Source organism: Nocardia sp. NPDC049707, assembly GCF_040674855.1.
Lineage (GTDB): Bacteria > Actinomycetota > Actinomycetes > Mycobacteriales > Mycobacteriaceae > Nocardia.
Genome location: NZ_JBFANN010000054.1, coordinates 1 through 44,995, shown reverse-complemented (window position 1 = coordinate 44,995; position 44,995 = coordinate 1). Strand labels below are relative to the sequence as shown.

43 protein-coding genes, 1 tRNA gene and 5 pseudogenes are annotated in these 44,995 nt (G+C 65.0%); 35 read left to right on the top strand and 14 right to left on the bottom strand.

Annotated features, from left to right (window positions below):
• Positions 1-328 precede the first annotated feature (328 nt).
• Positions 329-1,504, top strand: coding sequence for a helix-turn-helix transcriptional regulator (locus AB0J29_RS32470; protein ID WP_364794359.1), 1,176 nt, complete (start codon positions 329-331; stop codon positions 1,502-1,504).
• A gap of 91 nt (positions 1,505-1,595) precedes the next feature.
• Here the strand turns inward: AB0J29_RS32470 and AB0J29_RS32465 are convergent.
• Positions 1,596-1,673: pseudogene (locus AB0J29_RS32465) on the bottom strand (DUF6879 family protein); the annotation flags it as partial.
• A 289-nt stretch (positions 1,674-1,962) separates the two neighbouring features.
• Between AB0J29_RS32465 and AB0J29_RS32460 the strand changes: the two are divergent.
• Positions 1,963-2,826 carry an MBL fold metallo-hydrolase gene (locus tag AB0J29_RS32460; protein WP_364794357.1) on the top strand — a complete coding sequence of 288 codons (864 nt, stop codon included), beginning with the start codon at positions 1,963-1,965 and terminating at the stop codon, positions 2,824-2,826.
• Here AB0J29_RS32460 and AB0J29_RS32455 read toward each other — a convergent pair whose 3' ends face one another.
• Positions 2,827-3,483 carry a TetR family transcriptional regulator gene (locus AB0J29_RS32455; RefSeq protein WP_364794355.1) on the bottom strand — a complete coding sequence of 219 codons (657 nt, stop codon included), beginning with the start codon at positions 3,481-3,483 and terminating at the stop codon, positions 2,827-2,829.
• Positions 3,484-3,620: 137 nt separating this feature from the next.
• Between AB0J29_RS32455 and AB0J29_RS32450 the strand changes: the two genes are divergently transcribed.
• Positions 3,621-4,550, top strand: a complete 930-nt coding sequence (locus tag AB0J29_RS32450) for a zinc-binding dehydrogenase (RefSeq protein ID WP_364794353.1) — start codon at positions 3,621-3,623, stop codon at positions 4,548-4,550.
• Positions 4,551-4,572: 22 nt separating this feature from the next.
• The gene (locus AB0J29_RS32445) at positions 4,573-4,761 is read left to right on the top strand and encodes a hypothetical protein (protein ID WP_364794362.1); all 189 of its coding nucleotides are present in this window, start codon (positions 4,573-4,575) and stop codon (positions 4,759-4,761) included.
• A gap of 240 nt (positions 4,762-5,001) precedes the next feature.
• On the opposite strand, the gene AB0J29_RS32440 is transcribed toward AB0J29_RS32445, so the two are convergent.
• Both AB0J29_RS32440 and AB0J29_RS32435 read right to left on the bottom strand, forming a co-directional pair.
• Positions 5,002-6,609 carry an alpha/beta hydrolase gene (locus tag AB0J29_RS32440; RefSeq protein WP_364794351.1) on the bottom strand — a complete coding sequence of 536 codons (1,608 nt, stop codon included), beginning with the start codon at positions 6,607-6,609 and terminating at the stop codon, positions 5,002-5,004.
• A gap of 144 nt (positions 6,610-6,753) precedes the next feature.
• A pseudogene (locus AB0J29_RS32435) lies at positions 6,754-6,888 on the bottom strand (carbohydrate ABC transporter permease); the annotation flags it as partial.
• A gap of 204 nt (positions 6,889-7,092) precedes the next feature.
• Between AB0J29_RS32435 and AB0J29_RS32430 the strand changes: the two are divergent.
• Positions 7,093-7,809 carry a DUF4913 domain-containing protein gene (locus tag AB0J29_RS32430; RefSeq protein ID WP_364794350.1) on the top strand — a complete coding sequence of 239 codons (717 nt, stop codon included), beginning with the start codon at positions 7,093-7,095 and terminating at the stop codon, positions 7,807-7,809.
• A gap of 86 nt (positions 7,810-7,895) precedes the next feature.
• Here the strand turns inward: AB0J29_RS32430 and AB0J29_RS32425 are convergent, their stop codons facing one another.
• Positions 7,896-9,116: an ROK family protein gene (locus AB0J29_RS32425; RefSeq protein WP_364794348.1), complete on the bottom strand. Its 1,221-nt coding sequence runs from the start codon at positions 9,114-9,116 to the stop codon at positions 7,896-7,898.
• A gap of 146 nt (positions 9,117-9,262) precedes the next feature.
• Here AB0J29_RS32425 and AB0J29_RS32420 point away from each other — a divergent pair, with 146 nt between their 5' ends.
• From AB0J29_RS32420 to dgoD, 8 genes are all read left to right on the top strand, one after another.
• The gene (locus AB0J29_RS32420) at positions 9,263-10,309 is read left to right on the top strand and encodes a substrate-binding domain-containing protein (RefSeq protein ID WP_364794346.1); all 1,047 of its coding nucleotides are present in this window, start codon (positions 9,263-9,265) and stop codon (positions 10,307-10,309) included.
• A complete protein-coding gene (locus AB0J29_RS32415; RefSeq protein ID WP_364794344.1) occupies positions 10,300-11,820 on the top strand; it encodes a sugar ABC transporter ATP-binding protein in 1,521 nt (506 codons plus the stop codon). The genes AB0J29_RS32420 and AB0J29_RS32415 overlap by 10 nt, the downstream gene beginning before the upstream one ends.
• Entirely contained in the window at positions 11,817-12,875 is a 1,059-nt protein-coding gene (locus tag AB0J29_RS32410; protein ID WP_364794342.1) for an ABC transporter permease, read from the top strand. The genes AB0J29_RS32415 and AB0J29_RS32410 overlap by 4 nt, the downstream gene beginning before the upstream one ends.
• 15 nt (positions 12,876-12,890) lie before the next feature.
• Entirely contained in the window at positions 12,891-13,781 is an 891-nt protein-coding gene (locus AB0J29_RS32405) for an SMP-30/gluconolactonase/LRE family protein (protein ID WP_364794340.1), read from the top strand.
• A complete protein-coding gene (locus AB0J29_RS32400; protein ID WP_364794338.1) occupies positions 13,771-14,385 on the top strand; it encodes a bifunctional 4-hydroxy-2-oxoglutarate aldolase/2-dehydro-3-deoxy-phosphogluconate aldolase in 615 nt (204 codons plus the stop codon). The genes AB0J29_RS32405 and AB0J29_RS32400 overlap by 11 nt, the downstream gene beginning before the upstream one ends.
• 166 nt (positions 14,386-14,551) lie before the next feature.
• On the top strand, positions 14,552-15,496 hold the full coding sequence (locus AB0J29_RS32395; RefSeq protein WP_364794336.1) for a sugar kinase: 945 nt from the start codon (positions 14,552-14,554) through the stop codon (positions 15,494-15,496).
• Positions 15,497-15,506: 10 nt separating this feature from the next.
• The gene (locus AB0J29_RS32390; protein ID WP_364794334.1) at positions 15,507-16,262 is read left to right on the top strand and encodes an SDR family oxidoreductase; all 756 of its coding nucleotides are present in this window, start codon (positions 15,507-15,509) and stop codon (positions 16,260-16,262) included.
• On the top strand, positions 16,259-17,404 hold the full coding sequence (dgoD, locus tag AB0J29_RS32385; protein WP_364794332.1) for a galactonate dehydratase: 1,146 nt from the start codon (positions 16,259-16,261) through the stop codon (positions 17,402-17,404). Before AB0J29_RS32390 ends, dgoD begins: the two co-directional genes overlap by 4 nt.
• A 32-nt stretch (positions 17,405-17,436) precedes the next feature.
• On the opposite strand, the gene AB0J29_RS32380 is transcribed toward dgoD, so the two are convergent.
• Complete coding sequence (locus AB0J29_RS32380) at positions 17,437-17,967, bottom strand: CGNR zinc finger domain-containing protein (protein ID WP_364794330.1); 531 nt, start codon at positions 17,965-17,967, stop codon at positions 17,437-17,439.
• 39 nt (positions 17,968-18,006) lie between these two features.
• On the opposite strand from AB0J29_RS32380, the gene AB0J29_RS32375 reads away from it, so the two are divergent.
• The 4 genes from AB0J29_RS32375 to AB0J29_RS32360 all read left to right on the top strand — a co-directional run bounded on the left by AB0J29_RS32375 (position 18,007) and on the right by AB0J29_RS32360 (position 22,304).
• Complete coding sequence (locus AB0J29_RS32375) at positions 18,007-18,975, top strand: DMT family transporter (protein WP_364794328.1); 969 nt, start codon at positions 18,007-18,009, stop codon at positions 18,973-18,975.
• Between the two features lie 343 nt (positions 18,976-19,318).
• Entirely contained in the window at positions 19,319-20,755 is a 1,437-nt protein-coding gene (locus tag AB0J29_RS32370; RefSeq protein ID WP_364794327.1) for an amidase, read from the top strand.
• Entirely contained in the window at positions 20,752-20,919 is a 168-nt protein-coding gene (locus AB0J29_RS32365; protein ID WP_364794326.1) for a hypothetical protein, read from the top strand. Before AB0J29_RS32370 ends, AB0J29_RS32365 begins: the two co-directional genes overlap by 4 nt.
• A 107-nt stretch (positions 20,920-21,026) precedes the next feature.
• Positions 21,027-22,304, top strand: coding sequence for a cytochrome P450 (locus AB0J29_RS32360; protein WP_364794325.1), 1,278 nt, complete (start codon positions 21,027-21,029; stop codon positions 22,302-22,304).
• On the opposite strand, the gene AB0J29_RS32355 is transcribed toward AB0J29_RS32360, so the two are convergent.
• The gene (locus tag AB0J29_RS32355) at positions 22,252-23,139 is read right to left on the bottom strand and encodes a LysR family transcriptional regulator ArgP (RefSeq protein ID WP_364794361.1); all 888 of its coding nucleotides are present in this window, start codon (positions 23,137-23,139) and stop codon (positions 22,252-22,254) included. The two genes, AB0J29_RS32360 and AB0J29_RS32355, sit on opposite strands and share 53 nt — an antisense overlap.
• 71 nt (positions 23,140-23,210) lie before the next feature.
• Between AB0J29_RS32355 and AB0J29_RS32350 the strand changes: the two genes are divergently transcribed.
• The 3 genes from AB0J29_RS32350 to AB0J29_RS32340 all read left to right on the top strand — a co-directional run bounded on the left by AB0J29_RS32350 (position 23,211) and on the right by AB0J29_RS32340 (position 25,161).
• Positions 23,211-23,834, top strand: a complete 624-nt coding sequence (locus AB0J29_RS32350; RefSeq protein ID WP_364794324.1) for a LysE/ArgO family amino acid transporter — start codon at positions 23,211-23,213, stop codon at positions 23,832-23,834.
• A 146-nt stretch (positions 23,835-23,980) separates the two neighbouring features.
• Positions 23,981-24,778 (top strand): N-acetylmuramoyl-L-alanine amidase, encoded by a 798-nt coding sequence (locus tag AB0J29_RS32345; RefSeq protein WP_364794323.1) that lies wholly within the window; start codon positions 23,981-23,983, stop codon positions 24,776-24,778.
• 155 nt (positions 24,779-24,933) lie between these two features.
• A complete protein-coding gene (locus AB0J29_RS32340) occupies positions 24,934-25,161 on the top strand; it encodes a hypothetical protein (RefSeq protein ID WP_364794322.1) in 228 nt (75 codons plus the stop codon).
• A 295-nt stretch (positions 25,162-25,456) separates the two neighbouring features.
• Here the strand turns inward: AB0J29_RS32340 and AB0J29_RS32335 are convergent, their stop codons facing one another.
• Entirely contained in the window at positions 25,457-25,867 is a 411-nt protein-coding gene (locus AB0J29_RS32335; protein WP_364501793.1) for a RidA family protein, read from the bottom strand.
• A 78-nt stretch (positions 25,868-25,945) separates the two neighbouring features.
• Here AB0J29_RS32335 and AB0J29_RS32330 point away from each other — a divergent pair, with 78 nt between their 5' ends.
• The 3 genes from AB0J29_RS32330 to AB0J29_RS32320 all read left to right on the top strand — a co-directional run bounded on the left by AB0J29_RS32330 (position 25,946) and on the right by AB0J29_RS32320 (position 27,514).
• Positions 25,946-26,335 (top strand): helix-turn-helix domain-containing protein, encoded by a 390-nt coding sequence (locus tag AB0J29_RS32330; protein WP_364794321.1) that lies wholly within the window; start codon positions 25,946-25,948, stop codon positions 26,333-26,335.
• A 240-nt stretch (positions 26,336-26,575) separates the two neighbouring features.
• Positions 26,576-27,331, top strand: coding sequence for a class I SAM-dependent methyltransferase (locus AB0J29_RS32325; RefSeq protein WP_364794320.1), 756 nt, complete (start codon positions 26,576-26,578; stop codon positions 27,329-27,331).
• A gap of 45 nt (positions 27,332-27,376) precedes the next feature.
• A complete protein-coding gene (locus AB0J29_RS32320) occupies positions 27,377-27,514 on the top strand; it encodes a hypothetical protein (RefSeq protein WP_364794319.1) in 138 nt (45 codons plus the stop codon).
• A gap of 40 nt (positions 27,515-27,554) precedes the next feature.
• On the opposite strand, the gene AB0J29_RS32315 is transcribed toward AB0J29_RS32320, so the two are convergent.
• Positions 27,555-28,298, bottom strand: a complete 744-nt coding sequence (locus AB0J29_RS32315; protein WP_364794318.1) for a glucose 1-dehydrogenase — start codon at positions 28,296-28,298, stop codon at positions 27,555-27,557.
• A 636-nt stretch (positions 28,299-28,934) separates the two neighbouring features.
• On the opposite strand from AB0J29_RS32315, the gene AB0J29_RS32310 reads away from it, so the two are divergent.
• Complete coding sequence (locus AB0J29_RS32310; RefSeq protein WP_364794317.1) at positions 28,935-29,834, top strand: alpha/beta hydrolase; 900 nt, start codon at positions 28,935-28,937, stop codon at positions 29,832-29,834.
• A 57-nt stretch (positions 29,835-29,891) separates the two neighbouring features.
• Here the strand turns inward: AB0J29_RS32310 and AB0J29_RS32305 are convergent, their stop codons facing one another.
• The gene (locus tag AB0J29_RS32305; protein WP_364794316.1) at positions 29,892-31,289 is read right to left on the bottom strand and encodes a wax ester/triacylglycerol synthase family O-acyltransferase; all 1,398 of its coding nucleotides are present in this window, start codon (positions 31,287-31,289) and stop codon (positions 29,892-29,894) included.
• Positions 31,290-31,433: 144 nt separating this feature from the next.
• Here AB0J29_RS32305 and AB0J29_RS32300 point away from each other — a divergent pair.
• The 3 genes and pseudogenes from AB0J29_RS32300 to AB0J29_RS32290 form a co-directional block, all read left to right on the top strand.
• A pseudogene (locus tag AB0J29_RS32300) lies at positions 31,434-31,793 on the top strand (metal-dependent hydrolase); the annotation flags it as partial.
• 333 nt (positions 31,794-32,126) lie between these two features.
• Positions 32,127-33,548 (top strand): hypothetical protein, encoded by a 1,422-nt coding sequence (locus AB0J29_RS32295; RefSeq protein WP_364794315.1) that lies wholly within the window; start codon positions 32,127-32,129, stop codon positions 33,546-33,548.
• Positions 33,549-33,986: 438 nt separating this feature from the next.
• Positions 33,987-34,261: pseudogene (locus AB0J29_RS32290) on the top strand (short chain dehydrogenase); the annotation flags it as partial.
• 6 nt (positions 34,262-34,267) lie between these two features.
• Here AB0J29_RS32290 and AB0J29_RS32285 read toward each other — a convergent pair.
• Complete coding sequence (locus AB0J29_RS32285) at positions 34,268-34,822, bottom strand: hypothetical protein (protein ID WP_364794314.1); 555 nt, start codon at positions 34,820-34,822, stop codon at positions 34,268-34,270.
• 207 nt (positions 34,823-35,029) lie between these two features.
• Here AB0J29_RS32285 and AB0J29_RS32280 point away from each other — a divergent pair, with 207 nt between their 5' ends.
• From AB0J29_RS32280 to AB0J29_RS32270, 3 genes are all read left to right on the top strand, one after another.
• Positions 35,030-35,461 (top strand): hypothetical protein, encoded by a 432-nt coding sequence (locus AB0J29_RS32280; RefSeq protein ID WP_364794313.1) that lies wholly within the window; start codon positions 35,030-35,032, stop codon positions 35,459-35,461.
• Between the two features lie 67 nt (positions 35,462-35,528).
• Positions 35,529-36,527 carry a zinc-binding dehydrogenase gene (locus tag AB0J29_RS32275; protein WP_364794312.1) on the top strand — a complete coding sequence of 333 codons (999 nt, stop codon included), beginning with the start codon at positions 35,529-35,531 and terminating at the stop codon, positions 36,525-36,527.
• 67 nt (positions 36,528-36,594) lie between these two features.
• Entirely contained in the window at positions 36,595-36,744 is a 150-nt protein-coding gene (locus tag AB0J29_RS32270; protein WP_364794311.1) for a hypothetical protein, read from the top strand.
• Positions 36,745-36,746: 2 nt separating this feature from the next.
• Here AB0J29_RS32270 and AB0J29_RS32265 read toward each other — a convergent pair whose 3' ends face one another.
• The gene (locus AB0J29_RS32265) at positions 36,747-37,178 is read right to left on the bottom strand and encodes a nitroreductase family deazaflavin-dependent oxidoreductase (RefSeq protein ID WP_364794310.1); all 432 of its coding nucleotides are present in this window, start codon (positions 37,176-37,178) and stop codon (positions 36,747-36,749) included.
• Between the two features lie 145 nt (positions 37,179-37,323).
• Here AB0J29_RS32265 and AB0J29_RS32260 point away from each other — a divergent pair.
• A tRNA-Ile gene (locus AB0J29_RS32260) sits at positions 37,324-37,397 on the top strand.
• 285 nt (positions 37,398-37,682) lie between these two features.
• On the top strand, positions 37,683-37,805 hold the full coding sequence (locus AB0J29_RS32255) for a hypothetical protein (RefSeq protein WP_364794309.1): 123 nt from the start codon (positions 37,683-37,685) through the stop codon (positions 37,803-37,805).
• 673 nt (positions 37,806-38,478) lie between these two features.
• Here the strand turns inward: AB0J29_RS32255 and AB0J29_RS32250 are convergent.
• Positions 38,479-39,588: pseudogene (locus tag AB0J29_RS32250) on the bottom strand (IS110 family transposase); the annotation flags it as partial.
• 442 nt (positions 39,589-40,030) lie between these two features.
• Positions 40,031-40,972 carry an alpha/beta hydrolase gene (locus tag AB0J29_RS32245; RefSeq protein ID WP_364794308.1) on the bottom strand — a complete coding sequence of 314 codons (942 nt, stop codon included), beginning with the start codon at positions 40,970-40,972 and terminating at the stop codon, positions 40,031-40,033.
• Positions 40,973-41,348: 376 nt separating this feature from the next.
• On the opposite strand from AB0J29_RS32245, the gene AB0J29_RS32240 reads away from it, so the two are divergent.
• The 3 genes from AB0J29_RS32240 to AB0J29_RS32230 all read left to right on the top strand — a co-directional run bounded on the left by AB0J29_RS32240 (position 41,349) and on the right by AB0J29_RS32230 (position 44,688).
• A complete protein-coding gene (locus AB0J29_RS32240) occupies positions 41,349-42,539 on the top strand; it encodes an FAD-dependent oxidoreductase (protein ID WP_364794307.1) in 1,191 nt (396 codons plus the stop codon).
• Between the two features lie 107 nt (positions 42,540-42,646).
• Positions 42,647-43,600 (top strand): RNA polymerase sigma-70 factor, encoded by a 954-nt coding sequence (locus tag AB0J29_RS32235; RefSeq protein ID WP_364794306.1) that lies wholly within the window; start codon positions 42,647-42,649, stop codon positions 43,598-43,600.
• 35 nt (positions 43,601-43,635) lie between these two features.
• Positions 43,636-44,688 (top strand): hypothetical protein, encoded by a 1,053-nt coding sequence (locus AB0J29_RS32230; RefSeq protein WP_364794305.1) that lies wholly within the window; start codon positions 43,636-43,638, stop codon positions 44,686-44,688.
• The last annotated feature ends 307 nt before the right edge of the window (positions 44,689-44,995 follow it).

Sequence of the window (44,995 nt, the reverse complement as noted above, 5' to 3'; positions counted from 1 at the left end):
GACCCGACCACCACGAAGCCATCGTCTATATCGCCATGATCGCCGTCATGTCACGCCGCCTCGCCCGCACCTGACCCAGTTCTCAGACGCTCACTGATCCCCTTGTCGTTGGCTGCACACCCCCCAGCGAGGTACCAACCGCACCGCTGGCGGCGCGTAGCTTGCGGTGCGCTGTAGGGCGCATCCCGCTGGGGAGGTGCTCAATACGACGTTATGGGCATACAAGAGCCGCGAGTGACAACCTGGTGACAACTCGTAACGCCCTGGTCGCGGGCGGTAGTCTCGGCTGTGGATGCCAAAGTCCTGCCCAAATGCTAGGGAGTCCGCCGTGACCCACGTAGGCCACCGCATCGCGGTTGAACGCAAGCTCGCCGGACTGAAACAAATTCAGTTGGCGCAGAAAGCGAATTACAGTCTTTCACTGCTGCGGGCCGTCGAGCAGGGCCGTGAACCAGCGTCGCCCGCGTTCACGGCTGCTGTGGCGCGAGCGTTGCAGGTAGAGCCTGAACAGCTCACTGGCGCACCTTATTACGACACAATCGAAGAAGACGGCCCGCTCGAAGGTCTGACCGATCTGCGGGCGCTGCTGGCCGAAGGGCCATACGCCCAAGGCGTCGAACCGCCGACTTTTGCGGAATTGTCCGCAGAGATGTCCGCCATTGATCGGGACTGCCGCAACGACAAGAGCCGGGCGGCGCTGGCACGCCTGCCGATTCTGATGCGGCAGATATACGGCGCACTTCACGCCGCGAGCGCCGACGCCGAAGGTGGGGCTACGTACGACTTGTTGTGTGCGGCGCACGCGGCCGCCGAACGGCTGTGCCGCCGGTTCGGTTACATGGGCCTGGCCGTTTCTGCGCTGGATCGCCTCGAATGGTTCGCCACACAAGCAGATGACCCGCTGTATGCTGCGCTCGGAAAGGTCAAGCGTGGCCGAATCCTGATGTACCACAACGCAAATGATGCCGCGCTGACGTTAATCGGCCAAGCGCTGGACACGATCAGTGGTGATGATACGGCTACTACTGAGATACGGGGGTTCGGGCACCTGTGCGGCTCGATCATTGCCGCTCGGGGATTCCGCGCCGACATTGCTCGAGACCACATCACGGAGGCTCGAAATTTGGCGCGGCGTATCAACGGAGAATCCGACCTGTACGGCACTATGTTCGGTTCTGCAAATGTTGAAATCCATTCGTGTGCTGTGGAACTCGAGGCAGGAGACCCTGGCAGAGCGGCTCACGAAGGCATGGCGCTGGTGCTTCCGGCAGATATCGCGCTACCGCGTGCAGGACACCACTGGCAGGACGTAGCGCGAGCATGGCTACTGATCGGACAGCCGGACAAAGCGCTGAAATCGTTGAACTTCGCACGACGGGCTGCACCACAGCAGACCCGCTTGCATCCATCGGTGCGTGAGACGTTGCACGGGATCGCGGCGGCTGAACGACGACGCACCGATAGCCTGTCCAGTTTCGCTGGTTGGGTCGGTGTCGCACTCTGACTTTCGTGTCGGTGCCCGCTTGTAGCTTGCTCGGTGATCGAGGTGCCAACAGGAAAGGAAACGCGGCGATCATCGGCGCCATTGTGTTGGTGTCGGTCACCGAGAGCAGCCAACGGTGATAGTCGGTGTGCGGGACCGTGACCACACGTACCCGGCGGTTTTGGTGCCCTTCTTCAAGAAGCCGGTCTCGTCACTGGCCACGCGGCCCCGAACGCGTGAACCGGCTCCCGATCCTCGACATCAACGAATCCAACTCGGCCACAACATGATCCAACACCACAGATCACATCTACCACCAGCTCGCCCCGGTGCCGTTGCAACATTAATAACAAATTGTCGATGAAATCCGCAGAGAGGCTTTTGTAAATAAGTCAAGGCTTGAAAATTCCGTGCCATGGTTGGTACTCCTGAAAAGGCGCGGCCATTGCTGCGTCATACTGAGTAGAGAGTTCTGCAAAATGTCATGGTTCGTAGACGATCGCTGCGTGAACTGCGATGTGGCCCGGCAATTGGCGCCCGGCTTGATCGGCGAGGTCGATGGTCGCTCCGAAATATTGCGTCAACCACGCGACGAAGCCGACGAGCAGGCGCTCGCCGCAGCTGCATTCGCTTGTCAAACCCGGTCGGTTCGGCGCAGGAACGTGCCACTCAACGCGGCGTTCGACCCGTTCCCGATGCGACTGGAAGAGGGAGTTTACCTGTGTGGACACAATTCGTCGCACACTGCGGGGGCCAATTCCTATCTGCTGCGACGCCGCGGCGGCAACCTCATGGTCGATACGCCGCGTTGGAGCGAGTCGCTGGCAACGCGATACGAGTCGCTCGGCGTGGTGACTGACGTTCTGCTGACTCACCGTGATCACGCCGCGCACGGCCGGCGCTACGCAGACCGATTCGGGGCTCGACTGTGGATTCACGAGGGTGATCTCGATTCAGCCCCGGATGCCGATCAGATAATACGCGGAGCCGATCCCGTCGAGATCGTCGACGGCGTAATGGCGCATCCATTTCCGGGCCATACCGAGGGGAGCGTGCTTTACATAGTCGACGACCGTTACTGTTTCAGCGGGGACAGCATGTATTGGTCTCGCACCACCGGAGATATCGAAATTGCCGCGAGCGTTACCTGGTATTCGGTTGAAGTACTGGCCGAGTCGCTAGCACAGTCGGTCGATCGCCTTCGTTTCGAGTGGCTGTTGCCCGGTCATGGGGATCGCCGACAGCTTCCGGCACGCGAGATGGCGCTCCGGATGCGAGGGTTGGCAGAACGTGTCAAAGCCCTTCGTCCTCAACCGATCGACTTCAGCGCTATGCGGTGGTGATCACGGCTCGTCGGTCAAGCGGGGCCTGAGGGGCATGGCGAGTGCGCCGGGGACAGCGGTGAATGCATTGCGCAGATCGGCTGCGAGGGTGGTGGTGTCGATCGGATTGTTGCGAGCGGTCCAGGTGTCGAGGGCGCAGTGGAAGGCGGCGATGAGGATGTCCAGTGCCAGCCGGGGCTGTGGGTCGGTAGCTGGGTCGAGGTCGTAGCGCTCGCGCAGCAGCGCGAGTGCGTCGCGGACGATCCGGTCGCAGAACTGCAGGTTGTGCGCGGCCGTCGAGGGGGTGGACTGCGCGAGGCGGTGGCTGCGCGAGGCGCGTTCGGCCCAGCCGTCGGCCGGCAGTCGGCCCACGACAAGAAGCACCGTGTCTTGCAGCATTTCCAGCAGGGTGTCGCTGCCGGGTTCGGCGGCCGACAGTTCGGTGAGGAATCCGGTCCACAGGTCCTGCAACGGGGCCATGGCGACGTCTTCCTTGCTGGTGAAGGTGCGGAAGAACGTGCGTTTGGAGACCTCGACGGCATCGCAGAGTTCGTCGAGGGTGGTCTGGTCGAATCCGCGGTCGGTGAACAGTTCCAGCGCGGTGTCGATGAGCGCTTGCCGAGTCCGTAGTTTCTTGCGTTCTCGCAGCGGCAGCCGGTCGGTCGCAGCATCAGCCATGGTCACCAGCCTAACCAGCCTTCGCTAGTTAGCGGCTTTCGCCATTTGACAGCGTTTGCCACTCAGTGGCAGATTATGGATCGCTTGTTTGGGTGAACGGGCCCTGATCACAGTTTTCGGCGCGAAAGGCGTTATTCATGCGTGCACTGGTTGTCGACCGCTCCACTCCGTCCGGGCTGCGGCTGGGCGAGGTTCCCGACCCGATTCCGGCTCCGAATCAGGCCGTCATCCGGGTCACGGCGACCTCGCTCAACAGCGGCGAGGTCCGTTTCGGGCTCACCGTCGCGCCCGAAGGCACGGTGCTGGGCTGGGACGCGGCCGGGATCGTGGAGCAAGCCGCCGCCGACGGGTCCGGTCCCCCGGTCGGCGCCGAGGTGGTCACCCTCGGCCTGACCGGGGCATGGGCGCAGTTGCGGGCAGCGGATACCGACCTGATCGGCACTGTCCCCGCGGGCACGGATCCGGGAGCGATCAGCACGATCCCGGTCGCCGGGGCGACCGCGCTGCGGTCGCTGCACCGGCTGGGCCCGATCCTCGGCCGCCGCGTGCTGGTCCTCGGCGCGGGTGGCGGCGTCGGCCGGTACACCGTGCAGCTGGCCGCACGCGGCGGCGCGCACGTCATCGCCGCCACCGGCGACCCGGCCGGCCATGCCGAGGGCCTGCGCAAGCTGGGGGCCGCGGAGATCATCGCCGACCCGGCGGAGCTATCGACCCGCGTCGACGGGGTGGTGGACCTGGTGGGTGGGACCCCGCTGGTCGATGCCTATCGGCAGTTGTCGCAGGGCGGCACGCTGGTCGCGGTCGGCCACGCCGCTGGGGAAGGCGAGACGTTCCCATTCGGGACGCTGTTCGGCGACCAGGGTCGCCACGACCGCACCCTGACCACGTTCTTCCTGTTCTCCTGCCCGAACTTGGGCCCGGATCTCAGCTGGCTGGCTGCCCAGGTCGCGGGCGGGAATCTGGATCCGAACATCGCCTGGCGCGGTGACTGGTCCCGCGCCGATGATGCGATCGAGGCGCTGTTGTCGGGCCGGTTGAACGGCAAAGCGGTGCTGGATCTGCGGTAAGAGCTGCAGCGGTCAACGGCGCGTGAAATCGAACGAGGAGATCATGGAGATCCTGGCCGCCTACGACCTGACCGGCAGCTACGGCAAGGCCGCCGAGCTGGTGGGGTGTGACCTCCATACGGTGCGCCGCTACGTCGAATTGCGGCGGGCCGGAACCGATCCGGCGGCGGTGGGACGCCGCTTTCGTCTCATACGGATCGGATGTGGTTGAGCGGGTGGGGAATTCAGGGCCGCGGCACCCAGATCGTGTTGCCGTCGCGGTCGCGTTCGACCGTGCCGAAGACGACGTCGGCGAAGTGGGTGCCGAGGCCAGGTCCCCGGATTCCGCGAGGTCGTCGACCAGTCGGCGCCGTGATCGCGCCGACTGGGTGCCGTCATGATCGACGCCGGCCGACCAGCGCGTCGAGTTCGACCTTGTGAGCTGTGCGGTATGGGCACGCAGTGTGGCGCTTCAGCTCGGCGGCGCGGACGTGTCGGAAACGGGCTGGGTGAACGGTGGGGTGTCCTGCAGACAGACGGTGCCGCGTGGGGGCAGCACGCCTCGCACGACGTAGTTGCTTTCATGGGCATTCGCGCAACTGCTCGGGTTGTTCAGGGTGGTGTGCCCGTATCCGGCGACGGTGAGCAGTCGAGCGTTGCCGAGCTGGGCGGTCGTGGCCAGGGCGGATCGATACGGAGTGGCGGGGTCGAAGATGGTGTTGACCGTCAGGATCGGTGTCTTGGACCGGTTCCACGGTCCGGTGTAGCGGTGGGCCGCCTCTCCGGGCCAGGTGGAGCACGCCTCCGTCACCCATGACCAGAATGGCCCGACTGTCCCGGCTCGCAGGGTGGCGAATTTGGCCAGGGGGCCGTAGAGCTGTGGATCGCGTGGGTTGGGACTCTCGCTGCACACCAGCGCATAGACCTGTTCGATGCCCGAGTAGCTCTGCTGCTGCGCGGGGGCAGTTGGCCATGCGTCGCCCGCTGCGGATGGGAGGATCTCGGTCGGCGTCGTCGGAACCGAGGCCATCGATGCGGTGCTCTGCGGCGTCTGGCCCAGCCAGAGGTCCTGCAGCAGTTCGGCCAGCGACGACCAGTTCAGGGCAGCGTCCACGGGATGGACCAGTTGCAGGGCTGTGCGCACGGTGGAGGCGGTGAGGGCATAGGTGAATATGCCCTGCGGGTGGATGAGCAGGCGGTGCAGCAGCAGCTCGTACTTGACTCGGGTCGCCCAGGGATTATCGGCCGCGAAAGGGCAGGCGCTGCGGCCGGCTCGGCTGCACAGAGCGAGGAACTGCTCGAGCGTCTCGGCCGTCCCCAGGTCGGAGCGTTCGCGCAAGAAGGTCGGCAGCGGTGACTTGTGGTCGTACCAGGCGGTGGGATCGACATTGCCGTCGAGCACCATCGCCCGCACTCGGTCGGGGAAGAGGTTGGCGTAAGTCGCGCCGAGCAGCGTCCCGTAGGAGGCCCCCATATAGGTCAACCGCTGGTCGCCCACGACCGCGCGCAGCAGATCCAAGTCGTGTGCCGAGTCTGTGGTCGAGACGAACCGCAGCAAGACCGGGTCACGCTGTTCGCAACCCCGACCCAGTTCGGCGTTGAGGTCGATCCACCGCCGCTCTTCCTCATGGCCGACGGGAAACCCTGCGGGCAACTGCGCGGACCAGGCCGCGTATTCCGCGGCAGTGGCGAAACATTGGACGGCGGTCGAGCGACCGAACCCGCGCGGGTCCCAGCTGACGATGTCGAACCGTTCCCGTATCTCTTGGGGAAAGAACGGATACTCCCTGATGAACAGGTCGATAGCTGGTGCAGGCCCACCAGGGTTGAACAGCATGCTGCTGATCCGATGCGCCGGATCGGTTGCTGGATGCCGGATGACCGCCAGCTCGATCGTGCGCGCTTGCGGATGCTGATAGTCCAATGGTGCGGGCACGGTGGCGCATTCGAAACCGGGGGCGTTGGGGCACGGGGTCCAGACCGGGGTAGGCGTCACCACGGGTGTCGAGTCCGGCGGCTCGGCCGCCGTGGGCGCGGCGCCGCAGGCCACGACCGCGGCCATCATAATGGATGTCACCACGCGTCGCGGGAAATTCGGGCGGTTCGACACGGATCCTCGCTATCGTCACGGGGGAAGTGCGTGGCTGTGCTGCAAGGAAATTTGGCCCACGGTAGCCGACCACCGAGCAAATGCCGGGTTATGCCGACCGATCGGCGTGGTGGCCTACTTCAACCCGGACCGCACGAACGCGTTGACAATGTGGCGCTGCAGGAGCAGGTACATCAGCAACACCGGCAGGCAGGCGAGGCTGGCCAGGGCCATCATCGGTCCCCACTGATCACCTTCGGTGCCCATGTAGATAGCGAAGAAGAACCCAACGGCGTTCGTTGGGGGACACCCGACCTCGCCCGATTCCGCACCCGAGGCGGGGTCTTCGCTCTGTGGTAGTGGCACCAATCGGCGAAAGATGTCGGTGGCCACGAGTACTCTCGGATTTCAAATGTCGGTGGGGGCTGGACGTTTCGCGGCGGCGACATCGAGAATTCGGGAGGTGCGTCCGCGGTGAGCGAAGCGCAGCAGTCGTCGACGATTTACGAGAATGTTGTCGAGTTTGTCGAGAACTACCTGAGCCTGGTCTATCGGCGGCGTGTGAGCGATGTCAGCGACATGGTGTGGTGTCCGGAATGGTGGCAGCACGCCGAAGCCGTCGCCCGCCTGGACGCGCTCTGGCGGGCTTGGGAGTACTTCCGACTCGATGGCGCAGCGGGCATCAGCGTGTGGTTTCTCGACCACGCCGATCCGCACATGTTCGAACTGCTCGACCGACACGGCCCCTTTACGTACTGCAGCGTGCACGGCGGTCACCAAGACATGCTCGCTCCGTTGCCATTGAAGTCTCCACCACCGTATTTGTTTGGTGATCCGGCGGTGGCGGATCACGAAACCGGTTCGGACAGTGCACGAGTCACCATCTACCGTGATGTGGTCGAGTTCGTCGAGGACTATCTGAGTCTGGTCTATCGGCGGCGTGTGAGCGATGTCAGCGACTTGGTGTGGTGTCCGCAGTGGTGGATGCATGCCGAGGCAGTGGTGCGACTGAATGCCCTGTGGCGGGCGTGGGAACTTTACCGACTCCATCCCGCAACGGGTTTGAGTATTTGGTTTCTCGACCACGCCGACACCCACATGACCAGGCTGATCGATCAGCGGGGTCCCTTCGAATACTGCGGTACCGAGAAGGGACATCAGGGAGCGCTGCCAGTAGATGACGGCGCGTAGGCGTATTCGCCGAGCTTGCCGTTTCCGTGAAACACCTACGAGTACTTGATCAGGGCGCTGAGACGTTGTCGCACTGGTGAATTGAGCTAGGTGGCCGAGCGGATGGCACGGCGGGCGGCTATGGAGCCGAAGGTTTCGCGGTCGGCGAGGAATCCTTCGAGGGCGAAGGTGGCGGCGCCGAGACTGGCTGGGTTGTGGGGGAGGGTGCAGAGTTGCAGGGTGACGGCGGCGTAGGGGGCGAACATGGCATGGTGCGCCGCCACTCGGCGGGTCACTTCCAATAGCCGTTCGCCGAGGACATTGGCGACCAGGTCGCCGAAAACCATGGTGCGTGGGTTGAAGAGGTTCACCAGGTTCGCTACAGCGACCCCCAGGTAGGTGCCGGTCTTTTCGATGACCTCGCCAGCGAGGGGATCGTCGCTGGCGGCTATGGCCGCGATGGTGGCGGCATCGTCGGCCGCGAGTAGTGGGCTGGCTGGCGCGATTTCGCGCAGGGTTTGCACGATGCCCCGCGTGCTCACATAGGCCTCGACGCAGCCGCGGCGTCCGCATCGGCATTCGCGGCCGTCGATCACGAGGTTGGTATGTCCCCATTCGCCCGCGCTGTTGGTCACACCGCGATACAGCGCGCCGTCGATGACGACCCCGATGCCGACACCGGCGCGCAGTGTGACGACGATCAGATCGTCCACATCGCGTCCGGCGCCGAACCAAAGATGCGCTGCCGTACTGGCTTTCAGCGGATTGTCGAGGTACAGCGGATGCGGTACGCGCGGTTGCAGCAGTGACTTCAACGAAACGTCGTGCCAATGCCAGTACGGCGAGAACACCGAGACGCCGCCCTCGGGTTCGACCAAACCCGGCACGCTCAGCCCGACACCGAGCACTCGCTCAGCATCGTCGGCGGTCAATTCGCTGATACCGCGAATAATCAGTTCGGTCACGTCATCGGGCTGGGTGGCTGCGGGGTCGACCGGGATCTCGACCGACCGCAGCACCGACATGGCCAGGTCGAAAAGGTCGAAATGGATACTGGTTTCGGCGATATCGACGCCGACCAGCATCCCGCGCTCCGGATTGATCGCGAGCTGAGCGCGTGGCCTGCCGATGCCGGGAGTGTCGTAGCCGAGTTCGGCGAGCACGCCGACGTCCAACAACTCAGCGATCATATTCCCCACCGTCGCGAACGAGAGCCCGGTGGCGCGGGCGATCGCCTGCCGGCTGGTGTGGCCCTCGGCGGCATAGACCGCCTGCAGTACATAGAACCGATTCCGCCGTCGGATATCGCGCGCGGTCAGCTGGTACACGGTCGGGCCATCTCCTTCCGATTGATATTCGCAGACGCTACCCGAGCAGTTATGACAACACTATTTACAACGGTTATCCGAAGTCCTACTGTAACCCAGGTCACTACGAGACGCCGAGTGCCCGGCGCAGCATCAGAGGAGCACCCATGTCCTGGACCCACCGAAGCCGTTGGACCAGAGCCGTTTTCTGCGGGGTATCGCTCGCGCTAGCCGCGTCGGCCTGCTCCTCGGGCAAGGACGATTCGCAGGCCACCGGTCCGCAGCACCACACCGGCGCGATCAGCCTGGTTTACGCACAGAAGCAGGGCGATCAGGAGTACTTCATCGGCGAGGCCGAGGGCGCGAAGGCCAAGGCCAACGAGTTGGGCATCGATCTGAAAGTGGTGAATCTCGGCAATGACGCGAACAAGGCGGTCACCGAGGTGCAGAACGCGGTGAATCAGAAGGCCAGCGGTGTGATCGTGGTGGTGCCCGATCCGTCGGTCGGTCCGCAGGTCGCCCAGCTCGCGAAGGCCGGTGGTGTCGCACTGCTGACATCCGATGATCAGGTCTGTACGAACGGGCCGGATCCGACGTCCTGTGCGAAGGACAATCTCGTGCCACGGGTCGGCTTCAGCGGCACCCAGATGGGTACCGAGGTCGGCCTCCGCGCCGGTCAGGACTTCAAGAAGGCTGGGTGGAAGCCGGAGGAGACCGCGATCATCGACGCCTGGAAACAGGATGTGACCGTCTGCACCGACCGGGTCAAGGCCAACCAGAAGGCCTTCAAGGAGGCCGCGGGTGTGGACGTCAGGGTGATCGAGGTCGGCACCGACAACACCCCGTCGGATGCGCAGAACAGGATCTCGGCGACGGTGTCGGGCAATCGGTCGGTGAAGAACTGGATTGTCATGGGCTGCAACGACGAGAACGTCAGCGGGGGCGTCGCGGCGATCCAGAATGCCGGATACTCCGCCGATAATGTGCTCGGCGTCGGCCTCGGCGCCTATCTGGCCTGTAAGGAATGGCGCGGCGGCAAGCCGACCGGTTTCAAGGCCGCGCTGTTCATCAATGGCAAAGACGTTGGCGCACTGTCGGTTCAGACGATCTACGACTACTTGAAGAACGGCAAGCAGATGCCGCCCGAAGCCTACGCGCCGACCAAGATGGTCGACTCGACCAACTGGCAGCAGGCGGGCGTCACATGCAGCTGACCGGACTGCGGGTATCCGGGCTGAGCAAGAATTTCGCCGGGGTGCCGGCCCTGCGCGAAGTGAGCCTGGATTTTCCCGCTGGTGCGGTGACCGCCCTGATGGGTGAGAACGGGGCGGGTAAATCCACCCTGATCCGCATCCTCGGTGGCGATCACCGCCCGGACGGTGGCCGGCTCGAGTTGGACGGTGTGCCGCTCGAGCTGGCCACCCCTGCCGACGCGCGGTCGGCGGGGATCCGGGTGATCGCCCAGGAGCCGGAGATCGTGCCGCATGTTTCAGTTGCCGAGAACGTCTATCTCGGATCGCTGCCGCGTCGCTCGGGCCGCCTGCTCGACCGGGCCGCCCTGCGCGAACGGATGCGCGCCGACCTGGTCCGGCTCGGCTTCGACAGTGATCTCGATCCGGACATCATCGGATCGAAACTCACTGCGGCACAAAGGCAGTTGGTGGAGATCATGCGAGCGTTGACCACCGACGCCAAGGTGATCGCCTTCGACGAGCCGACCTCGTCGCTGTCGGACCATGAGACCGAATCGCTGTTCGCGCTGATCGGTCGACTGCGCGAGCAGGGCCTTGCGGTGATCTATGTGTCGCATCGGATGCGGGAGATCTTCCGGCTGGCCGATCGGGTCGCGGTGCTGCGCGATGGCGCGCTCGTCGGTGAACGAGCCACCGCGGACACCACCGATCGTGAGATCGTGCGGATGATGGTCGGCCGGGACATGTCGACGTTGTTCGCGCGCAAGCACAGTACGCCGGGGCGGGTGGTGCTCGAGGCGGATGCGGTGACCACCGACGACGTCGAGGACGTGAGTCTGCGGGTGCACGCCGGTGAGGTGGTCGCGCTGGCCGGGCTGGTCGGCGCGGGTCGCTCGGAACTTGCCGGGGCGCTGGCTGGTGATCTGCCGATCCGCTCCGGCGAGGTGCGGGTGGACGGGACGAAACTGCGTCTGCGTCAACCACGAGACGCGGTGCGGGCGGGGATGGGCTACGCGCCCGAGGAGCGCAAGGCGCAAGCCCTGCTGCTGCATCGCGGTGTGCGCGACAATATTTCGCTCGCGATGCTCGACCGCTTACGGCGGCTGCGGTTCGTCCGGGGCGGCGAGGAGCGGCGGCTTGCGCGCCGATACGTCGAATCGCTCAGGGTGCGAACACCTTCCATCGAGCAGGAGGTGCGCAAGCTCTCCGGAGGCAATCAACAGAAGGTGGTGCTGGCTCGTTGGCTGGCTCGAAAACCCAAGGTGCTCATCCTTGATGAGCCCACCCGTGGCGTCGATGTCGGCGCCAAAATCGAGATCTACCACATCATCGAGGAACTGGCCGAATCCGGTGTCGCGGTGCTGGTGATCTCCTCGGAGCTACCTGAAGTGCTCGGCCTGGCCGACCGGATCGTGGTGATGCAGCACGGCCGGGTCACCGGCGAACTGGACCGCGAAGCCGCCAGCGAGGAGGCGATTCTCGCACTGGCCATGGCCGCCGATCTGTCGCATACATCGCGAGGAAACCCATGACAGACCAACAACTTTCGATACCCGTGGACAGCGCCACGGCCGCATCGCCCTCGGTGCTCGCTCGTGGTGCCGCCATACTCACCCCGCGCCGGCTGGTGCAGGCGATCGGCACCGGAAACCTCAGCCTCATCGGTGCGCTGGTCGTGGTCGTCGCGATCTTCGCCTGGCTCAACGACGGATATCTGGATCCGGCGAATCTGGCCGGAATCGGCGAGGCGGTAACGGTTTTCGGTCTGCTCGCCGTGGTCCAGACGGTCGTGATCATCTGTGGTGCGCTCGATATTTCGGTCGGCTCGCAGGCCGGGGTCGCATCGGTGATCAGCGCGATGGCCTTCACCGCGACCGCCTCCAATGCCTGGTTGGGCATTGTGGCCGCGATCGGTGTCGGGCTGGTGCTGGGGGCGATCAACGGGGTGATCATCGTCTACGGTCGGGTCAATCCGGTGATCGCGACACTGGCCACCCTGGCCGCGTTCAAGGGCGTCGCGCAGTTGATATCCGGTGGTAAGGCACAGGGTTTCGTGCTCGGAAACGATGTATTCATTTTCATCGCTCGCGGCAAGATGCTGGGTCTGCCGGTGCCGGTGGTGATTCTCGCGGTGGTCGCGATCGGTATGCATGTGCTGCTGAAATACACCGATATCGGCCGCAATATCTATGCCATCGGCGGAAATGACACGGCCGCACGGCTTTCCGGCATCAATATCAACAAGTATCTGATCGCGGTATTCGTGCTCGCGGGCGCGGTGGCGGCAATCGCCGGGATCATCCTGACCGCGCGGACCGGCTCCGGACAGCCGGTCTCGGGTAGTGAAGGGCTCGAGCTGAAGGCGATTACCGCGGCGGCGCTGGGAGGGTGTGCGCTGAAAGGTGGCAAGGGCACGATCGGCGGCACGCTGTTGGCTGTTGTGCTGCTCGGTGCGCTGGACAACGGGCTGAACGTGGTCGGTGTGAATACTTTCTGGCAGAACGTCGCTCAGGGTTCGTTGCTGGTGGCGGCGGTTGTCATCCAGCAGCGGCGCAGTGGGGAACGTGCCGTCGGATTGCCGACCTAGAACCCGTCAGGAGCGATGATGATCGAACTGAAAGCCCACCGATGCTCGCCGAGGCCGGGCAGGCTGAGTGAGGGACCGGTCTGGGATGCCCGCACCGATGAGGTGCTGTGGGTGGACATTCCGGCCGGACGCATCCATCGCGCGGCACTGCGCGACGGTGACCTCATAGGGCGGTCCACCGTGTCGGTGGGGAAGCGGGTCAGCGCGGTGGTGCCGTGCGCATCGGGCGCGCTGATCGCAACCGCCGTCGATACCTTCCTACATATCGATGACGGCACAATGACCGAGGTCGCGGCGCTATCGCTGCCCGATGACGGGATTCGGCGGCGCATGAACGATGCCAAGGCCGACCCGTGGGGGCGACTGTTCGCCGGGACCATGTCCGAGGACGAGATCCCGGGCACCGCAGCGCTGTACAGACTCGATCCCGATGGGGAGCTGAGCACCGTGCGGCAACAGGTGACGATCTCCAATGGTCTCGGCTGGAGCCCGGACGGCGCCACCGTGTACTACGCGGACAGCCCGACCCATCGCGTCGACGCCTTCGACTACGACTCGGCAACCGGCACTTTCAGCGGTGGACGCCCCTTCGCTGAATTCTCGGACGGTCTGCCCGATGGATTGACCGTGGACGCCAGGGGGTACGTCTGGGTCGCGGTGTGGGGTGCGGGGCAGGTTCGGGCATTCGATCCTTCGGGTCGGCCGTATGCGGTGATCGATGTCGGCCCCGCGCAGGTCTCCAGTTGCGCCTTTGCCGGACCGGATCTGGATGTTCTGGTAATCACCACGGCCGCAGAAGGTTCCGCGGCTCCCGATGCCGGGCGGCTGTTCACCTGTAGGCCGGGTGTGAGTGGTCTGCCGACGAATACTTACGACGATGCGAGGTTGGTGAGCAATGACCGCTGATCACGGACTGACCCTGGATCCACCGGTAATCGCGATCCTGCGTGCCCCGACGGCCGCTCGATTCGCCGAGGTCACTGCCGTACTGCACGAATCGGGCATCACCGCGGTGGAGTTCACCCTCAACTCCCCTGGGGCACTGGACGCCTTGCGGGACTGCGCCGGATCGGCCCATCCGGTCGGTGCGGGCACGGTGCGCACCGCCATCGATGCCGCACGAGCCGTGGACGCGGGTGCGGCATATCTGATCACCCCGACGGTATGTCCGGAGGTGATCGCGGAGGGTCGCCGCATGGGTGTTCCGGTGATCTGCGGTGCGTTCACGCCCACCGAGATCCAGGGTGCATGGCAGGCGGGCGCGACCATGGTCAAGGTCTTTCCGGCCTCGGTCGGTGGTCCCGGCTATCTCGAGGCGGTCCGGGGGCCGCTGAAGGACATCCCGCTCGTGCCGACGGGCGGTGTCGGGCTCGCCGATGCCCGAGCGTATTTGGATGCGGGTGCGAACGCGCTCGGCATGGGCGCACCGCTCGTCGGTGATGCGTGCACCGGCGGTGATTTGGATGCGTTGCGGGAGCGTGCGTATGCGGTGCGAAAGGTATTGCTGTGAGGGCTGTTTCGCAGGTTGCGGTCGAGGCTCTGTGCGTGGAAGACGATGCTGTGCGCGATCGGATGTGCTGTCTCGAGATCCTGTGCGCGAATAATGTTGCTGGTAGCCCTTACTCAGGGATTTCGATGGCAATCATCGCGACTCTCGACGCGCGAAAGCTGCTGCGATGACGAGGGGATTGGTAACACTGGGCGAAGCGCTCGGTGTCGTAGCCGCCACCGAGCCCGGTCCGTTTGCTCCTGGTGCGGCCATGCGGATGGATTTCGCGGGCGCGGAAGCGACCGTCGCCATCGGTGTACGTCGGTTGGGTCACGAGAGTGCATGGGTGGGCAGCGTCGGTGCCGACGCCGTCGGCACTATGGTGCTCGATCGACTCCGCGCCGAACAGGTCGATGTCTCGCGGTCCCGGATCGATCCGGAGCTGCCGAGCGGGCTGATGCTGCGCGAGCGGCGAACGGCCGACCATATGCGAGTCACCTACTACCGCAGGGGTCTTGCGGGCTCTCGATTGTCGGCCGCCGATATCGATACCGCTCAGATCGCCGCCGCGCGAGTGCTGCATCTCACCGGCATTACTCCGGCGCTGAGCACATCCGCCCGAGACGCCGTCCACACCGCACTCGACGCCGCGGTCGATGCCGGGGCGCTCGTCTCGCTCGATATCAACTACCGCCGCGCATTGTGGTCGGAATCGGACGCGGCCGTGGAACTTTCGAAACTGGTGTCCCGCGCCGATATCGTCTTCGCCGGTACGGATGAAGCGGCCATCCTCGTACCGGCCGCGGCCCCGGCTGCAATGGCGGAATCCCTTGCCGCACTGGGGCCTGCGCAAGTCGTGATCACATCTGGATCCGAAGGCGCGCTCGCCCTGCACAACGGCGAGCTGATCCGGCAGCCCGCGGTGGATATCCGCAGCGTCGACCCGGTCGGTGCGGGCGATGCGTTCGTCGCTGGCTACCTCGCCGGCGTGCTCGACAACGGGTCCGTAAGACACAGTCTGCAATTGGCCGCCAGCTGCGGCGCATTCGCGGTGTCCGTACCCGGTGATTGGGCCGGTCTGCCGTTCCGGCACGAACTCGGCCTGCTCACCGGCGCCGACATCAACCGATGAAGGGAAGAGCATGAGTCGTCTGGCAGACCGGGTCGCGGTCGTCACCGGGGGCGCATCCGGCATCGGTGCGGCCACCGCCCACCGGCTCGCCGCCGATGGCGCCGCGGTCGTCATCGCCGATATCGCCGAACCGGCGGGACGCGAGGTCGCCTCGAAGATCCGCGCGGCGGGACATCGAGCCGAATTCGTCCGGTGCGATGTAACTTCGGAGGATTCCTGGACAGCGCTGCGCACTCGCGTCAACGAGCTGTTCGGACCGCTGGACTTCCTGTGCAGCAACGCATCCCGGCAGGCCACCATCCCGGCCCACGAATTGACCAGGCGGGCATGGGATGACGGCCTCGCGGTCAACCTGACCCCGCTGTTCCTCGGCCTGCACACCTTCATCGACGATCTGCGCACTCGCCGCGGCAATGTTGTCGCGGTGTCCAGTGTGCACGCCCAATTCGGGCTACCCGGATATCCGGTCTACGCCGCCGCCAAGGGCGGGTTGACCGCATTGGTCCGGCAGTTGGCCGTGGAATACGGCCACGCACGCGTGCGGGTCAATGCCGTACTGCCCGGTCCGATTCTCACCCCGGTATGGGATGACGTGGACGAGGCAGGCCGGCGGCTATCCGCCCAGGCCACCGCCCTGGACCGGATGGGCGCGCCGGAGGAGGTGGCCGCCGCGGTCGCTTTCCTCGCCTCCGACGACGCATCCTTCATCACCGGTGCCAACCTCGTCGTCGACGGCGGCTGGAGCGTGCGAAAGGAGTCCCGGTGAAAATCACCGCACTCACCACCTACCTGGTCGCGCCGCGCTGGTGCTTCCTGAAGGTCGAGACCGACGCGGGCATTACCGGCTGGGGTGAGCCAGTGCTGGAGGGCCGTGCGCATACCGTGGCCGCCGCGGTCGCCGAACTGGCCGACTACCTCATCGGCAAGGACCCGATGAGCATCGAAGCGCACTGGCAGGTGCTCACCAAAGGCGGTTTCTATCGGGGCGGACCGATCCTGTCCAGCGCCGTTGCGGGCATCGACCAGGCGCTGTGGGATATCACCGGAAAGGCGCTGGGCGTACCGGTGTGGCAATTGCTCGGCGGCGCGGTGCGCGATCGGATCCGGGTATACAGCTGGATCGGTGGCGATCGCCCCGACGATGTCGCGCGCGCTGCCGTGGAACGAAAAGAGCAGGGCTTCACCGCAATCAAGATGAACGGCTCGGCCGAATTGGAGCTGATCGACACGCCGCGCGCGACGCGGGGCATAGTCGATCGAGTCGCGGCCGTACGCGAGGCAACCGGCGACGATTTCGATATCGCCGTCGATTTCCATGGCCGCCTGTCCATTCCGATGGCGCGACGGGTGTTGCCGCTCCTCGAACCGTATCTGCCGTTCTTCGTCGAGGAACCGCTCGTCCCGGAGTGCAGTAGCCAGATCGGCGAGATCACCCGCGCGACGAGCATTCCCATCGCTACCGGCGAACGGCTCTATTCGCGTTGGGATTTCAACGCCGTCCTCGATCAGGGCATCGCCGTAATCCAACCCGATCTCTCGCATGCGGGTGGCATCTCCGAGGTCCGCCGCATCGCTGCCCTCGCCGAGGCCCGGGATATCGCCCTTGCACCGCACTGTCCGCTCGGCCCCATTGCTCTCGCCGCCAGCCTCCAGGTCGGCTTCGCGACCCCCAACCTGCTCATCCAGGAGCAAAGCCTCGGCATTCACTACAACACCGGCTCGGACCTGCTCGACTACCTCACCGACCCAACGGTTTTCGCCTACCGCGACGGTTACGTCGATGTGCTCCAGGCGCCCGGCCTCGGTGTCCAGATCGATGAAGCGGCGGTGACGCGCGCCGCCGAAGTGGGCCACCGTTGGCGAAATCCGATCTGGCACCGCAAGGACGGTTCCTTCGCCGAGTGGTGATGTCTTCGAGCTCGGACCGGGGTGACCGGGATTCACTTCTTCCTGGCGCGGTAGGCGGCGACAGCGTTGCGATTTCCGCAGGCGGTGCTGCAGTAGCGACGAGATCTATTGCGGGACAGGTCGAGAACCAACCCTTCGCAGCCCTCGTCGGCGCAGAGCGACAGTCGGCTCAGCTCATCGGAGCGGATCAGATCGATCATTGCCATCGCGGTCTCGACGGCGATGCGGACGGGAAGCGGAGCCTGCGCGGGCACCGCGTGGATGTGGTAGTCGACTTCGCCGTGCCGGACCAGTTGCGGCAAGGCGTGATGCTTCGCCAGTGTCTCGTTGATCAGCCGCACCGTCGTATCGCGGTCGCTGGTCAGCATGCGGCGTAGCGGCGTACGCAAGGCGCGCACCGCCGCGAGCTCGGCGGCGTCGCCGGAGTGCACGCCGGTGTAGACGTGTTCGACGAAAAACTCGTCGAGCTGGGCGATCTCGGTCAACGTATCCGGCTCCTGCGCCGAATTCACCAGCTCCACCGCGGCAACCAGTGCCGCCTCAGTGTCATGGGCAAAGGCCATGTTGACATATTACTGGACCTGGCCTTAGCGTCATCGGTCATGGCTACGATGACTCATGACAACACTGCGCAGCGGCTGCGGGCGGGACTGCTGTGCGCGGTGGTGTCCGCGTCCTCGTTCGGGCTATCCGGCTCGCTGGCGCGCGGCCTGATGAACGCGGGCTGGAGCTCCGCGTCCGTGGTGGTGGTTCGCGTGCTGGTCGCCGCCGCGGTTCTGGCGCCGATCGCGGTGGTGCAGTTGCGTGGCGCCCGGGATCTGTTGCGCCGCAACGCATCCTTGATCACCGCGTACGGACTGTTTGCCGTGGCCGGTACCCAACTGGCCTACTTCAACGCCGTCGCCCACATGCAAGTCGGGGTGGCGCTGCTCATCGAATACACCGCGCCCGTCGCCGTGGTCGGCTGGCTATGGCTGCGTCATCGCCAACGCCCGGGCGCCGCAACGGTTCTCGGTGCTGCACTCGGGATGACCGGACTGATCCTGGTCATCGATCTGCACTCCGGCCTGGCCGCCAGCGGCGTCGGCATCGCGTGGGCTCTCGCCGCCATGATCGGAGCCGCCGCCTACTTCCTGCTCTCCGCCCAAGGCGATGGCACCCTGCCGGGCACCGTACTCGCCGCCGGAGGCCTCCTCCTCGGCGGACTCGCCCTCCTCGCCGCAGGTGCGATCGGCATCGTTCCCCTGCATGCCACGACCAATCCCGTTGTTTTCCAACACATCACCGTGTCCTGGTGGCTCCCCGTCCTCACGCTCGGTACGATCACTGCCGCCCTGGCCTACGTCTCCGGCATCGCCGCCACCCGCCTCCTGGGCTCCCGCCTCGCCTCCTTCGTGGCCCTCTTCGAAGTCCTGGCCGCCCTGGCCTTCGCCTGGGCCCTCCTCGGCGAATCCCCCCGCCCCGTGCAACTCCTCGGCGGCGCCCTGATCCTCGTCGGCGTGATCACCGTCCGCCGAGACGAAACCACCCCCGACCACGCTGATCCGGCTACGCGGCCGAGCCAGGCTTGACCTTCACGTATTCACCATCGACGACGTCCGAGCTCCCCTGCCCTACTTGGACCACGACATGCCCGCCGTATTCCCGTTCGAACCGCGCTGCACCACCGGATACGCGGCGGTCGGACCGCCGCGCGTCGCCGACCTGAACGAGCGCATCACGCGGCTGACCGAACTCCGGGACCGGCTGCTCGACCGCATGCCCTGGCTCGCACCCGACTCCCCAACTGCTCGGCGGGACATAATCCGACCGCCAGTAGTAGTCCGGTCCGGGACTGTGAAGGGGAAGCGTTCCGAATTCGCCCGCAATCGGGGATCGGCGTGGCAGGATCAGGGTGCGATGGATAGGGATGGGATGACTGAAACTGATTCGACGGCACCGGTATTCACCACGATCGCGGAAGCACGGGCGCAGCTGCGACGCGGCGACGTCAGTGTGGCCGAATTGGTAGCAGGGGCGCTGGCGGCCGCGGATGCGCATGACGAGACGTTCGGGGTGTTCCTCGCGCGGTTCGAGGAGCGAGCGCGGGCGCAGGCCGCCGCGGTCGATCGCAAGATTGCGGCGGGGGAGGCGCTGGCCCCGCTGGACGGTATTCCGCTGGGGGTCAAGGATATTTTCGCGCACTCCGCAGGGCCGACCACGGCGCAGAGTTCGGTGCTCGATCCGGCATGGGCGAAGACGGTCGGTGACGCCACGGTCGTACGGCGGCTCGAGCAAGCCGGTGGCATCGTGGTCGGGAAGACCACCACAATGGAATTCGCCGTCGGTGTCCCGGATCCGGAGAAGCCGTTTCCGATACCGCGGAATCCGTGGGATGCGCAGCGGTGGGCGGGCGGCTCGAGCTCTGGTTCCGCCAGTGGGCTTTTGACCGGGGCCTTCCTTGGTGCAGTCGGCACCGATACCAGCGGTAGCCTCCGCATTCCGGCAGCGTTCTGCGGAATCACCGGTTTCAAGCCGACCTTCGGCCGGGTGTCGAAATCCGGTGTAGTGCCACTGGCCTACACCCTCGACCACGCGGGACCATTGGCTCGGACGGCCGCCGACTGCGCTTTGCTACTGGAGATCCTGGCCGGTCACGATGCCGAAGATCCGTACAGTTCAACCGAACCCGTCGTCGACTACACTGCCGCGCTCACCGGTGACCTGCACGGACTCACCATCGGCGTCGACAATCTCGACCGCTTCGTCGGCGACGCACACGATCCGCAACAGCCACAACGATTCTCGGCCGCCGTCGACGCCTTGCGCGACTGCGGTGCGACCATAGTTCCGGTCGAGATACCGATGTACGTCGAGACCACGGCCACCACCCTGATCGTCTTGGCCGCCGAGTCGGCCGCATACCACCGACCGACGCTGCGCTCCCGATACAACGACTACGCGCGCGGCAGTCGCGTCGTCTTCGCCGCGGGCTCCACCATATCCGGCGCAGATTACATTCAGGCCCAACGGGTTCGGCATGTCGCGCAACGCAAGATGGCCGAGCTGTACACCGAGGTCGACTTGGTGGTGACGCCGACCGGCCACCTCGGCGCGCCGCGCATCGACGCCATGGAGCAGCTGAACCCGGTGAGCGTACTGGCCGGATTGCATACGCCGTACTGGAATTCGCTCGGCAATCCGACCATCGCGGTACCGATCGGGCTCACCGGCGACGGCGTTCCCCTGTCGATGTCGATCAGCGGCAGGCATTTCGACGAGGCAACGGTGCTCCGCGCGGGCGACGCCTTCCAGCGCCGAACCGACCACCACCGCCTGACACCCGCGCTGAGCCGAAAGGTATTGCCATGAGCACTGATCGAACGTGGCCCGCCTCCGCGGAGGAGAATGCGGCCATTGCCACGCTAGAGCAGCTTCTGCAAGGGATGGCAGGTCTACTGCAATCGGTCGACGAGGCCCGATATATCGATCCCAGTGGCGGCTATGTGCCGTACCGGGGAATACAGCCGAACTGATTCGGCAACTGTACGCCGCAGGGGTGGGGCGGCGAATTCAGCTCTACCTCAGTGGTTTTCGACGTAGGCAATATGCGCGTCGATCGTTCCACCGTTTGGAGTTGATCGTGAACACTCAGCAGTCGCCCGTTCCGCACGGTTCGCCCTTCGATACCGATGGTGAACGCGCTCCGCTCTACACCCCGGAATTCGCCGCTGACCCACATCGCGCATATCGGGAGATGCGCCGGAAATACGGTTCGCTGGTGCCGGTGGATCTGGCTCCGGATACGCCCGCGACCCTGGTGGTCGGCTATCGCGCCGCGGTGCGAATTCTGCACGATCCCGAGCACTTTCCGCGCGATCCGCGCACCTGGCAAAAGAATGTGCCGCCGGACTGTCCGGTCCTACCGATGATGGATTGGCGTCCGAGCCTTTTGCACAGCAATGGCGCCGTACACGGCCGCTATCGGAAAGCCGTGAACGCGGCCATCGAGGCGGTCGATCTACACGCACTGCACAGCACGGTCGCCGAAATCGCCATCCCATTGATCAATGCGTTCTGCGCGACTGGATCGGCCGATCTGATCAGCCAGTACGCACTCCCGGTTGCCTTTACCGCGATCAATACTGTCCTCGGCTGTCCGCCCGAAATCGGCGGCCGCACCGCACTCGGTCTCGCGGCGATGTTGGATACGGTCAATGCCGCCAAGGGAAATGAGCTCGTACACGAGGCATTGACCGAGTTGATCGCACTCAAGAAGGCCGAACCCGGTGACGACATCACCACCCGACTACTACAACACCCCGTCGGCCTGGACGATCTCGAGGTGCTCGAACATGTGATGCTCCTCTACGGCGCGGGCATCGAACCTACGCAGAATCTGATCGCCAATACCTTGGTGCAGATGCTCACCGACGATCGCGTCGCCGACAACATCCTCGGCGGCAGCCTGTCCACCCGAGACGCCCTGGACCAAGTGCTCTTCACCGACCCTCCGCTGGCGAACTACTGCGTCACATATCCGCGCCAGCCGGTCCTGATCGACGAAATATGGCTGCCCCCACACCAACCCGTCCTCATCAGCATGGCGGCCTGCAATAACGACCCCGAGATCGCCGGCGAGCATACCGGCAACCGCTCACATCTGGCGTGGAGCGCGGGCCCGCATGCGTGCACCGCGAAGTCCATGGCGTACTTGATAGCTCAGGAGGCCATCGACCAATTACTGGATGCGATACCGGAACTCCAACTCGCCATTCCGACGGCAGACCTCACCTGGCGACCGGGCACATTCCACCGCGCACTGACCGCTCTTCCGGTGACTTTCCCGAAGACACCGCCGTGGAGCATCAGCGCAGCGCCGCAGCCGCAGCAGCCGCAATCGCACCGGCAACCCCACTGAGCGCGGGCGAATCGACCTTCCACTGCTGCCAATACAGCGGCACGTCGATATACGAATCCCCATCGATGGGCGCGAGATCCCGTCCCGCCCGACCACCCCGTGTTTGCAGATCCGGCAACATCCCCCACCCCAACCCGATCCGAACCGCCTCCGCGAACCCCGTCGACGACGGCACATAATGTCGCGGCGGATCCACCGGCTGTCCACACCGTCGCCGCAGCTGCCGATCCTGCAGATCATCCTTGCGATCGAAAAGGACCACCGGCGCAACGGAATACGCCTCGGCAGTCGGCCCATCGGCGAACCAGGTCCGGGCGAACCGCGGATTCGCCATCGGCCGATAGCGCATGGCGCCGAGCCGTTCCACCCGGCACCCCTGCACCGCCGCCGCGGTGGCGGTGATCGCCGCCATCACCGTCCCATCGCGCAGCAACCGAGTCGTATGCTCCTCGTCCTCGCGATGTATTTCGAAACACACGCCGGCGGGCACCTGCCGCAGCGCGGGCATCACCCACGTTTCCAACGAGTCGGCATTGACCGCGATCGGCACCCGGATCGGCCGGTCCGCGGGGCGATCGGCATCGCCGAGTTCGCGTGCGGTATCGCCGGCGAGCAGTTCGATCTGTCGCGCCAATCGCAGCACCGCGAGCCCGGATTCGGTGGGCCGCACCGGTTTTGTGCGTTGCAGCAGGATGCGACCGGCGGCATCCTCAAGCGCCTTGATGCGTTGACTGACCGCCGACGGTGTCACGCGCAGACTGCGCGCGGCCGCATCGAAGGTGCCCTCGGTGACTGCCGCATTGAGCGCGCGGAGCTGATCGAGCTGTGGTTCCATTAAGAAATCGTAAAGGTACATCAGAATCTTTAGCTGGTCTGGTTGAGACTCCGGATCTAGCGTCGATGCGTGTGACGGCATCATCGGCGGCCCTGGCGGCCATCTCGGGACTCGGCTTCGGACTCTCCTTGATCGTGGCGATCGGCGCGCAGAATGCCTTCGTACTGCGACAAGGTCTGCGCGGCCAGCATGTGCTCGCGGTGGTCGCGGTCTGCACCGTGTCGGACATTGTGCTCATCGCCGCCGGAGTCGGCGGGTTGGGCGTCATGATCCAATCCGCACCTGTCCTGCTGACAGTGATCCGCTACGCCGGAGCCGCATTCCTCTTCGGCTACGGCATTCTCGCCGCCCGCCGAGCGTTGGCCTCGTCGAGCCTGACCGCCGACTCGAGCGGTGCCACCATGGCACTCGGCGCGACCGTCCTCACCTGCCTGGCCCTGACCTGGCTCAATCCGCACGTCTACCTGGACACGGTGCTGCTGCTCGGCTCCTTCGCCAGTACCTACACCAGTCCGGAGCGCTGGTTTCTCGGCGCGGGCGCGATGGTCGCCAGCACCATCTGGTTCACCTCACTCGGTTACGGCGCCCGCAAACTCGGCCCGCTGTTCGCCCGCCCGATTGCCTGGCGCGTGCTCGATTCGATGATCGCGGTCGTGATGTTCGGCCTCGCACTCGGCTTATTGCTCACCAGCTGAACTGGCCGGACCTGCCTATGCCGGGCGATCGGGTCACGATAAATACGTCATTGGTTCGGCCGTAGCAGGGTGGGGGTCGCCGCTCGGCGCGATGGCCTTCCGATCGCCATCGCCGCGGGACGCAAACCTGTGGCAGTGTCGGTGACATGCGATTGCGAAGCTGGACGATGACCGCCGCGATCTGCGCGTGGGGCCTGCTGCTCGCCGGATGCGCGCACGACGCACCCGGTTCATCGGTGCGTACCACGACGCCGAAGGTCGGCGACGAACCGGTGACGAACCCGCCGCGCTTCATCGCCGATGACCGCGTCGTCGTCATCGACCCCGGCCACAATGGCGGAAATGCCGCACAGCCCGGCGAGATCAACCGTCAGGTGCCGGACGGTCGCGGAAGAACCAAGGCGTGCAACACCACCGGCACATCGGCCACCGACGGCTACACCGAGCACGAATTCACCTGGGACGTCGCCACCCAGGTCCGGGATGCGTTGGCCGCCCGCGGCATTCACGTCGTGCTGACCCGCGACGACGATGCTGGCGTCGGTCCGTGCGTCGACGAGCGCGCCGCCATCGGAAACCGCAGTGGCGCAGCGGCTGTGGTCTCGATCCATGCCGACGGCGCCGCTGCGGGCGCACACGGCTTCCACGTCGCGTACTCATCGCCGCCGCTGAATCCGGTCCAGGAGGAGCCGTCGCAGCGACTGGTAACGACATTGCGCGACACCATGATCGGGTCCGGCTTCGTCCCGTCGACCTATGTCGGCTCCGATGGCCTGAATCCGCGGGCGGATCTGGCGGGTCTCAACCTCTCCGAACGTCCGGTCGCGCTCGTGGAATGCGGAAATATGCGCGATCCGGGTGATGCCGCGTTGATCGAATCGCCCGACGGGCGGGCGAGATACGCGAACGCCATCGCCGAAGCGATCGTCGCATTCCTGGGGTGACAGTCGAACTGGGTCTGTGCGTGATCAGCGGCGGGCCGGTCGGGCAGTCGGCGGGGGTCCGGGGTTTTCACCGATGACCCACCGGGGACGGTGGGTGCGATTACGCCGATAAGTTCTTCGGTGTTCTCGGCCTTGATGAGGTAATCCGGTGTCTGGTGGGCATTTTCGTCCTCGGACTTGCCGCGCCCATGCCCGACATTCCTGTCCCGCCGCGCGCGGCCGTAGCCGAACTGGTCGTGCCGGGAGTACCGGCGACCGTGCGGCCGGGGCTGGGCGTCGTCGAGGTGGGACTGCCCGAGGAGCCCGGCGAGCCGGTGCCGGTGGAGATGGAGTTCGGCGTCGTCGTGGTGCTCGGGTGGTTGTGGTCGGCGTTGCCGAGGTAGGTGTGGTCGGCGTCGTGTTGCTCGGGGTGGTCGAGCTCGAGGTGGTGTCGCTCGGGTTGGTGTCCGTGGACGTGGTTTCCTGCGCGGAGTCGATTCCGCCGAGTTGTCGGAACTCTTGATCAAAACCACGACGGCGCTCCGCTCGACGTAGTCGACCTGTAGGTCTCAAAAGTCGTGGCCGAATCTCAGAATGATTGGTCAGACGTGGCCTGTTGGCCATGGTTTTGAGATTCCGCGGCACCGATGGGACCGCCGGAGAATGATCTTCGCCGGTCCCGGTCCGCGCGGCCTGATGTCAGTCGAGCACTGCAAACGCCTCGACTTCGACGAGCACATCGGGCTCGAACAGGTAGTCGACGCCGATCGCCGACAGGGGCGGCAACGGCTGCGGTATCCCGAGTTCGTCTGCGACGCGCTCGATTCCCGCGATGAAGTCGTGGTACTTGTCCGGGCTCCAGTGCGTGACGAAGAACCGGAGACGTACGACGTCGGCGAAGCTCGCTCCGGCCCCGGCTAGGCCGCGTGCCGTATTGCGCAGCGCGTGCGCGACCTGACCGGTGAGATCACCTGTCGCGACGGGGTTGCCGTCGGCATCGCGCGCGATCTGACCGGCCACATGGACCTGGCGAGCGCCCGTGCTGATCGAAACATGGTGGTATGGAACGGGATTGAACATGCCCTCAGGGGTCAGTAGCTGTACTGGCACGGGGTTTCCCTTCGCTGTCGGAGCTGGTATCTGATGTCTACCTGGTGCCCCAAGGGAACTTCAACGAGACTAGGTGTCATGCCGGAAACCGCTCCACTACAGTCGGACAGCCCTCAGCTCACCGAGCAACACCGCGAGCTACTCGACCAAGTGCTCGACAAGTGGTCGCTCCAGGTGCTCGACGCGTTGTGCGGGGGACCTTTGCGTTTCAACGAGCTCCGTCGAACGATCCCCGTCGTGACGCAGAAATCACTCACCGCCGCACTTCGGCGCCTGGAGCGCAATGGGATGGTCCAGCGCGTCATCACAGGTACGCGACCCATTGCCGTCGAGTACCGCATCACGCCGCTCGGACGGTCGTTGCAAGACCTCATCGACGCGCTCCTGCACTGGGCCACTGCCACGTTGCCCGACGTCGAGTGCGCCCGCGCGCGCTTCGACGACCAGGAAGAAATACCATCGATGTGAGACTGAAAGCAGTGGCGGCAGTGTGAGACCAGATCTGGAGCCCCAGGGTTTCGCTGGCCACGACTTTCGAGACCCGACAAGCCGACCTGTAGGGTCGCACGGCACGTAGCGCAATCTCACGAGTGATTTCGTCTCGGCTTCGTTTACGAACCCGTCGTGAGACCAATCGCCTCACGCACCCCGATCCGGCGCTGGAAAATCGGTCGATCCCGCACAAGGTCTCTGGCAGGGTATTCCCACATGGAACGAACGCTGGAGGACCTGCTGGGCGAAGCGGCGTCGGTATCCGTGGCCGGCTGGGACTTCTCCTGGCTCGACGGCCGAGCCACCGAAGCGCGCCCGTCGTGGGGCTACCAGCGACTGATGAGCGCCCGGCTGAAGACGGCCACCGCGGCATTGGACATCCAAACCGGCGGCGGTGAAGTCCTCGCCGAGGCGGAGATCTTCCCGCCGACCATGGTTGCCACCGAGTCGTGGCCACCCAACATCGCCAAGGCCACCGCACTATTGCACCCGCGCGGCGTGGTCGTCGTCGCCACACCCGACGAGCCGGCGCTGCCGTTCGCCGACGCGGCGTTCGACCTGGTCACCTGCCGACATCCGGCCACCATCTGCTGGGACGAGATCGCCCGCGTTCTGCAATCGGGCGGCACCTACTTCGCCCAGCACGTCGGACCGGCCAGCGTATTCGAACTGGTCGAATACTTCCTCGGACCGCAACCGAAGGCCCGGCGCGGACGCCATCCCGACGACGAAGCCGCCGCGGCCCGAGCAGCCGGTCTGGAGATCGCGGACCAGCGCACCGAGCGCCTGCGCATGGAATTCAACGACATCGGCGCGGTGGTGTACTTCCTGCGCAAGGTGATCTGGATGGTCCCCGGCTTCACCGTCGACGCCTACCGTGACCGGCTGCGCCAACTTCACGATCAGATCCAACAGCAGGGGCCGTTCGTCGCTCACTCCGCCCGCACCCTGATCGAAGCCACCAAACCCTGACCGCTGGTTGACGCCGCTCGCAAACCCCGGAGTTGACGAAATGTGATGCGGGACCTGAACACATTGCAGTGCAAGGCCTCCCCGTGCGGCCACCATATCGGCGTCTACGCGGCGGTGGTCCTGGAGCATCCGCTGCTCTGGCTGGCGGCCGAGACCGAGTACGTCCGAAGTTCGACGGGCTGAGGCGCCCTGCTCCGGCGGCCGGCACACCCAGCGGCAGCGTTCAGGAGAACGTCTTGTGCGGAACTCCCACGGTCAGGCCGCCATCGATGACGAATTCCGCGCCCGTCGAATAGGACGATTCGTCGCTGGCCAGATAGGTCACCAGTGCTGATACCTCGGACGGGTCGGCGGCGCGTCCCAGCGGGATCTGCAGGAAATCCTCCGGAATGCCCTCGGTCATCGGGGTGCGGATCATACCGGGGTGGATCGAATTCACTCGAATCCCGTACTGCGCCAACTCGAGTGCGGTCGATTTGGTCAATCCGCGGACCGCGAATTTAGTGGCGGTGTACCCGTGCACGCCTGGGCTGCCGCGCAGGCCCTCGACCGAGGAAATATTGATTACCGAACCGCCGCCCGCCTCGATCATCGCGGGGGTTGCGGCCTGCATGCCGAGGAAGGTGCCGGTCAGATTGATATCGATGATCTTCTGCCACTCGGACAATTCGAAGTCGACGAGCAGATTGCCATTGACGATCCCGGCATTGTTCACCAGGACATGCAGTGCGCCGAAGCGCTGCACCGCCGCGGCGACCGCATCCTGCCACTGCTGCTTTTCGCGTACGTCGAGGTGGACGTAGGCGGCATTGTCGCCGATTTCCTTGGCCAGCGCGGCGCCCTCCTCGTCGAGGATGTCGCCGAGCACCACCCGGGCGTCCTCGGCCGCCAGCGCCCGCACGTGCGCGGCGCCCATACCCCGGGCCCCACCGCTGATCAGTGCCACCTTGCCGGTCAACCGCCCCATCGCGGCCTCCTCTCGATCCCGTCGACTTACTGGAACACGTTACAGAGGGTCGTCGATCCGCTTCCGCTCGATTTCGGTCAGCGGAACTCGGCGAGGGGCGACGGGTGGGCGTGAACCTACCGTCTTCAGCACGGAGTCACTGCGCACCGCCGCGGGGCGTCGATCTCGGTGTGAGCTGCTGGATCGAGGTCGCTCAGGACCGCGTCGCCGAGGCGGCCGACGATCGGCAGTGGATCCACGTCGATCCGGAACGCGCCGTCACCGGCTGCTACGGCACCACCATCGCGCCCGGCTACGCCATCCTCTCGCTGCTCCCGCCGCTGATGGCCGACCTATTTCCATCAAGGATGCCTTGGCCAAGGATGCCTCGGCGCGAAACAAACACGGCCGGAACAAGGTGCGCGTCCCGTCGCCCGTGCCCGCCGGTTCCCGCACTCGCGGCCGCCCCAAGATCGCGGGCGTCGACGTGGTCTCCGGTGGCCTGCGGATCGTCATCCAGGCGACCAGCGAACGCGAGGGCGGCGATAAGCCCGCCTGCATCGCCGGATGCATCGTCCGCGCCTCGCCTGAGCCGGGCCGGGGCCTATGGCATCATCGGTGTAGAACGCGTTCTAGCAGATCGCGAGGAGGTCGACGATGACGAATCCGCCGGTGGTGGCCATGCGGCGGTTCTCCCGGCGCTCGGGGGTGCCTGATATCGCCGAGGTGCCCGGCGGACGGCTCGTCGAGTTGCCGGGGCGCGGGCGCACCTACGTCGTCGATATTCCTGGTCCCGAGGGCGCGCCGACCCTGATCCTGCTGCATGCCACCGCCTGCACGGGCTACTTGACCTGGTTTCCGGCGCTCGACGCGCTCGCGAAGCGATACCGGGTGATCGTCTTCGATCAGCGCTGGCACGGTCGCGGTATCTGCTCGGAGCGGTTTACGGTGCGCGACTGTGCCGACGACGTCGTCGCGGTCGCCGACGTGCTCGGCGTGGAGCGGGCGATCCTGGCCGGATACTCCCTCGGCGGCGTCGTGGCATTGCTTGCCGCACACCGGCATTCGGACCGGGTGAGTGGTCTGGTGCTGTGCGCGACGCCGTATCGCTTCCAGGAGAAGTTGCGCGAGCGCGCCTTTCATCAGGCATTCGGCGCAGTGGCCGGAGCCATCGCCCCCTATTCGTACCGCCGTGCGGCGGAGTATGTCGGCCGACTACCCGAGTTGCCGGAGCATACGTGGGCTCCGGGCAAACTGAATCGTTGGGCGCTCAACGAATTTCGCAGCAACAGTGGTTGGGCCATGGCGCAGGTCGTCGCCGAGCTCGGCCGATTCGATGCGACCGCTTGGCTTGTCACGCTGAGTATGCCGACCGCGGTCGTGATCACGACGCGGGACCGTGCGATTCCGGTCGATCGGCAATTGGAGATGGCGACCATGATTCCCGGTGCGAGCATTCATCTGGTCAAGGCCGGTCACGCATCCTGCGTGCTCGAGGCCGACCGCTTCGTGCCAGTACTGGTGGAGGCTTGCGCCGCTGTTGCCGCAAGGCAGTAGAGAACTTCGAAATGCGGCCCTGTTCGGCGGCGATGACGAACAGGGCAGCGGTGGGCGTCAGCCCAGATCGCGTGCCGCGGTCAGCAATTCATCGACAACGCCGGGGACCGCATCGGCGATTGCCTGCAGATCGGGCACCAGTTCCCGGCAGGCGATGAACCCGAAGTCCAGATCACCGTTATTGGACAGCACGGTGACCGTCAGCCCCGCGCCGTGGAAAACCGGCCCGAACGGATACATGGCCTCGACCCGATGCCCGAGGAAATACAACGGCATCGGCGGACCCGGCACATTCGACACCACCAGGTTGTGCACCACTGGATGACGCTCGGCCAGTTTCAGCGACGAATAGACGCGCGCGGCCAACTGAAAGGTATTCGGCGGAGCGTACTTCGACCAGTCCATCAGGAAGTCCGCGCCGACGAATTCATGTTCCTGTTTGGCATCGCGGTTCGCCTCGGCCACTTGCCGCAGACGCTCTACCGGATCGGCGATATCGGTGCCGAGCCGGGAGAACAGCGAGGAAACCTTGTTGATGCCCGCGGTGTGCCGGGAGGTGTCGTGCACCGATACCGGTACCGAGGCGATCAGGGATTTGTCGGGCAACTCGCTGTGCTTGTCCAGATAGGCGCGCAGTATGCCCGCCACGATGGTCAGGACGACATCGTTGACCTTCACATCGAAGGCGGTCTTGATCTCCTTGATCGCGCCGAGATCGGTCTCGGCGCAGGCCACTACGCGATCCGGGCTGATCGCACCGTTGAACGGGGTTCGTGGTGCGGTCAGCGGTAAGGCCATGCCCGCCTGGTTGTTTCGGCGACGGTGGGCGAAACCGGCAACCATGCCAAGGGTTTTCGGCACCATGCTGACCAGCCCGAGCCTATTCGGCAGGTTGAGTACCGCCTCCGCCACCAGTTTCACGTCGCTGGGCTGAGGTTCGGCGTGCCACTGCTCGGCCGGTTCGGACTCGCGGAGCCCGGGTTCCAGATCGCACAGATGCCTCATCATGTTGGTACCGGTGACGCCGTCCACGGCGGCGTGGTGGTACTTGCAGATCACCCCCACTTTGCCGTCTGTGAGCTGCTCCACCACGCTCAATTCCCAGAGCGGACGGCGGCGGTCCATGGGCACGCTGGCGATCTCGCCGACCAGGTCGGCGAGTTCTCGGCGTTCCAGCGGCTGCGACGTTTCGATGCGTCGGATGTGGTGGTCCAGATCGAAATCCGGGTCTTCCACCCAGACCGGATGATCGAGATTGAACGGCACCTCGTGGATCCGCCGCCGCATCTGCGGGATCAGCGGCAGTCTGCGGCCGAGTTCTGCCTTGAATTTTTCGAAGGTGTAGTGCGCGCCCCCTGCGGTGGGATCCAGGATCAGCAATGCACACACATGCAGATGCTGGGTCCCGGTCTCGAGATACAGGAAGCTGGCATCCAATCCGGTGAGTCGCTCCATAGCAAGAGACTACTAGAACGTGTTCTAGTTTTAATCGCTGATCGCGGGGATATCGATCACAGCGGTGCGCCCTGTTGTCAAGCGGCCTTTTCCGGCCACATCCGGACCCGCCGAGCATGTGTGTAACCGAACCGAGGATTATCGATGAAGCTACTTCGTAGGACGCGGCAGCGGGTGGACATCGATCCCGGTGAAGTCGCCCTCAACGCGCGCAATGTGCGGTTCGACTGGGCGGATACCCCCTTGCACTGGATGCCCGCCGAACCCATCGCCTCGCATCTGATCAATACGTTGAACCTGTTGCTGCCCGAGGGCGAGCGGATGTTCTGCGCCGCGTATTCCGAAGCGCTGCCATATGTGAAGGACGAGAAACTGCGCGAGGCGATGCTCGGCTTCATCGGTCAGGAATCCATGCACGCCGAGACGCATGACAAGGTGCTGCGCGAAGTGCTCTCCGCGAACGGCATCGATCCGGAACCCTATGTGCGACAAGCGGAATACCTGTCGGCAGAGCGGAGGGCCACGCGGGTGGCAGCGCAGGGACGACTACGGTGTGCGGATTACCGATCACCAGGTCGACGAGAACGACAAGCAGGTGTACCGGCTCGGTGATGCGCTCGCGCTGGACCGGCGATCAGCAAAATCAGGAGATGTCGAACATCGGCACGCCTAACGGTGAGACGTAGGTAACGCGTCTTCGGTCGTTCGCAATTGAAACCGAAACCAGTACGGCCACAGTGAGTTACCCTCGATGTGAGGGTTGTGTCGCTGTCGACATCACCTCATTCTTTTGCGCTGACCTGCTCTGATCGACCAACGGTAGAACGGAGTCGAGCCATGCCCGAAACAGATCCCACCGCCACGGTTGCCCAGTCGACCGATGGGAGCGGTGTCGTCAGTATCGAGGAGCTGATCAAGCAGGGGGTTCCTCCTGAGGAGGTGGAGCCCGGATACGCGGTCAGCGAGGCCGAAGCACAGCGGATATCGGCCGAGCGGCTGGCGGAGGCACGACGTCTGGAGGATGAGCAGATCGCCGAGCTGCCCTTGTCGGATCAGGAGGAGATCCGCCAGGTTCAACGTGAGCTTGCCGCCTTGGGTGTCGAAGTCCACGCCGTCACGAAGTGGTGGGGGTTCGAGATCCACCTCAACGCCGAGGCCGCCCAGGTCGCCGCCACGATCACCGAGCAAGTGGGCAAGGTCCTGGCCAAGATTCCGAAGCTGAAGCCGTTCTCGCCCTTGATCAAGGCCTACTGCAAGGCCAAGGCCAAGTGGATCAAGGAGGTCGGCAAGACCTACGGGTGCAAGCTGGTCTCCCCGTGGATCGCACCCGGCATGCTCATCCCGATCTCGCTGCGCCCGGCTGATGACACCAGCTTGTGGTGGACGGTCTATGGACGCGATGCCGACACCGGCCAGTACAAGTGGAGCGAGGACACGAAGTTCGCCGCCCACAAGTCCAAGTCCAATCCCGCCTTGGCCGTGTACAAAGACAAGCTCTACTGCGTGCACCGTGGCGACTACGACGACAAGCTCTGGTGGACTGTCTACGACACCACCGCCGCCGACGCCGACGATCCAAACAGCGGCTGGTCGGAGGACACCTACCTCGGTGCCCATACCAGTGGCGCCGGCCCTGCCCTCGCCGTTTATAACGACACGCTGCACTGCGTGCACCGTGGTGGCGGTAGCCAAACCCAACTGTGGTGGACCACCTTCGATGGCAAGAAGTGGAGTGACGACGTCCAGATCGGCGGCAGGACCAGCCATGGCCCAGGTCTGGCCGTGCACGACGGCAAGCTGTTCTGCGCCTACAAGGGCTACAACAACAACCAGCTGTATTGGCGAACCTTGACCGACAAGGGTTGGAGTGGCGAAGACACCTTACCTGGCAAGACCAATTCCAACCCCGCTCTGGCCTCCTACAAGAACACCCTGTACGCGATGTACACCGCCTACAACTCCAGCGTCCTGTATGTGAATCGCTTCAGCGGAGACAGATGGCAGGGCGACTATTCGCTGCCTAATCACAAGAGCACCGAAGGCCCGGCCTTGGCCGTCTACAACAACGAGCTGTATTGCGTGCATCGCGGCGCCACCAACGACAAGAAGCTGTGGTGGGCCCGGACCTCCAACGGCACCAGCTGGACCCAAGACTCCGCGCTTCCCGCCCACACCAGCGCCCAGGGTCCTGCCATCATCGCCTACCGCGACCTGAACGGGACCCAGGATCAGCTCATGTGCGTGCACCGAGGCTACTGAGCTGAACGATGACCGGACGGTGAGCGTGCCTGCAGCAGACTCGCTCACCGTCCGAAACGGGACAAAGTGTTTCGAGTACGCCTCAGCGTAAGTCGTTCTGAACCATGCCGTTCGGCCTACTGACTACAGCTGGCTCGAGTAAGTGATCTCTAATGACAGGGAACGAGACCTGACGCCGATGCCAAGTAGCCTCTTATCGAGCGGCTTTCAGCTGGTCGCGACCGGTGTAGGCCACGCTGGGTGCTCGATCGCCGAGTGCCTGGTGCGGCCTGATCGTGTCTTCGACGTCAGTGAACGGACTTGGTCCACCATGGCGGCGCCGTGCCGCCAGACCCGCAGCTGAACTATGGCTTCGACCAGCGCGCGAGAACGCATCACGGCAGCGATGAGCAACCGCTACCGATAGTCTGCCGCTCGGTTTATATACGTGCGCCAGCTACCATCTGCTCTGGCATCGTGCACACCAATATCGTTGCCGCAACCAGATTTTCGGGTGTCAGCGCCGAGGGGAGCAGCGCAAACAGCAGCGCTACGACAAGCTGTACCAGGCGCGGCGCTACGGTCCGGAGAAGGTAGCGGCCCAGATCGTGCGTGCGGTCGAACGGGATCGCAGCATTGTGCCGGTCACCCCGGAGGCGCGGTTGCAGTACCAGTTCAACAAGTTCGCCCCGGCACTGGTCCGGTTCTTCGCCGCACGGGTGAAGCTCACCTGAGCCGAATCAATCAGGTGTGTCGGCGAGTTCGGCCTCGATGGCTGCAACTCGCTCGGCGCCGATGCCCCACGGGTGCTCGACGCCCACCTTGCTGTCGAGATCCCAGAGCACACACTTCTCGCCGGGTTTCGCGACCATCGACCACGCGACAACCGTGCGGCCGAGTTGTTCGCCCATGGATCCGTGCGAAATAGCTTTCGGTGCAACGCCTTCCGGAAAGTGATGGAGGAACCGGCCGTATGCCGCGGCGCAGAACGCGGCATACATTTCGGTGCACAGGATAAATCCGTGCCAGGCCTCGTCCACCGCATGTGACGGCATGCCGATGACCTGACCGTCGCGCATGGCCGCACCGCAACAGCGCAGCCACTGCCGCAGCCCGGTCTCCACCAGCTCCCGCGGCTCGGGGATGGCAGCCGACGGAGGCGGCGGGGTGGGTAAACGCTGCCACGGAGTGGTTTTGAAAACCGCGTCGGGAAATTCGAGGGCGGCCACCACCAGGTCGACATCGCGCAGGTCGATTCGGCGCTGGGCACGGTTTCCGAGACGTAAGAAGGCCACGATTCACTGTACGGCGAGGGGTGATTATTCGGCGGGCCGTTGCTTTTCGTGGGTTCAATGCGGGGAGTGGGCCTTACCATTTCGGAATGGGGATTTTCATCGTTCCGCTTCTGCTGACCCTCCTGGTCGGCGCTGGCATCGTGGCATTGGTCGTGTATCTGATCGTGCGGGCGGCCCGCGGGCCGTTGCCGCCGGGGCGGGCGGGTCATGGGACGTCCAGTGACTCGCCGTGGGCTTACGGGGCCGCCGCCGGGTCCGATTCGGGGGTGGGGTTCGATCCGGGCACTGGTGGCGGCCATGGGCATGGTCATGACCACGGTCATGGGCATGGTCATGGGCATCATGGCCACGATGGTGGTAGCGGTAGCAGTTGTGGTGGGGGAAGTAGCTATGGGGGCGGGACTAGTAGTTGCGGCGGTGGTGGGAGCAGCTGCGGTGGCGGCGGGAGTAGCTGCGGTGGTGGCGGGTCCTGAAGTGCCTGTTGCCGAATTGACGCGGTTCTTGGCCGTGGCTCAGGTCATGTGGCTACGTGGACGGCTGGGCTTGGTGTCACTCGATCTCGGGTCCGGCGAGGGTGTTCGGACCTCGGGATTCAGTTCCGAAGTTTCGCACTCAGCGGAATTCGCGCGCTCGGCTTGACCTCAACCCGGCTTCAGGTTCCAGGCTGATCTATGTCGGATCGAATCGGGAATTGATGGAGGTTGTCATGCGCGCTGTACACGCCACGGAATTCGGTGGGCCCGAGGTTCTTTCGGTGCGTGAGGTGCCCGAGCCGGTTGCCGGACCGGGGCAGGTGGTCGTCGATGTCACGGCCGCCGATGTCATGTTCTTGGATGTTCAGCTCCGAAGTGGTTGGGGCACAGAGTTCTTCCAGCTCGAGCCGCCGTACGTACCGGGTGGCGCGGTCGCCGGGGTGGTTACTTCGGTCGGTCCAGAGGTCGACCCGAGTTGGGTCGGCAAGCGCGTTGTGACCGATACCGCTGCGAGCGGCATCGGTGGTGGCCAGCCGATCGGTGGCTATGCGGAGCGGGCACTCGCCAAGGCCGACACCCTGGTCGCTGTGCCCGAGGGGCTGAGCCTGTCGGCGGCGGTGGCGCTCGCCCACGACGGCAAGACAGCGCTCGCCATCTTCGATCGAGCCGCGATCCAGCCCGGCGAATCGGTGCTCATTACCGCGGCGGGTGGGGGACTGGGCACCTTGCTGATTCAGCTCGCCCGCGCGGCCGGAGCGAATGTCGTTGCCGCGGCGCGTGGTAGCGCCAAACTGGAGCTCGCGACCCGACTCGGTGCGCATGCGGTCGTCGACTACTCCGAGCCCGAGTGGTCGGCGAAGGCGCGCGCCGCGACCGGTGGGGCCGGTGCCGATGTCGTACTGGACGGTGCGGGTGGCGCATCGGGTGCTGACGCGATCGAAGCCGCAGCCGACGGCAGTCGTTTCATCGGATATGGTGCTGCCGCAGGAAAATTCGCTGACCTCGATCGAGAAGTGATGGCAGCGAGGCGGATCAGCGTGCTCGGGTTGTTCGACCTGACCGGGACCAGCGATATCGATTGGCTCGCCTTGACCGGACGTTCGCTGACCGAAGCGACGGCTGGACGGCTGGAAGTCGTTGTCGGCCAATCCTTCCCGCTCGAGCAGGCGGATCGCGCACATGTGGCAATTGAATCGCGAACTGCCGTAGGACGCACAATTCTTACGGTCTGAACGGCCTTCCGTGACAACTTGTCTCACGTAGCTGCCGGCACCCTGGTTGAGCGCTAGGGTGCCCCGCGTGGAAACACTGATTGTCGTTGTCGCCGTCCTCGCAGTGCTCGGTCTCCTCGCTCTCATCGTGCAGTGGGCCAGCCGCCCGCCGCGGAGTGAGTCCCGTTGGGGTCGTGGCGATGTCGAGGACGACCACCAAGCCTGGAAAGCCGACTGAACTCAGCCGACCGGAGTCAGCACCACCACCGCGATCGGCCGCTTGGTCATCTTCTGGTACGCGCTATAGCGCCCCTGATTGACCTTGTCGACAATCGCCCAGCGCCGTGCATAATCCGGATCGTCGGGCAGCGTTGCCCGCGCGATCACCGCTAGCTTGCGCCGCCCAACCTGAATCTCACACTCCGGCTTCGCCTTAACATTCGCCAACCACCCCGGTGGCCGCGGCGACCCACCATTCGACGCGGTCACCAAATAATCCGTCCCATCCCGCCCATAGGTCAGCGCGGACGTCCGCGCTTGCCCCGTCTTGCGCCCCACCGTCCGCAACAACAACGTCGGATTCCCGAACAACAGCCGATGCCCCACCACCCCGCCGCTGTTCTCATAAACCCACTGATGCACCTTCAGCACATTCGCAAACACACTCGCCACAGCCCACCCTCCAGCCAGTTTCCGATTTGCCTCTACCCTAACGACCTGACACCCCACCCTCCCGTCACCACGCCACCCCCATCCGAGTGGTGCCCACCCCACCCCACCCGGTACCATCCCCATGCTGTCGGTATCCACCACACAAGGGGCGGTAGCTCAGTCGGTTAGAGCCGTGGACTCATAATCCATTGGTCGCGGGTTCGAGCCCCGCCCGCCCCACAAACCCCCTGGTCAGGGGGTCGCAGTCGGTGTTTGGGTCGTGTTTTGACCGCCCAGGTCAGCACTTACTCAACTTTTTCAAATTGCGGGCACATCCTGCCCCCTCCAGCCCCTGACACCCTGCCCGGCCAGGGCATCGGAAGCTGGTTGTTTGCTATCCAGCGGTGACCGACGCCGGGCATCGCTGGTTGCTCTCGAGGGTCATGTTCGGCTCGTCGTGGCAGTCCCGTCTTGCTCATCCGGCAGAGCGAATGCAGCGAAGCGATTCCGGGCGTCCGGACCTTGATGAGTGCGCTGGACGTAGTGCCTTCGTGTGACCGCCTCGGTGTTGCCGAGTTGGGCGGCCGCGTGTCGCGCGCGATCCTGGCGCTGGCGACTCCCAAAGACAGCTTCCTGCAACGCAATTAGGTGGTCCTGAAGTAAGTTTGCGATATCCACGGCCGTCGGGGTCTGGACCATACCGAATGGGAGGGCGGGTGACCGTCGGACGTCATGTGGGTCGTCGTTTGATCCTTCGAGACACTGTGGATAATGCCGAAATCCGGGCTCTGGCCGCGGCGGATGGCTGGACCTACGAGGGAGACATCGCCCGAGATCCGGACAACCAGGCTTTCTACGAGGCAAAGTGGTCGCTGCCAGGTGGCTTGTCGGTCCACTACGTCGCCGACGAGGTCGTCGATGCGCGCTACATGGTCGTGGCGGGTGACGACGGCGCACGGGTACGGGAGGTGACGACACGTCTGGCGGCCGCGCTCGACTTCTGGAGCCTCGATGACCTGCTGGTCAACTTCGACACGAGCGTCTACCCGGTCGAGCAGACGAGGTCGGTGTTGATCCTGGGCGCCGGGTCCCCGGAGCGGGCAGCGGACCCTGTGATCATGCGCATCCTGGAGGCGACGCGCCACACAGACGCCAGAGTCCGCCGGGCAGCGGTGTGCGCCATGGTGTATTCCGAGTGGCCCGAGTACCGAGAGTCGTTGGCGGAGATGATTGCTCGCGAAACGGATCCACAGGTCATCCATCCGGCAGAACTTGCCCTCCAGCTGTTGGAAGAACAGCAGGAACCGGACCAGAGGTAGCCGTAGAAGTCGCCGTGGGTGAGCATGTTCCAGGCGGCGATGATCATGGCGTGTTCGATAGCGACGATCGCGCGCATCGGACCGCGGCGGGAGGTGATCCGTTTGTATTTGGCGGAGAAGTAGGTGTTCTTCGATCGAGCGGCCGACAGGGCCGCGACCCCGAGTGCGCCCTTGAGATACCGGTTGCCTGGCCGGGTAGTTGTGGACTTCACGCGGCCCGCGGATTCGTTGGAGCCCGGGGAAAGCCCCGCCCACGAGGCGAGGTGACCGGCGGAGGGGAACACGGTCATATCGCCTCCGGTCTCAGCGATGAACACCTCAGCCACGATCCGGGAAAAGCCCGGGATGCTGGCGAGCAGGTCCCGGGCCGCGTGAAAAGGTGCCATCGCCTCGTCGATGCGGGCATCCAAACGCGCGATATCGGCGGTGTGGGCATCGATCCGGTCCAGGAACAAACGGGTCATGAACGCATGGTGGGCGGTGAACCGTCCCGTCAATGCCTCGGTCAGGGCAGGGATCTTCGACCGCATCCGGCGCTGAGCCGGATCGGCAAGTACCGCCGGGTCGCGTTGCCCACCGATCAACGCTTCGAGCATCGCCCGACCCGAGACTCCCGTGATGTCGGAGGCGACCGAAGACAGCTTGATGCCGGCGTCTTCGAGTAGCTTCTCCAACCGCTGAACCTCGCGGGCGCGTTCCCGGGTGAACGCGGTGCGGGTGCGGGTCAGGTCCCGCAGCGCCCGGATCGGTGCGGGCGGCACCAATGAGGCCTTCACCAGTCCGTGCGCACCCAGGTCCGCTAGCCAGGCCGCGTCCGACACATCGGTCTTGCGCCCTGGAAGGTTGCGCGCGTGTGCGGCATTGACCAAGATCACGTCCAAATCCTCACCGAGCAGGTAGTAGAACGGCTTCCAGTAGTCGCTGGTGGATTCGATCACCACACACGTGACCTTCTCCGCAATCAAATGCTCACGCAGCGCAAGGATCTGGCCGCTCGTCGCACCCCAGGTCGTCACCGCACGAGTCTTTGCCCGCCCCTGAATCCGGACGCATACCTTCGCGTCCTTCTTCGAGCAATCCAGTCCCGCGCATCGCGGGTGAACAACATCCATCACACACCACCGATCCGAATAATTTCGTGTTCGCTTGCGCGGGAACGTGTTTCGGGGAAGGCGGATGAAACAGGAATCTGACACTCGTGCTCGAAGGCGACATTCCACGGTTCCCGTGGACGCGAACGTGCCCTCCGTCCCAAGCTTCGTTGCGGGCTCACTGGCAACACAGTTCGACCGGGCTCGACCGAAACACCCCACCAGCATCGACCGATCCGACCGGCAGCGCCACACGACGCAACCGGCCCACCATTTTCCTCCCCCACGGAGGAGCGCAGCGGCCCCTGGTCAGCTTCGTTGGATTTCGGCGATTACTACCGGACCCCTAACGGGCGCCCACCCGGCGCTATCTGATCAGCGACGATAGCCGCCTACGCATGCCGGGCAAGTACGCCCAGTGGGCGGGTGCGATCGACCACCTCTTCGGATGTTCTGCCGGGTGTCAGTTCAGGAAAGCCGTGATTCGCGGGATCGTGGCAGCAGGGCAGTCCTCGTGCACGGTGTGCCCGCAGCCGGGCAGTACGACGGCCTCGGCGTTGGGCATGCGCCCGGCCAGCTGGGCCGCCTGGGATGACGGCAGCCACTGATCATCGCCGCCCCAGAGCACCAGGGTGGGTGCGCTCACCCGCGACAAGCCGGCATCGGTCAGCCGGTAGTCGAGGTTGCGCCACAGGGCCAGGAAGCCGTTGCGGTTCGCGGGACGGGAGAACGGCGGGTAGAGCTCGTCTATCAGCTCGTCGGTGACGAGTTCCTTGTGCGCGAAGGTGCCGCGGATGCTGTCGGTGTAGAACGAGCGGTCGGTGAGTTCGGTGGCCAGTTCACCGACCACTGGTGTCTTGAAAACCGGTGTAATGGGGGCTTTTTCGGCGTCCAGGCCGGGGGAGTCCAGCAGCACGAGCCGCACGACCCGTTCGGGATGCTCTTCGGCGAAGTACAGACTCCAGGCCCCGCCCCAGGAATGCCCCACTAGCGTTGTGCGGCCCACACCGATGGCGTCGAGGAAGGTCGCGATGGCCGTGGCCATGGCGGGCAAGTCGTAGGCGAAGTCGGCGCGGTGTAGTTCGGTGTAGCCCTGGCTGGGCAGATCGACCGCGTAGACGGTGTGCTGCTGCGCCAGCGTGGGAGCCACCTCTCGCCAGGAGTAGCCCCACAGGCCACCACCAGCGATCAGTACGACCGGTGATCCGCTCCCGGACACTGTGTAATGGAAGCGAGCGAGATCCGTTTCGACATAACGGGATTCGACGCGGGTCAGGTAGCGCGACGGGAGGTCGCCGCTCGGCGGCTCCCAAGCATGGGCGACCGAAGTAGCCGGCGGGAACAACGCGATCAGGGTGCAGGCAAGCCCGAGGGCCACGCGGCGGAACCGGATTCCGAAACGCATGAGGTACTCCATGGTGTGTGAGCGTCTTCGATCACAGGACGAGAAAGCATCCGCGAATGTGCTGGCATGTGAGCCGCTTCACCATGTGCAGATGTGCTCCACCTCATAGGCCCCAGGTTGACCTTCACATAGATACGACAGTCGATTGGTCCGCACATGGACCTCTCAAAGAAGAAGCTCGGTCACGTTGGTGTGTGCGAGCCCGTCAGGTGTGGTCGCTGGAGGTAGTACGTCGGATCCTCGGGGGCCGCTGCGTCCCACCTCGTCGCGGCCCGCGAACCGGGCCAATGAAGTGATTCAAATCACATGATGTCAGGAAGTTCTCTGGTGCGGTGTCTTGTGCTCGAACCCCTCGCAGTGAAGTGAAGGAGAAACCGTGAGCGAGAACATCGATGTGGTCGTGATCGGCGGCGGGTATGCCGGTGTGATGGCGGCCAATCGTCTGACGCAGCGCGATGAAGTGACAGTGACCGTGATCAATCCACGCCAGGTCTTCGTTCCGCGGCTGCGGTTGCACCAGCTTGTGGGCGGTACCCACGGTGCGGTCGTCGATTACAAGGAGGTCCTGGCCGAGGGCGTCGGGCTGGTCGTCGACAGCGCGACGCTGATCGATGCGGCCGGGCGAAGTGTGATCCTGGCCGACGGCGGCAGTATCGGCTACGACTACCTGGTTTACGCGGTGGGCAGTGGCACCGCCGGGCCGCGAGTGGTTGGTGCGGCCGAGTTCGCCCACTCGGTCGCGACGTTGGAGGCGGCGCAGCGGCTGCGGTCGGTGCTCTACGACACGCCCATGACGGGCGCGGTGACGGTCGTCGGGGGCGGCCCGACCGGCATCGAGACCGCTGCGGAACTGACCGAGCAGGGTCGCACCGTCACGTTGGTCTGTGGCGGTGTCCTCGGTCCGTACCTGCACCCGAGAGCTCGACGCACAGCCCACAAGTACCTCGCCAAACTGGGGGTAGCCGTCATCGAAGGCCCCGATACGGTGGTCACCGAGGTGAGCCGGGAGGCCGTGAAACTCGGTGATGGCCGGACGTTGGCAAGTCAGGTCACGATCTGGACGGCGGGCTTCGGTGTGCCCGACCTGGCCAACCGGAGCGGGTTGCGCACCGATGCCGCCGGGCGGCTGCTCACCGACGAGACACTGACCAGTGTCGGGGACGAGCGCATTGTCGCGGCTGGCGATGCGTCGGCGCCGTCGGATATGCCGTTCCGGATGAGCGCCTACGCCGCAGGATGCCTGGGAGCGCACGCCGCCGACACGCTGCTGCATCGGATCGCGGGTGAGCAGCCGGCGCCGATCGACCTGTCGTTTCCCGCCATGTGCATCAGCTTTGGCCGGGATGCCGGGATCTTTCAGCTCGGCCACAAGGACGACACCGCGATGCGGCTGTACTTCAGCGGGTTCACGGGCAAGAAGCTCAAGGAGTTCGCCTGCGAAGCAAGCGTCAAGCACCTGGTGAGGGAAGCACACAAGCCCGGCTCGCACCACTGGCCCAAGGACGGCAAACACCGACCAACTCTGCTGCAGGCCCAGCGCGACAACGCTGCGGCGCCGGTCGCGTAGGACGCCGAAGCCCTAAGTCGTCGCGACCCCGGCTGCGGCGATTCCGCAGCAAGTGTTGTCGGTGACGGAGGGGCCGGACCTGACGACGACCAACCGGAGAGGAAACCATGGACACGCGCGAACCCGGTGCGCATCAGCGGGCCGACTGCCACCCATCGGACGGCAGAGGCGGCGACCACGCCAAGGTCGAGGCGACCGAAACGTTCCTCGCACACCGCAAGCTACTTTTCACAGTCGCCTACGAACTGCTCGGATCGGTGGCCGACGCTGACGACATCCTGCAGGAAACCTGGCTGCGATGGATAACGGTCGACGCGGCCGTCAACGAGCCCCGCGCCTACCTCGTTCAGATCACCACCCGCCAAGCGATCAACCGGCTGCGGTCGCTGAAACGCCGCCGAGAGACATACGTGGGCTCCTGGCTTCCGGAGCCACTGCTCACCACCCCGGATGTGGCCGCCGACGTCGAACTCGCCGAAAGCGTGTCGATTGCGCTGATGCTCGTGCTCGAAACGCTGGCCCCGACCGAACGCGCGGTGTTCGTGCTGCGTGAGGCATTCGGGTTCGGCTACGACGAGATCGCGGCCGCGGTCGACAAGACCCCCGCCGCCGTACACCAGATCGCCCACCGCGCCCGTCGCCACGTCGAAGCCCGCCGGCCCCGCCGAGCGGTCACCGCGCGCCAGGCCGAGGCTACTGTTGCGGCCTTCCGGCGCGCGCTGGAGACGCGGGACCTGCAGGGCCTGCTCGACGTGCTCGCACCCGACGTCGTGGCGACAAGCGATGGAGGCGGTATCAAGCAGGCCACACCCCGGCCGGTCATCGGCGCCGACAAAGTGGCCCGATTCATCGTCGGCGGCCTCACCAAGAACGACGTCACACTCACCGTCGAGCCGACCACGGTCAACGGCAGCCCCGCACTGGCTCTGCATGTCGACGGGGTATTCGACGGCGTCATCTCACTGCACGTCGAAAACACCCGCGTCGCCGCTCTCTACTTCGTCCGCAACCCACAGAAACTCACCCACATCGAATCCGAAACCCCACTCACCCTGCGGTGAACACCGGCCACAGTCCCACGCTTCGAGGAAGACCCATGACCACGCGAATACCGTTCACCACCAACACATTTCCGTCACGATGGCCGACAGTGGCGACAACGGTCCTCCTGCTGACCGCGATCGTGAGTGTGCTGCTCGTCGCCTTCGCCTGGCCGTCGGCGCGGTCGTCGGTCCACGGTGTTCCGATCGCCGTCGCCGGGCCGCCGGCCGCGGTCACGCAAATCCGCACCGCACTCGACCAACGTCTGCCGGGCGGATTCGACATCACCGAGGTCACCGATACCACCACCGCTGAACACCTCATTCGCGACCGGCAGGTGTACGGGGCTATCGACCTCAGCTCCGCCAGCCCGCAGGTCATCGTCGCCTCCGCCGCCAGCACCGCGGTTGCCCAGACCCTGCAAACCATGGCGACCGGCCTCAGCCAAGCAGGAACGCCCGGTACACAGGTCACTGTCCGCGACCTCGCCGCCCTCCCCGCCCGCGACCCACGCGGCACCGGCCTGGCCGCAGGTGCCCTGCCATTGGTCATGGGCGGTCTGTTGGCCGCGGTGCTGCTGACCAGGCTCGTTCACGGCACTGCCCGCCGGGCAATCGGGGCACTCGCGTTCGCGGCCACCGGTGGCCTGACCGTGGCAGCGATCCTGCAATTCTGGCTCGGCTCACTGAGCGGGTCCTACCAGGCCAACACGGGGGCCATCGCGCTGACCATCGCGGCCACCTCCCTGACCGTCCTCGGGCTGGAATCCCTGCTCGGATACGCCGGAATCGGGATCGGTGCCGTGGTCATGATGCTCATCGGCAACCCTCTCTCGGGCACTGCGACCGCCCCCGAGATGCTGCCCGGCTGGTCCGGCACCCTCGGCCAGCTACTTCCCCCCGGAGCCGGCGGCCGACTACTGCGATCCACCGCCTTCTTCGACGGCCGCGGCGCCACCCACGCCATCACCGTCCTGGTCGCCTGGGTCACGCTCGGCGCAGTGCTATGCCTGATCGGCGGCCTGCGCGCCCACCGCGCCACCGATACAGGACTTCGCACAACACGCACACCACCGGCCGAAACCCCATCCGCACCCCTCACCGCCTAACTGTGCGCCGGTAGAGGAACCACTAAGTCCGCGACACCTCGTTCTCGGGCCGCGGTGGGATCAGTGCCGCAGGATCTCGTAGCGGCGGTCTTCTGGAACGCAACCGACGCGATGGTTCGGAATGGAGTTCGTCCGGCCGAGCGAGCCTCGGGAGAGATCCACGTCACTGGTTGAGGCTGTCAAGAATTCGGCGGCCCTCTCATTCAGGAAATACGCGAACCAGACAGGAGCGAACCATGAAGCACCGCATCGTCGTTCTCGGGGCCGGATACGCCGGAGCCTTCTCCGCCGGATACCTGGCCCGCCA

Coding starts and splice junctions, on each gene's coding strand:
- AB0J29_RS32295 (WP_364794315.1), top strand. CDS start 32,127: ATGCCCGAAACAGATCCCACCGCCACGGTTGCCCAGTCGACCGATGGG.
- AB0J29_RS32345 (WP_364794323.1), top strand. CDS start 23,981: ATGCGATTGCGAAGCTGGACGATGACCGCCGCGATCTGCGCGTGGGGC.
- AB0J29_RS32415 (WP_364794344.1), top strand. CDS start 10,300: ATGCAGCTGACCGGACTGCGGGTATCCGGGCTGAGCAAGAATTTCGCC.
- AB0J29_RS32405 (WP_364794340.1), top strand. CDS start 12,891: ATGATGATCGAACTGAAAGCCCACCGATGCTCGCCGAGGCCGGGCAGG.
- AB0J29_RS32460 (WP_364794357.1), top strand. CDS start 1,963: ATGTCATGGTTCGTAGACGATCGCTGCGTGAACTGCGATGTGGCCCGG.
- AB0J29_RS32315 (WP_364794318.1), bottom strand. CDS start 28,298: ATGGGGCGGTTGACCGGCAAGGTGGCACTGATCAGCGGTGGGGCCCGG.
- AB0J29_RS32320 (WP_364794319.1), top strand. CDS start 27,377: ATGCGGGACCTGAACACATTGCAGTGCAAGGCCTCCCCGTGCGGCCAC.
- AB0J29_RS32420 (WP_364794346.1), top strand. CDS start 9,263: ATGTCCTGGACCCACCGAAGCCGTTGGACCAGAGCCGTTTTCTGCGGG.
- AB0J29_RS32330 (WP_364794321.1), top strand. CDS start 25,946: ATGCCGGAAACCGCTCCACTACAGTCGGACAGCCCTCAGCTCACCGAG.
- AB0J29_RS32370 (WP_364794327.1), top strand. CDS start 19,319: ATGACTGAAACTGATTCGACGGCACCGGTATTCACCACGATCGCGGAA.
- AB0J29_RS32255 (WP_364794309.1), top strand. CDS start 37,683: ATGAGTGCGCTGGACGTAGTGCCTTCGTGTGACCGCCTCGGTGTTGCC.
- AB0J29_RS32390 (WP_364794334.1), top strand. CDS start 15,507: ATGAGTCGTCTGGCAGACCGGGTCGCGGTCGTCACCGGGGGCGCATCC.
- AB0J29_RS32280 (WP_364794313.1), top strand. CDS start 35,030: ATGGGACGTCCAGTGACTCGCCGTGGGCTTACGGGGCCGCCGCCGGGT.
- AB0J29_RS32395 (WP_364794336.1), top strand. CDS start 14,552: ATGACGAGGGGATTGGTAACACTGGGCGAAGCGCTCGGTGTCGTAGCC.
- AB0J29_RS32355 (WP_364794361.1), bottom strand. CDS start 23,139: ATGGAACCACAGCTCGATCAGCTCCGCGCGCTCAATGCGGCAGTCACC.
- AB0J29_RS32310 (WP_364794317.1), top strand. CDS start 28,935: ATGACGAATCCGCCGGTGGTGGCCATGCGGCGGTTCTCCCGGCGCTCG.
- AB0J29_RS32305 (WP_364794316.1), bottom strand. CDS start 31,289: ATGGAGCGACTCACCGGATTGGATGCCAGCTTCCTGTATCTCGAGACC.
- AB0J29_RS32325 (WP_364794320.1), top strand. CDS start 26,576: ATGGAACGAACGCTGGAGGACCTGCTGGGCGAAGCGGCGTCGGTATCC.
- AB0J29_RS32245 (WP_364794308.1), bottom strand. CDS start 40,972: ATGCGTTTCGGAATCCGGTTCCGCCGCGTGGCCCTCGGGCTTGCCTGC.
- AB0J29_RS32230 (WP_364794305.1), top strand. CDS start 43,636: ATGACCACGCGAATACCGTTCACCACCAACACATTTCCGTCACGATGG.
- AB0J29_RS32375 (WP_364794328.1), top strand. CDS start 18,007: ATGGCTACGATGACTCATGACAACACTGCGCAGCGGCTGCGGGCGGGA.
- AB0J29_RS32380 (WP_364794330.1), bottom strand. CDS start 17,967: ATGGCCTTTGCCCATGACACTGAGGCGGCACTGGTTGCCGCGGTGGAG.
- AB0J29_RS32450 (WP_364794353.1), top strand. CDS start 3,621: ATGCGTGCACTGGTTGTCGACCGCTCCACTCCGTCCGGGCTGCGGCTG.
- AB0J29_RS32235 (WP_364794306.1), top strand. CDS start 42,647: ATGGACACGCGCGAACCCGGTGCGCATCAGCGGGCCGACTGCCACCCA.
- AB0J29_RS32275 (WP_364794312.1), top strand. CDS start 35,529: ATGCGCGCTGTACACGCCACGGAATTCGGTGGGCCCGAGGTTCTTTCG.
- AB0J29_RS32400 (WP_364794338.1), top strand. CDS start 13,771: ATGACCGCTGATCACGGACTGACCCTGGATCCACCGGTAATCGCGATC.
- AB0J29_RS32365 (WP_364794326.1), top strand. CDS start 20,752: ATGAGCACTGATCGAACGTGGCCCGCCTCCGCGGAGGAGAATGCGGCC.
- AB0J29_RS32455 (WP_364794355.1), bottom strand. CDS start 3,483: ATGGCTGATGCTGCGACCGACCGGCTGCCGCTGCGAGAACGCAAGAAA.
- AB0J29_RS32410 (WP_364794342.1), top strand. CDS start 11,817: ATGACAGACCAACAACTTTCGATACCCGTGGACAGCGCCACGGCCGCA.